Source organism: Abyssibacter sp., assembly GCF_964229365.1.
Taxonomy (GTDB): Bacteria; Pseudomonadota; Gammaproteobacteria; order Nevskiales; family OUC007; genus Abyssibacter.
In genome coordinates, this window is sequence record NZ_CAXRDQ010000079.1 from 56,270 (window position 1) to 110,952 (window position 54,683).

The window sequence follows — 54,683 nt, forward strand, 5'->3', positions numbered from 1 at the left end:
ATCTACGGTTGTACCCCCGGGCCGCGACGCCGTGATGCAGTCGGGCGTCATCCGCCTCAAGAACCCCGATCCGGTGATCAGCGCGCATCCCGTCCGGAGTCCGGCTTCTGCTTTCCGCGGCCTCCGCGTGCGAGGACCGCTGCGTCGCAGTGATCCTGTCAGGCACAGGACAGGATGGCTCGACCGGCGCCAAGGCCGTCAAGGCCGCAGGCGGCATCGTCATGGTGCAAGACCCTGACACGGCGCAATACGACGGGATGCCCAAGGCCGCCATGCGCACGGGCTGTGTGGATCCGGTGAGCATGCCGGCGGATGGGGCGTCCAGAATGCGCTGAAACAGGTCGCCGATGCCGGGGACCCGCAGCGTCGAATTGGCACCAATCTTTCCGGCCAGAGCCTGGGTGATGCGACATTCACCGGGTTCGTACTGGACGCCATAGACTCGACGGGCATCAACCCGGAACAACTTGTACTCGAGATCACCGAGTCGGCGGCCGTGTCCTACATCTCGGAAGCCGTCCACTTCATCAACTCCCTGAAGAAAATCGGCTGTCGATTTGCGCTAGACGATTTTGGCACCGGCATGTCGTCCTTCGCCTACCTGCGAGACCTGCCGGTCGATCTGCTCAAGATCGACAAGCGTTTTGTGCAGGCTTCCCCCACCAGCCCCGTCGACCGCGCATTGGTGGAGGCGCAGGTCAACATCGCGCGCGAACTTGGCATCGAGACCATCGCCGAGGGGGTCGAAACCGCCGAGCAAGCGGCCGCGGTGCACGCCATCGGCGTCATGTACCACCAGGGCTTTCTAGTGGCCGACCCAAGCCCGCTGACTTAGGTAAGCATTTCCCTACAGATAGATCAGCCATATGCCGACCTTTTCGCGCATGTGGTGCGCCGTGGTTAGAGGCACACCCAAGATGGTGCAATTGCCGACACGTGACGATCCGCACCACGACTGTCTGGGGGAAGATTCCAATGACCATTTCTGCCGTTCGCGCAGGCTCGAGCATGCTGCTCAGCGCGCTGTTTTCAATCACGCTACTCGCAGGCTGCAGCAGCAGCGACGGGGGCAGTGATCCTGTCGGCGGCAACCCCACCGACCCGACCGATCCCAACACACCCGATCCGATTGGTGACGTCGAGCCGGGCACGCCGACCACCAAAACGGTCATGGTCGGAGACGACGAACGCTCCTTTGTTATCTACGCCCCGAGTTCCTCAAGTAACAAATCGACCAAGATTGCCGGTTTGCCTGCCGTCATCATCTTCCACGGCACGACGCAGAACTCGGACACGCCGTTTAGCGACAGCGGCGGTGCGAACCTGGAATGGCTGGAGATTGCCGAGGACGAAGGCGTGGTGCTCATCGCACCGAACGGATCCAATCTGTTGACTGGATCGCCTGAAGGCGACCTGCAAACCTGGAACAACTGCGGATCGACTCCGATTTCCGGCCAGTCGGACGACATGGCCTTTGTCGATGTTCTGCTTGATGTACTGGTTGAAGCTGGCATCGACGAGAACCGGATCTACGCCACCGGCGGCTCGAACGGCGGCAAGTTCTCTTATCGTGTCGCCATCGAATTGTCCGACAGGATCGCCGGCATTGCGGCCTTCTCGGCCACGCTTGAAGTCGGCGCAGAATGCGGCATGCCAACCGCGCCCGTGCCGACCATGATCGTGAATGGCACGATGGACCCCATCCTCATCGCCAGCGGCGTCGCCGGCGTGCTCACGGCGCAAACCAGCACCGAAGACACCGTCGCGTACTGGCGGACGGCGAACGCCACATCGGAAACACCCGTCGAAGCCGGTGACCTGCCCGACTCAAACCCCGATGACGGCAGCACGATTACGCGCATGCGGTACGAAGGCGGCGCCCCTGTCCTGTTCTATCAGGTCAACGGCGGTGGACACTACATCCCCAGTCAGGACCACGACTTCGCCACGGCATCGCTGTTCATCCCAGCGTTCGGACGACAGAATCGCGATGTGGAAGGTGCGCGCGAAGCCTGGGCATTCTTTAGCGAGCAGTAAGCACTCACAGGTACAGAAAAGGCCGCTTTCTAGCGGCCTTTTTTATGATCGTCGATTTGGAGCGGGTGATGGGAATCGAACCCACGTATGCAGCTTGGGAAGCTGCCGTTCTACCATTGAACTACACCCGCGAGCCGTCCGCGCAAATCGCTCGTCGATGCGCGGGCGTAGTTGGCCCGAGTCCAGGATTTTCGTCAACCCACCCGGCCGCAACACCGTTGTGTCCAGGGCGGAACTCTGCGGGCTTGATACTCTCCAACCCCACGGATGGAGGAGACCCATCCGACCCACTTCGCGCAGGGATGTCGCATGGCAAAACCGTTCAAGATTCTTCTGGTCATTCTCGGCTTGTTGGTCACGCTGGTCGTGGTCGCCGCCATCGGTCTGGTCGTCACGTTCGATCCGAACGACTACCGCGATGACATTGAGCAGGTCGTCGAGGAGGCGACCGGACGAGACCTGACGATGAGCGGCCCACTCAGCCTGTCGATCTTCCCGTGGCTTGGCGTTGAAACCGAAGATGTCGCATTAGGCAATGCCGAAGGATTTGGCAACGAACCCTTCGCGCAGATCGGCTACTTCGGCGTGAGCGTTCGTCTGCTGCCGTTGCTGGAGAAGCGAATCGAGATCGGCACCGTGCGCCTCGACGGCATGCGCCTGAATCTCGCCAGAGACGAAAGTGGCACGACCAACTGGGACGACTTGATCGAAGCCTTTAGCAGTGAGGACACCGAAGCGCAGGAGGCGCCCGAAGAACCACCGGCAACAACGGAAAACGGCTTCGCGATCACCGACCTGTCGGTGGAAGCCGTCGAGATCGAGGACGCGGCGGTCAAGTGGATCGACGCCATTGCGGGCCAGAGCATCATGCTCAAGGACTTTGCGCTGTCCACCGGGCGTATTTCACCCACGGCCACGCAACCGGTACCGCTATCGATGAACTTCGTTGTCGAGGTGCAAGAGCCGAAGACCACACTCGCCATCGACCTGGTGACAAAACTCGTCGCCGATACCGATGCCAGCCAGTTTGCAGTCGAAGGCCTCAACATCGAGGGCACGGCGTCGGGAGATGCCATTCCGGCGGGCAAGCAGCAGTTCAATCTCTCGGCCGACGCAAACTTCGATCAGGAAGCCGGCGTGTTGAAACTGGCGGATCTCGTCCTGCAGGCCGCTGGCGTCACACTCCATGGCTCGCTGGACGGCTCTGGGCTGAACACAGAGCAACCCAGCTTTACCGGCCAGATCACCTCGGAGGCGATCAACCCACGAACCGTGATGCGAGCATTGGCGATCGAACTGCCGGAAACCGAGGACGACAACGTACTGAAATCAGCCGGGCTTGATGCGCGTTTCGCGGCCACCACGCAGTCCGCGGAGCTGCGCAAGCTCACCGTGACGCTGGACGACACCACACTAACCGGTACTGCGGCCGTCACGGACTTCGAGACCCTGGCCATGGCGTTCAATATGGACGTGGACCAGCTCAATCTTGATCGCTACCTGCCGCCCGCCGGCGAGCAGGATGAAAGCAGCGGCGAGGATTCCGAAAGTGACGGCGACATCAACGCCATCGAGTTGCCGCTGGATGCGCTCGAAGGGCTGAATGTCGATGGCCGCTTCGCGATCAAGGAACTCATCGCATCCGGCCTGACGTTCAACGACGCCACCCTGATCGTCAAAGGCAAGCCCGGTCAGCCTTTACGGCAATCGCTGACGGCGCAAGCCTACGGTGGCGATGTCAAGATCGAAAACCGCGTCAACGGAGCCGCCAGCCAGGCGCCCAGCTATCGCTTCCAAGGCTCTCTGGACCAGCTGCTGTTTGGCGACTTGCTGCAAGACCTGATTGACAAGAACTGGCTCCAAGGCAAGGGCCTCGTCACCTATGACCTGACCAGCCAGGGCCGCACCGTGGGTGATTTGCGTCAACACCTGAGCGGCACCCTCAAGTTCGGCTTGTCAGACGGCGCGATCAAGGGGATCGACATCGCTCGCGTGCTCACCGCCGCCGAAGCCAAACTCCGTGGTGCGTCGGCCGATGCCGAGTCGGGTGGCGAAACAAAATTCAACCGCTTCGGCGGCTCGATGAACATCACGAATGGCGTCGCGAAAACCACGGACTTCAGCGCCGGTGCGGATAACCTGACGGTTTCGGCCACGGGGTCCGTCAACCTTGTCGCCATGACGCTCGATTACGCCGTCAAGCCGGTGCTCACGGCCGCACCCGGTGGCTCCAAGCTCAGCGCACTCGTCGGCAAGCCGATTCCCGTTACCGTCACCGGCCCGGTGAGCAGCCCCAAGATCGGCATCGACATCAAGGGCCTGCTGAAAGCAGAAGCACAACAGCGTCTGGGCGAGGAAAAAGCAGAACTGAGAGAGAAGGCCGACGAGGAAAAGGCGCGCCTGGAAGAGAAGGTCGAGAAGGAAAAAGAGCGCGCCCGCGAAAAGGTCCGGGATAAGCTCGGCGACTTCCTGAACCGCAACAAATCGGACGATAACGCTGAACAATCGACGACTGACGGCGGCGGCTAGCGCGCTGACGATTGCAAGTAGCGCGATGGCGGCCGATGTCCAGTCGCTACATGTTGACCACAAGGACGGACGCCATGCGGTTGACATGACCGTCCAGCTCGACGTCGACGCCGCCGACGCCTACACCGTGCTCACCACGTTCGACAAGCTGACCGAGATCAATCCGGCCGTTCAGCGCGTAACGGTGCGTGAGCGCATCAGCACCCGCGAAGCCGTTCTGGAAACCGAGGTGCAGGTCTGCATGCTGTGGTTCTGTAAGCTGCTGCTGCAGGTTCAGGACATGCGTTGGCAGCCCACGGACAATGCCGGCGGCACGCTAGTCGCCCAGGTCCGGCCAGCCGAGAGCAATCTGCGCTACGGCCAGGCCGAATGGAGAATCTGGCCCTGTGAAGCGCATAGTTGCATGCGTTTTGTCGCCGAGATCGAGCCCGATTTCTGGGTGCCGCCACTGATTGGCCCCTGGGTGATTCGCCGCAAACTGGAACAGGAAGCCCTACAGACCTCGGAGGGGATCGAACGCCTTGCCAAGCAGCTACGCTGAGCGATTGCTGGCCTGGTTTGATGACCACGGCCGTCAGGATCTTCCCTGGCAACACCCGCAAACGCCCTATCGGGTTTGGATATCCGAAATCATGCTCCAGCAGACGCAGGTCAGCGTGGTCATCGGATACTTCCAGCGATTCATGGAGCGCTTTCCGGACATCAAGACACTGTCCGAAGCGCCGACCGAGGACGTGCTGTCCCTGTGGGCTGGCTTGGGCTACTACGCCCGCGCCCGCAACCTCCACAGCGCTGCCCGGGTCGTAGCCACTGAGTTTGGTGGCCAGATGCCCGCCACGCTCGAGGGCCTTGTCAGCTTGCCAGGCATTGGTCGATCAACGGCTGGCGCGATTCTTTCGATGGGATACGGGCAGCGCGCTGCCATCCTGGACGGCAACGTCAAGCGGGTGCTCGCCCGGCATGAAGGTATCGCAGGCTGGCCTGGGCAATCTGCCGTGGCCAAAACCTTATGGGCTGCCGCCGAAGCCCGTCTCCCAGATCAGCGGTTCGGCGACTTCACCCAGGCCTCTATGGATCTCGGAGCCACGCTCTGCACTCGTCATCAACCCGCCTGTCTGCATTGCCCAGTCAGTCGCGACTGCAGCGCGCGGCGCACCGACCGGACCCTCACCCTACCCACACCAAAGCCCAAGGCACGGCGCGGCCACCGGACCTCCTACCTGTGGTTGATCCGCGATCCGCAAAACCGCGTGCTCTTGGAGCGGCGCCCCCCCACCGGGGTTTGGGGCGGACTTTGGTCGTTGCCGGAATCAGACGCCCTGGAATGCCCAATTCGCTTGGTCGACAGTCCTGCGCCGACCGAGGGCACCCCCCTGCACCATGAGCTCTCGCACTTCACCTGGGAGCTCAAACCGGTATCGGTTCACGGCACGGTTTCACTCGCGGTGCAGGACAGCGACAATAGGCGCTGGTACCCGGCAAATGCCCTACCGGGCCTTCCCGCACCGATCCGCCGCCTGATCGAACTGGACCAGAACACATGACCCGCACCGTACACTGCGCCAAGCTAGACGCTGACCTGCCCGGCCTTGACCGTCCCCCTGTGCCCGGCGAACTCGGGCAGAAGATCTTCGAGAACGTCTCCAAGGACGCATGGATGCAATGGCTGGCGCACCAGACCATGCTCATCAACGAATACCGCCTGGCGCTGGCCGACCCCAAGGCCCGTGATTTTCTGACCAAAGAGATGGACAAGTACTTCTTCGGCGGCGAATTAACCGAAACCGGCTACGTACCACCGTCAGAAAACGGTTGATTTTTAGGCCTCTTATCGCTTTAATACGCCACCGCTGCGACGCTCGGTGATCCGCTCCCCGACAGCAGCGTCGTTCGATGCCTTCGCCTCTCGCAAGCCATCGGCCGCTAGAAAATCCTGATGGCCAAGTAGCTCAGTTGGTAGAGCAGTGGATTGAAAATCCTCGTGTCGGTGGTTCGATTCCGCCCTTGGCCACCATCTTTTCTGCAAACACCCTGTGTCGAATCAGCCGGTCGCCCAGTCTGGCGCAAGCCCGTGCTTCTTCGACAGGCGGCGCTGCTCGTGCTCCGACAAGGCATCCCACACGGCTCGAACTTTGACGAGTTCGGGCCAGTGCAACACCAAGCCGAAAACACTGTCGGCCCAATCGTGGATGTTCTGAAGCAACTCGGCGAACTCGATCGGGTCTAGCCCGCGCAATGATCTCGCCCTCGGCGTGCTGAACGGCCCGACCGGCTCCATCACCTGCCCGAGAAAAGCGCGTGCGACAAAGTCGTGCATCTGCTGCGCTGAGAAGCCGCAGCAATCACCCAGGCATATCATCCAATTCCAATACAATTGGTGCTGCGAATTGGACTGCCCAGCCAACGGACGACGGCTGTGGCCATGGTGTCGTGGCGCCAAGGTATGTTGCTCAACTGCCTTTAACATCCGTGTGTTCCCGTAAGCGGAAGTTCAGCGTCGCGCTTAGCGGCCGCGTCCTGCGTCCTGCGTCGCAAAGAGGCCTGTTCGTCGTGCCCATTGCCGGCGGGCGGGACAGAACCCTAGCGGCAACGGCGTCGATCTTGCTTGCGCCGCTCCAGTTCAACCATCCGAGAGTACTGCGACCAGCATGACCAATAAAGCCCGACTGCCCCGGCACTCGCTGTTCGAAGACCTTTTTGCCCTGGTTTGCGCTGCGGTGCTGGTAGGCATGGGCATTTACATGATGAAGCTCGCAGGCCTGCTCACCGGCGGCACGGCAGGCCTTGCTCTGAGCCTGAGCACTATCGCTCCGGTTAGCTTCGGCCAAGTGTTCTTTGTGATGAATCTGCCGTTCTATCTGCTGGCGATCAAATCGCTGGGCTGGCGGTTTGCGACCAACACGCTCGTCGCGGTGACCAGCGTGTCGATTTTTGCGGACCAACTCGACCATCTCATCCGCTTCGAGCACCTGAATCCAGTGTTCGCAGCCATCGGCGGCGGCGTGCTGGTCGGGATCGGCATGCTCATAACGTTCCGCCACAACGCGAGCCTGGGCGGAGTGGGCATCCTCGCGATCCATCTGCAAAAGCGCTACGGGGTTCGCGCTGGCAACGTGCAAATGGGTGTGGACTGCGCCATCGTGCTGATCGGGTTCTTTCTCGTCTCGATACCGATGTTGCTGCTGTCCATCGCCGGGGCGGTGGCCATGAACACCATCATCGCGGTCAACCACAAGCCTGGGCGCTATCAGATCGTCTAGACACCCAACCGGCCCTCCGCGAGGATCGCGTTCGCCAGCGTGGCCGTGGTCCAGACCCTCGCAGACCTTTCCACCAAAGGCGCCGGCGCCACCAATGCCGCACGCGATGCTTCTACGTGCCCCGCGCGGCACAAGTCAGCGATATCTGACACCGACAGTGGCAGGTGCACGACATCCTCAGGCGCACCAGACGTTTAGGCTGGGCACAGCCGCACGGCGATCACATCGCTGATCGTGGATTCTCCACATGCGGCCTCGAATATTGATTCGCTGCTCCCCAGGACATTGCAATGACCCGACGGCTGACCGTGTTCGCGCTGTGCGCGCTACTTTGTGCGTGTGGGTCCGATGTCGGCGATCGCGTCGGTGAAGCCGTCGACCGGGTAGGTGAAGGCGTGGCCAACGGCGCCGATCGGCTCGGCGACGCCGCGACGCAGTTGACCGGCCGTCTGGCAGAGGCACGCGACCGGGCTTTGGAGGGCCTGGATCGCGGCGTCACGCGCACTCGGGGCCAGTATCTCGACCCCGTACCCGGCACGCTGTCCTACGAAGTCACGCTCCCGTCGCACGGGCTGGACCGCACCGTGCGGATCATCCAGCCCGAGGCTCCGGTCGCCAGCGCACCGGTGCTGGTCGTGCTGCACTACTCCGGCGGCACCAACGAAAACATGGCCAACCTGACCCGGATCGGCAGGCTCGCGGCTGACCACGGCGTCTGGATAGTGCTACCCGATGGCATCGGGGGCCAGTGGAACGATGATCCGGCTGCCCCCTCGTCCGTGGACGACATCGCGTTTCTCGACGACGTCATCGCCATGATGATCGCGGATGCACCGATCGACCCATCGCGCATCACCATGGCCGGCATGTCGAACGGCGGCTTCATGGCGGCACGCTACGCCTGCGAGCGTGCCGAGTCGATCGCCGGTTTCGCGTCGGTCGTCGGGTCCATGCGCAACGCGCTGGCTCAGGCGTGCCAGCCAACCGTGCCGGTACCGACGCTGCTAGTCCGCGGCACCAGTGACCTGATCGTTCTGTACGCCCGTCCGCCCGGCATGCTGTCGGCTCAGGATATGTTCGAATTGTGGGCCGGGCTCAACGGATGCACCGGCGACGTGACTGTCGAGAGCCTTCCGGATACCGTCGACGACAACACTCAGGTCGAACTCCAGCGCGCCGATGGCTGCGTGGGCTCGGGCGATACGCGTCTATACGCCGTCATCGGTGGCGGCCACGCATGGCCGGATATCGACCCCTACACCAGCATCACAACCCTCGCGCTGGGCCGCATCAGTCGCGAGTTCGCCGCCACGGACCTGGTCTGGTCCTTTCTCGAGCCGCTGAGCCGGTAACGTCAGCTAACCCACATCGCGCACCCATTTTATGTGGCGCCTCAGCTCAGGACGAACGGTTCGAAACGCTGCTTGATATCGGATCTATCGGCTCGAATACCAATTTTCGTCAAACAGGCGAACCCGCGCTGAACCCCACCACAGGTCACACAAAGAAAAAGGGCTCAGATGAACATCACCTAAGCCCTTGATAATAGTGGTAGCTAGGGGCGGACTTGAACCGCCGACCCCAGCATTATGAGTGCTGTGCTCTAACCAGCTGAGCTACCTAGCCACCGAGTCCGGCGCGACGCCCTGAGGACCGCCGCTGCACGGGCGCGAGAGTCTAGTGACTTTCGCCATGCGCGTCGAGCCCTGGGCGGCGGCGCGTTAGGATACGCGGCTTCGCGCCCCGCTGCGACTGGTGCCACCGATCCCGAAGGACCCCATGACGCTCGCCCCGCACAGACCGGACATTCAAGGCTTGCGAGCTGTCGCCGTGTTGCTCGTTGTCACATCCCACCTGGCGGAAACCCCAGTACCCGGCGGATTCGTCGGCGTCGACATCTTTTTCGTGATCTCCGGCTTCCTGGTGACCAGGACGCTGCTCGGCGAACTGGACGCGCGGGGCAGAATCGACTTCCCGAATTTCTACGCGAGGCGCGTCAAGCGCTTGGTGCCCTCGCTGCTGGCCATGGTTGGGCTGGTTTATTTGGCCAGCTGTCTTCTGCTCGCGTCCTCGGAATTCTTCAGCTTCACGAATTCGTCGTTCTACGCGCTCACCTGGACAAGCAACATCTACTTTCCGCTGCAGGAATTTGGGTACTTTGAGGACCAATCTGGGCGTGACCTGTTTCGCCACACGTGGTCCTTGGGCGTCGAAGAGCAGTTTTACCTGATCTGGCCCGCATTGATTGCTTCGGCAGCCGTACTCGACCGCGCCGGGCCGAGTCGGAACACGCCCCTTTTCAGGTATTTCTTTGCCATTTCAGCGCTCAGTTTCGCCGGTTGCCTGCTTGTCAGCCGGATCGACACGAATTGGGCGTTCTACTCGATGCCAACCCGACTCTGGCAGCTTGCAGCCGGTGCGATGTTGGTGTCGTTGATGCGGGGACCGATTCCCTCGCGCGTGCTGGGAGCAATCATCGGCGCAATCGGTTGGGCGGCCATCGCGGCGGCCTGCGCAGTGCTGGACGAGCAGTCGCAATACCCTACGGCGCTGGCGTTGCTGCCAACGCTCGGGGCCTGCTGCCTAATCTACAGCGGCGGCCGCGGGTCCGTCATGGCCGCCGCTTTGTCGTTCCGGCCCCTGCGATGGCTGGGCGACAGGTCATATTCCATCTATCTGTGGCACTGGCCGATCATCATTCTCGTTGCCACCTTCGGGTTCGCGACACCAGTGGCGCATACGGCCTCGATACTGCTGACCCTGCTGTTCGCAGCAGCCAATTTCAAGTGGTTGGAACGCCCGTTCTGGAAGGGCCGCCTGTCTGCTGGGCCTGACCGAAGGTGGTTGTTGGCCGGAACACTCGCATCTTTGTCGCTAGTCGTCGCGATCAAACATGGTGGGCGTCCCACTTGGTCGACACCCGCCCCGTCGTCGCTCGCTTCGAATGCCCTAGCGTCGCGATCAGACCTGCCCCCAATCTACGACATGGGCTGCGACACGTGGTACCAGAGCGATGAAGTGCGCGGTTGTCGGTTCGCGATGGTCGAGGCTGCGGAGCGCACTGTGGTTCTGCTCGGGGACAGCATCGCCTTGCAGTGGTTTCCCGCGCTGATCGATACGTTTCTGGATCCGGAAACCGAGGTCATCGTGTTTACGAAATCCTCGTGCCCCATGGTGGACGAAGATTTCTTCTACGACCGGATCGGGGCGGTGTTCGAACTCTGTACATCATGGCGACGCCGCGTACTCGAAATAATTAGTCGCATTCAGCCAGACGTGGTGGTCGTCGGCAGCTCACCTAGATATGGCTACAGTGACAATGAATGGCTCAATGGCTCAGGCCGCGTCCTCGAACAGCTTGCAACCGCGTCCACACAGGTGCTGGCTATTGCGGGAACGCCGTCCCTACCGGATAACGGGCCCTCCTGTCTGCTGCGGTGGGATGCCACACCACTGCGCAAACTGTTGTCCGATGCCAACGGGATGTGCGGCGGGAACTCGACCGGCTCACGCGCGAACCATGTCGCAGCGTTGATCCGGCAGGCCGCCGACAGGCTCGACAATGTCCACCTGCTGAACCTCAATCCACTCGCGTGTCCTGATGGCAACTGCATGGCAATCACAGCGCGTGACGTGATTGTGTACCGCGATCAGTCCCACCTGACCGCCAGCTATGTCCGATCTGTCGCGCCTGATGTCCGCAAGAGCGTCCGATCCATCCTCGACGCCCCTCCGAAGCGCTAGCAAGCGGTCGCGGCGCCCCTCTACAACTACCAGCGGTCGGTCCGCCGCCTCTTCAAACGTTGAAGCGGAAGTGCATCACGTCGCCTTCGTGGACGATGTATTCCTTGCCTTCCAGACGCCAGCGACCCGCTTCCTTGGCGCCGGCTTCACCCTTGTAGGCGACGTAGTCGTCGTAACCGACAACTTCGGCCCGGATGAAGCCTTTTTCGAAAGCCGTATGAATGACACCGGCGGCCTGCGGTGCGGTGGACTGCTCGCGCACAGTCCACGCCCGCACTTCCTTCTCACCCGCTGTGAAGTAGGTCATCAGGCCCAGTAGTTGGTAGGCAGCGCGGATCACGCGATCCAGACCGGGCTCTTCAAGGCCGAGGTCGGCCAAGAACTCGCGGCGATCATCCGCATCGAGTTGTGCGATTTCGGCCTCGATCGCCGCGCAGACGATCACGACCTGGGCGCCGACCTGTTCCGCATAGTCCTGAACCTTGGCGGTGTAGTCATTGCCCGCCAATCCATCTTCGTCGACGTTGGCGATGTAAAGCATTGGCTTGGCGGTGATCAGGTGCAGATCACGCAGTGCGAGGCGATCATCGTCGCTAAGCTGAGCGGACCGGGCGGGCGATCCGTCGTCCATGTGGGCCTGCAACCGCTCCAGCAGCGCGACTCGGGCCTTGGCCGCCTTGTCGCCGCTGCGGGTGTGTTTCTGCGCGCGCTCGATGGCCTTGGCCACGGTGTCCATGTCGGCCAGCACGAGCTCGGTTTCGATGGTTTCGATATCGCGGACTGGATCGACCGAGCCGGACACATGCACCACGTCCGGATCTTCGAAGCAGCGCACGACGTGGGCCGTGGCATCGGTCTCGCGGATATGGCCGAGGAACTGGTTGCCCAACCCCTCGCCTTGCGAGGCTCCGGCCACCAGGCCGGCGATATCGACGAACTCCACGGTGGTCGGGATGAGCTTCTGCGGCTTGGCGATCTCCGCGAGCCGATCAAGGCGAGCATCCGGCACCGGCACAACGCCCACGTTGGGGTCGATGGTGCAGAACGGATAATTCTCCGCGGCGATCTCTGCTCGGGTCAGCGCGTTGAACAGAGTGGACTTGCCGACGTTCGGCAAGCCGACGATTCCGCATTGGATACCCATGGGCTTTGGCCTCTAGTCCTCGGATTTGGTGTGGAGTTGCTGGATGGCGCGATCCCAGCCGCGTTGCAGCATGACCTGCAAGGCGTCGGCGGATCGATCAATCGATCGATCCAGTTCGATCTGCTCGTCGGATGTCGGTGGCTTGAGCACGTAGCCAAGCACCTGATCACGATGCCCCGGATGACCAATACCCAGACGCAATCTGGCGAAATCGGCCCCGCAATGCTGGATCGCGCTACGCAGCCCATTGTGCCCGCCATGACCGCCGCCGCGCTTGAGTCTGGCCGTGCCACAAGGCAGATCCAGTTCATCGTGGGCGACGAGCAATGATTCGGTGGGAAGCTTGTAGAAGCCGGCCAGTGCCTGCATGGACTGGCCGCTCCGGTTCATGAAAGTCAGCGGCTTGACCAGCCACAGCTTCTGCCCGCCGAGCGTAGCCTGAGCCAGCTCGGCGTTCATCTTCTTGTTCAGTGACAAGCTGACGCCCGCTTGGGACGCCAGCCTGTCAACCAGCCACCAGCCCGCGTTGTGTCGCGTGCGGGTGTAGTCGGGCCCGGGGTTGCCGAGCCCGATAATGGCAGCGATGGACGCTGTCACAGGACGTAATCAGTCTTCCGATTCGCCCTCGCCGTCAGCGGCTTCACCACCTTCGGCGTCTGTCTCGGCGTCTTCGTCAGACTCCTCAACGGCGACGCGGGGCACGTGAACGGCCGCCACGGTCCAGTTTTCGCCATGCATCTTCGCAACCGACTCAACGCCTTCCGGCAATGTCAGCTCTTCGAGATGAATCGAATCGTTGATGTCCAGCGCGGAGACGTCGACTTCGATGTACTCCGGCAGATTCTTCGGCAGACATTCGATTTCGAGTTCATTGCGCTGGCGATCGAGCACGCCGCCGCTGTTCTTGATGCCCGGTGAGGTGTCCTCTCCGACAAAGTGCAGCGGCACCGTCATGCGCATCGCCTGACCAGCCACTACGCGCATGAAGTCAGCGTGCAGAATCTGCGCCTTGGCGGGATGACGTTGCAGGTCCTTGAGCACCGCGTTTTCGGTCTTGCCGTCCACATCGATGCTGAGGATGTGCGAGTAGAACGCCTCGTGCTCAAGATGGCGCAGCATCTCGTTGTGATCGATGCTTAGCTGCACCGGCTCCGATGCGCCGCCATACAGGATGGCCGGCACTCGGCCCGAACGACGCAGACGGCGGCTCGCACCCGTTCCCTGCACAGTTCGAGTTTCTGCATGGACGATAAAGTCCTCACTCATGGTGTTTCTCCAGTGGTCTTCAAATGCGCCTGCGAACCCCGCGACCAGGCGTTCGCAAGCAGGGGGCAATCTAGTCGACGTACAGTGAGCTGACGCTCTCTTCATTCGAAACCCGCCGGATCGTCTCGGCGAGCATCGTCGCAATATGTAACTGCCGGATTCGCGGCGACGCCGCCGCCTCCGGCGACAGCGGGATGGTGTCGGTGACCACCAACTCATCCAGCACCGAATTGTTCACGTTCTGCACAGCCGGCCCCGACAGCACCGGATGTGTCACGTAGGCCACGACCTTCGAGGCCCCGTGATCCTTGAGCGCCTGCGCGGCCTGCGCCAAGGTGCCCGCCGTATCGACGAGGTCATCGACAATGACGCAGGTCTTGTCGCGGACGTCGCCGATGATGTTCATCACTTCAGCAACATTGGCGCGCGGACGGCGTTTGTCGATGATGGCCAGATCGGCGTCATCCAGGCGCTTGGCCACCGCGCGAGCGCGCACGACCCCACCGACATCGGGCGACACCACAATCAGGTCTTCGTACTTCTGCCGCCAGATATCCCCCAGCAGCAACGGCGATGCGTAGACATTGTCCACGGGCACATCGAAGAAGCCCTGAATCTGGTCGGCATGCAAGTCGACCGTCAGCACGCGATCCGCGCCCACGGTGCCAACCATGCTGGCGACCACCTTGGCCGAGATCGGCACCCGGGCCGAACGCGGGCGCCGGTCCTGCCGGGCATAGCCGAAATACGGCATGACGGCGGTAATGCGTCCTGCCGATGCACGATGCAACGCATCGACCATCATCAGCAGTTCCATCACGTTGTCATTGGTCGGCCAGCAGGTCGGCTGAATCACGAACACGTCCTTGCCGCGGACGTTTTCCATCAGCTCGACCATTACCTCGCCGTCGGAAAACCGGCCGACAACGCATTTACCGAGTGGCAGCTTGAAGTTGTCGGCAACTTCTTGCGCCAGCACCGGGTTGGCGTTGCCGGTGAAAAGCATCAAGGAAGAGTCTGTCATCGCTTCGCCTGTGGACGGATGTTACTGCTGCCACGGCGTCCGGCCGACCCGTGTCGCGCCCCGCCGAAACAGGGGTTTGTATCGCTTGTACCACCGCGTATCGAGCCATGAATGCTCTCTTGCGGTCGTACTCGCCTGCCTGCGCAGGCGAACTATATGGCTGGGGCGGCAGGATTCGAACCTGCGAATCACGGGATCAAAACCCGATGCCTTACCGCTTGGCTACGCCCCACTATCTCGTACTTCGCGAACCGACAGGTTCGCCCGGTCGTCGTCGAGTCGCCTCGATCCGGACCGGATGCCGCAGTGCCAACCACGCCAGCGCGCCGGCAATCGTTCCAATGCCGTCGCTGCCACCGCCGCGTTGTCCACGACGACAAAGACCGCGCTCCCCGTTCCGGACATGCGCGGTCTTCCAAATTCTTTCAGCCAATCAAACACTTCTGCGACTTCCGGCACCTGCGAAAGCACCACGGCTTCACAGTTGTTGAGCGCATTGGCAACCATCTCGGCGACGTTTCCAGACCGCGAGAGGGCCGACATTTTGGTAAGGGGTTGATTCCTTGTCAATTTGGGATCGCTGAAGATTGCCGCGGTACTGACATGAACGGGCGGGACGATCACCAGAAACTCCGCATTCTGAACGCGAATGGGCGCAATCTGCTCGCCCACGCCTTCTACCCAGGCGGGTTCGGCATCGATAAAAAACGGGACATCTGCGCCCAGCTGCAAACCCAGATCACGCAGCGCCGCGGCGCCAAGGCCTGTCCGCCACACCGCGTTCAGGGCCACGAGCACGGTGGCTGCGTTGCTCGATCCGCCTCCCAACCCGGCACCGGCCGGAATCTGCTTATCGATCTCGATGGTCACGCCGAAGGCGGGCCCGCCTGACGCGTTCGCGAGCTGACGCGCTGCACGGATCGCCAGATCATCCTCGGGCGCAATATCCGGCAAGCCACCAGCGCGCTCGATACGTTGATCGCCGCGACGGTGAATCGTGATCGTGTCGCAAAGCGTGATCGGCACGAATGCGCTTTGCAGGGCGTGATAGCCATTGTCGTAACGGCCGGTGATGTGCAGGCAAAGGTTCAGCTTTGCGGGCGACGCCCAACGCCCGAGATTCATCCCCTGCGACCTGCGGCAACCGGCAACGACCAGCGATCGACCAGCAGGCGCCAACGGGTCTCGCCGTTGTCCACGGTCAGCTTTTGCGGCATGTCGAGCCCGACATCAGTCTGCTGATAGCTTTCGTATTGAATGGTCCAGCCCGACTGCTCCAAATGCTGCAACTGCCCCGCGCTGTTCACCGTCACCTGTGCGGGTACGCCGTCGATTGGCAAACCCAGCGCCCAGTTCTTAAGCCCATGCAGCGGCAGCGTCCAGCCATAGGCTTCGCGCAACACGGTCTCCGGATCAGTGGTCACCCACGTCCCGTCCGCGTTACGAATCTCGACGCGTTCGGGCACGCCGCTCAAACGCGTCGCGCCGGCGCCGAATGGCCCGGCGACATCAATCACGAACTGCTCATGCCCTTGCTGCCAGCGCACGCGGCCGGAAAACCCAAACAAACCGGTCGATGCGATACGCCCGCTCAGCGTCCATTGCGACAGCGAACGCAGTGCCGCCTGCCGTTCGACCCAGGCGACACGGTCGGGTGACTGCGCCTCGGGCTGCGGCCAGTGGGCACAACCGCCAAGCATCGCGATCAGCGCGACGGCGGTGCATCCGCGCAGCGGCAGAATCCGCCGAAGGGTGGCAAGCATGAGAAGCCCGGCGCGGTCGACTAAGGCGATAGCCGGGTGATGGTTTCCTGCAGAGTGCCGTGTTCAGGGTGCTGCGCGAGCGCGGTGTCCCAAACACGGCGGGCCTCGTCACGCTCACCCATCTTCCAAAGAACCTCGCCCAGATGTGCGGCGATTTCGGGGTCACCAAGCGTGTCGTAGGCGCGGCGCAGGTACTCCGCCGCGGCATCCAGATTCCCCAGACGGAATTCCACCCAGCCCATGCTGTCGATCACGGCCGGATCATCTGGCCGCTGCTCCAACGCACGCGCGATGTACCCCCGAGCCTCGGTGTATCGATCAGTGTGGTTGGTCAGGATGTAACCCAGAGCATTGAGCGCGCGCGAGTCGTTGTCGTTCAGCGCCACCATTTGTCGCAGGTCGGCAATGGCCTGATCGATCTGACCCAGTTGCTCATGCGCCAGCGACCGTCCATAGAGCAGATCGGGCTCCTGCGGATAAGCCGCAAGCCCCGTGGAGTAGATCTCCAGAGCGGCGGCGGGCTGGCCGGATTGCAGCAGGATGTCCGCTTCGACCAGCTTCAGTTGCAGATCCATGCTGGGGTTGATGCGCGCCAGGCCTTGCAGGTAGGCCTGGGCCTCCTCCACGTGACCGCCCTCGGCCATCAGATAGGCGCGACGGGTCAACGCATCAGCCTGATGCCGACCACCGGCGACCCGGCGATACCAGCCACGTGCAGCGTCCAGGTCGTCGCGCGCTTCGGCGATCCGTCCCAGGTAGTACGCGGCGTCGAAGCGCTGCGATGGCTGCTCGATCAATTCGAGGAAATGTTTTTCTGCCAGATCCAGGTTCTGACGATCCAGCGCGAGCAAGCCTCGCGCATAGCGGGCCTCGGGATGCTTGGGGTCTTCCTCGAGCACGCGGTCCAGCTGGGCCTCTGCGAGTTCCAGCGCATCGGCCTCCAGCAGCAGCCGAGCCAGCGCAAACCGGACATCCGCGTTGTCGCCCTTGTTCACCAGCGGGTCGATAACGGCGATCCCTTCCAATACCCGTTGCTGCTTGATCAGCACACCGGCTTGAAGCAGCGTGGCCTCGGTCCAGTCCGGGCGGAGTTCCCGCGCGCGCTCGGCCGCCTGCTGGGCGACGGCCCAGTCCTCGACATTCATCGCCACCAGCCCCAGCGCATAGTGCGCATCGGCACTCTCCGCATTGGCCTCGACCAGCGGCTGCATGATCGCCAGCGACGGGCCAGCCTCAACGTTGTCGCGCACCAGCGTCGCCGCGACCGCGCGCAAGGCTTCCCCTCTGCGTTCCGGTTCGGCCGCGACATAGGCCTTCGCCATGTCCAGAGCGGTGTCGTAGGAGCGCGCCCGCACGGCCACGCGGAATGCCGCTTCCTGCGCCTGCACGTTGTCGGGTGCTGCGGTGCGCCACAATTGCGACGCCTGGACTGACAGCGCGCGATTGTTGCTCGCCAGCGCATACCGGGTCGCTTCCTTGGCGATGTCAGCCTGTCCCGTCAGGCGGGCGGCTTCCAGGTATTCCTCGGCGGCCAGCGCGAGGTCACCCCGGTCGCCGGCGACCTGGCCGGCGAGCACGTGGTACATCGCCTGGGCTCGTTGCGGCAAGGGCTCGGCAGGGGGCGCGGCCGGCCCACCGGCAGCTTCAAACAAGGCGTTCAGACGATCGCCCGGCTCGGGCGCAGACACGCACCCGGCCAGCAGGGCCACCGGTATCAGCGTGACGAGAATTCGCTGTATCAACATCGTGCTCCTTGGCGCGGCCGGATGATCATACCGGAAGGCCGGCACCAGCTTGGTCGTGAGGACGGGCGATCCGGCCCGGTTATGCGACGGCGTCGCTTGTACTGACCACAGGGCATCGCGGACAATTCCGCGCTTCCCCGACCCCGCCCGCGAATGCCCCTTCTTGTCCTCGGTCTCAATCACGCAACCGCTCCGCTGGAGTTGCGTGAGCGTGCAGCGTTCGCGCCAGCCGAGCTGGACGGCGCGCTGCGTGATGCCCGCAAGGTTGAGGGCCTGGAAGAAATCGTGGTGTTGTCCACCTGCAATCGCACGGAGCTGATCACCAGCGGCCAGCACAGCATGGACAGCCTCGCCCAGTGGCTCGGCACCCGATCAGCGATCGACCTGGACACCCTGAGCGGCCACGGCTACCGCCTGGAAGAGACCGAGGCCGTCCGGCATGTTTTCCGCGTGGCCGCCGGCCTGGACTCGATGGTGCTCGGCGAGCCGCAGATTCTCGGCCAGGTCAAGCAGGCGTTTTCTGATGCCGAAACGGCCGAGGCGGTCGGGCCGACCCTGCGCCGCCTGTTCCAGAAGGCCAATGAAGCCGCCAAGCGCGCGCGCTCGCAGACCAGCATCGGGCGCAATCCGGTGTCGTTTGCCTTCGCCGGGGTGCGGCTGGCCGAGCAGATCTTCGAAGATGTGACCCAGCAGACCGCGCTGCTGATCGGCGCCGGCGAGATGATCGACTTGTTCGCCGCGCATCTGAAAGCCCGCGGGCTGCGGCGGCTGTTGTTCTGCAATCGCACCGCGGCCCGGGCAGAGAAACTGGCGCACCGGCATGCCGGCGCCTCGGTCCCGTTCTCGGAACTCGAGGCTTACCTGCCGGATGCCGATCTGCTGATCAGCTGCACCGGTTCACCGACCCCGATCGTCACCCGCGCGGCGCTCAAGCAGGCGCTCAAGCGCCGTCGCCGGCGCCCGGTCTGCGCGCTGGATATCGCCGTGCCTCGCGATATCGAACCCGCCGCCGGCAGCCTGGACGATGTCTATCTTTATGCCGTCGACGACTTGCAGGCGATTATCGACCGCAATCAGCAGGCCCGGCGTGACGCCGCAGAAGAGGCCGAGGACCTGATACGCCAGCATGTCGATCAGTTCATGCATTGGGTGCAGACGCGGGATGCCGGCGCCGTCGTGGGACAATTGCGCAAACAGCTGAATCGCGAAGCCGACGAACTGACAGCCGCCGCGCTCGGGCAGTTGGCCCGTGGCGAAGATCCGGCTCAGGTATTGCCGCGCCTGGCCCACAGTCTGGGTCAACGCTGGCTGCACGCTCCCAGCCGGGCGATCCGCGAGGCAGCCCCCGAAGACCAGCCCGCGTTGCAGGCCACGGTCAAACGCCTGTTCGATCTGGACAACGACGCATGAACCCGAAACTCGAACGCCGCCTCGAACAGCTGGTCGAGCGCCACGAAGACCTCAGCCATGAACTGAGCGACCCCACCGTCATCGGGAATCAGGACAAGTTCCGCCGGCTCTCGCAGGAATACGCCCACCTGGGCCCGCTCACGGACGCCTTTTCCGCTTGGCGCGCCTCGGCATCGGAGTTGGAAGAGCTGGACGTGATGCAGGCCGACAGCGATCCCGATGTACGCGCCATGGCCGAAGACGAGGTCGAGTCGGTGACGAGCAGGCGCGCCGAGCTGGAGCGCGTGTTGTACGGATTTCTCGTGCCCCGTGACCCGCATGACGACTCCAACCTGTTCCTGGAGATTCGCGCCGGCACCGGCGGCGATGAAGCCGCCATCTTCGCCGGCGATTTGCTGCGCATGTATCAGAAGTACGCGGAAACCCGCGGCTGGCGCGTGGAGCCGCTGGCACAAAGCCATGGCGAACATGGCGGCTACCGGGAGGTGATCAGCCGCGTGGTCGGCGCCGGCGCGTACTCGCGGCTCAAGTTCGAATCCGGTGCGCACCGGGTGCAGCGCGTGCCGGAGACCGAATCGCAGGGACGAATCCACACCTCGGCCTGTACCGTCGCGGTGCTGCCGGAGCTCGACAATGTCGAGGCCGCCGACATCAACCCCGCCGAGTTGCGTATCGACACCTTCCGCGCCAGCGGTGCCGGCGGCCAGCATGTGAAGAAGACCGACTCGGCCATCCGCATCACCCATCTGCCCAGCGGCATGGTGGTCGAATGCCAGGATGAGCGCTCACAGCACAAGAACCGCGCCAAGGCGATGGCGTTGTTGCAATCGCGATTGCTGGAGATCGAACAGAGCAAGCAGGCTTCGGAGCAGGCCGCGTCGCGCAAGTCGCAGGTCGGCAGCGGTGATCGCTCCGAGCGCATCCGCACCTACAATTTCCCGCAGGGTCGGGTCACCGATCACCGCATCAATCTCACCCTGTACAAGCTTGCCGAGATCATGGAAGGCGCGCTGGATCAGGTGATCGATCCGCTGCTGGCCGAGTACCAGGCCGAGCAACTCGCGGCGATTAGCGACGACGCATGAGCAGCTACGGCGCATTGCTGCGACAGGCGGAAACCCGTCTCAACAACGCGATGCAGGCCCGCCGCCTGCTTGAAGACGCCGCCGGCCGCTCCGCCGGCTGGCTCATGGCGCATGCGGAGGATGCAGCCCCCGATGACATCGCCCAGCGGTTCAGCGACTGGGTGCAACGCGTCGAATGGGGCGAGCCGGAAGCCTATGTGTCGGGCGTGACTCACTTCTGGAAACTGCGGCTGCGGGTCACCCCGGATGTACTCATCCCGCGCCCCGACACCGAGACCCTGGTAGAGCAAGCCCTCGCCCTGGGCGACGGCCGCCCGCAGCGCGTGCTCGATCTGGGCACCGGCAGCGGCGCCATCGCGCTGTCGCTGGCCATGGAACGGCCCACCTGGCAGATCGTTGGCACGGATGTCTCCGAGGCCGCTCTGGATGTGGCCCGGCGCAACGCCCTCGACTGCGCGCTCAGTGGCGTGCGCTGGTATTCGGGTGACTGGTTTCAGGCGCTCGACGCCATGCATTTCGACGGCATCGTCAGCAACCCGCCGTACGTCGACGCCGCCGACCCCGCGTTGGCGGCCGACGTGTTGAAGTACGAGCCACCCGGCGCGGTCATCGCGGCTGATCAGGGCCTGGCTGATCTGCGCAGCATCATCCAGCGCGCGCCGGACCACCTGAACCCGCATGGCTGGCTGGCGGTGGAACACGGCTACCAGCAAGCCGGGGCAGTCCGCGCGTTGTTCGAGGCAGCCGGTTTCGGCGACGTGACCTGCCAGCGCGATCTGGGCGGGCATCCCCGCGTCACCAGCGGCTGCCTGGCTTGAGCGCGGCTGCCCGCTACGCCCGGCAAATTGTCATGCCGGTGATCGGCGAGGCCGGACAGCGGCAGATCCATGACAGCCGTGTGGTGATCATCGGCCTTGGCGGCCTGGGCAATCCGGCGGCCACCTACCTCGCAGGCGCCGGCGTCGGCCAGCTTGATCTGGTCGACTACGACACGGTCAGTTTCAGCAACCTGCACCGCCAGTTCCTTTACCGCGAAACCGACCTCGGACAGCGCAAAGCCGAGGTCGCGGCACGACAGCTCGGCGCCTACAACCCGGACATCGAGCTGCGCCCGCATGCGACACGGCTTGGCGACAAGGTCTTCGACAGCTTGCTGCCAGGTGCGCAGGCGGTGCTGGATTGCACGGACAATTTCCCGACCCGGTTCGCAATCAATGCCGCCTGCGCCCGGCACCGTGTGCCCCTGGTGCTAGGCGCCGGCATTGGCCTGCAAGGACAGCTCGGCGTGTTCCGCCATGATGTGCCTGCGGCCGGTTGCTACCGCTGCCTGTTTGACGAGGCCGGCGACGCCGCAGAAGCCTGCGAAGACGCCGGGGTGCTGGGTCCGCTGGTCGGCATGCTCGGGGCCTGGCAGGCCTTCGAAACCTTGCGTCTGCTCATCGATGAAGCCGCGCCTGAAAGCCACTGGCTGCATTTTTCGCCGGAAACCCGGACAATCCGGGCTCACGAGATCCCGCAAGACCCCGCCTGCCCCCACCATGCCTGAACTCCAGACGTCCGATGATGTGCTGCTGCTGCCGCGCACGACAGCCATCACCCTGATGCACACGGCGCAGCTGTCGCCCGACCGCTCGGTCGCCGGCATCATCGCCCTGCGTGACGATGTGCCCGCCGGTCTGCTGCCCTGCGCCCCGGAGTCCGCGCCGGCACTGGAGCAGGCCTGCCAGCAGGCGGCGCAGACCGGCGGCGTTTTCGCGGTTTATTGTTCCAAGCCCACGGCCGCTGCGGAACCGATGGATTTGCCCGCCGCGGTGCTGGATATCGCGAGCCGCCACCCCCTGCTCATCGTGTCCTTGAACACCAAGGGGGTGTTGGAGACACGAGCCTGGACCCACACCGATTCCGGCTTTATCGAGCGGGAACTGACGGCCATCGAGCCGCCGACTGCCGCCTGAGACCACGAGACCCATGCGCCTCTCACAATTTCCGATCACCACAAGTAAAGAGACCCCGGCCGACGCGGAGATCATCAGCCATCAGCTGATGCTGCGAGCGGGGCTGATCCGTCGCCTGTCCTCCGGCCTGTTCACCTGGATGCCGCTGGGCCTACGCGTGCTGCAGCGGGTGCAGACCATCGTCCGCGAGGAGATGGAACGAGCCGGCGCGGTGGAGCTGCTAATGCCCAGCATCCAGCCGGCCGAACTCTGGGAGGAATCCGGCCGCTGGTCTAAAATGGGCCCGCAGATGCTGAAGATGCGGGATCGCCATGATCGCGATTTCTGCTACGGACCGACGCACGAGGAGGTGATCTGCCACCACGTGCGTCAGGACCTGAAATCCTACAAGCAATTGCCGGTCAATTACTTCCAGATCCAGACCAAGTTTCGCGACGAGATTCGTCCGCGTTTCGGGGTGATGCGCTCACGCGAATTCCTGATGAAGGATGCCTATTCCTTCCACATCGACCAGCCGTCGCTGGAAGCGACCTACCTGGCAATGCGCGAGGCCTACACGCGCATTTTCGATCGGATCGGCGTGGATTTTCGCGTGGTGCAGGCCGACTCTGGCGATATCGGCGGCTCACGCAGCGAAGAATTTCATGTGCTCGCGAACGCCGGCGAGGATGAGCTGGCCGTGGCCCGCGATGGCCAGTTCGCCGCGAATGTCGAGGCTGCTGCCACCCTGCCGCCCGAGGCAGCACGCCCTGCCCCCGCCTCGGCCATGCAACAGGTGGAAACACCGCATTGCAAGACGATCGAGCAGGTCTCGAACCATCTCGGACTATCACCCAAGCAGTGCGTCAAAACCCTGCTGGTCATGGGTCGCAACGACAAGCCCCTGGCCCTGGTCATCCGTGGCGATCACACGCTCAACGAGATCAAGGCAGCGAAGCATCCTCTGGTGCGCGACCCGCTGACGCTGATCGACGAGTCTGCCGCACGCGCCACCGTCGGCGCCGGATTCGGCTCCGTGGGTCCGGTGGGGCTGAGCCTGCCGGTGATCGTCGACCATGCTGCTGCCGCGCTGGCGGATTTTGCCTGCGGCGCCAACGCTGATGGCATGCATCTCATCCATGTGAACTGGGGCCGCGACCTGCCGGAGCCGGAGGTTGCCGACCTGCGCACCATTCGCGACGGTGACCCCAGCCCCACCGGTGAAGGCCCGGTGCAGCTCGTGCGAGGCATAGAGGTCGGCCATATCTTCCAGCTCGGCCGCAAGTACACCGAGGCGATGAACGTGACCGTGCTCGATGCCGACGGTCGTGAAGTGCACCCGGAAATGGGCTGCTACGGCATCGGCGTCTCGCGCATCGTCGCCGCCTGCATCGAGCAATGCGCCGACGACAAGGGCATCGTCTGGCCCGCATCCATCGCGCCATTTTCGGTGGTCATCGCGCCGATTGGCGGCAAGAAGAGCGACCGGCCGATCCACCGCGCAACCGAACTCTACGAAGCCCTGCTGGAGCGCGGCATTAACGTCGTGCTCGACGATCGCAACCTGCGGCCCGGCGTCATGTTCGCCGATCAGGAACTGATCGGCATTCCGCACCGCATAGTCGTCGGCGATCGCGGCCTGGATCGGGATGTACTGGAGTACAAGGCCCGCGATGCGGCCGACGCCACCGAGATCGCGAATACCATCGATGCCGTGCTGGCCGCGATTAGCGACTAGCGGTCTGCTGGCCGCTGCGCTGGCTGGCGGCGCCGCCCAGGCGCAGGTCCTCGAACCGGACCCCGGCGTGCGCGCCGCGCTGATGGATGCAGTATCCGAAGCCGACAGTTTCGAGCATCCCTTCGATGCCGAGGTCTGGCTGCTGGACATGTCCACGCGGCTAACCGCCTACAACGCCGCCTACGACGACGGTCTGGACATATTGCGGGTCGCCCATCGTGAAGCCCTCCGTGCAGAGCTTCCACCGGAACTGGTGCTGGCCGTCATCGACATCGAAAGCCGCTTCGACAAGTTCGCGATCTCCCATGCCGGGGCGCTGGGACTGATGCAGATCATGCCTTTCTGGCTGGACGAGATCGGCCGCCCCAACGACAACCTGTTTCAGGTGGAAACCAACCTGCGCTACGGCTGCGCCATCCTCAAGCACTACCTGGATCGGGAAAACGGCGACCTGACCCGCGCGCTGGCCCGGTACAACGGCAGCCTCGGCAAGACCTGGTATCCGGAACGCGTGCTGGAAGCCCTCTCCAGTCGCTGGTACCAGCGCTAGGGCAACCCTGATCTATGCACACCACCAAGACCGCGTCGATTGTTCATTCCTGCGCACGGATCGGCCCCACCCGCACCTCGCCGGCCCGCAAGCCGCCCGATTCGCGCAGGGCCTCGTAGGTGGCATCGACGGTCGGATGCTTCGGAATATCCAGATCCATGCCGGTCCGCAGCGCCGATGGGCTGGACAGCCGGTCGCTGTTCGCGCGGTAGATCAGTGGCCACAGAAACCCGTTGTCATAGATCTCGGGCCGGGCAGCGATGCCCCACAAGGTGTCGCCGCGAGTGACGCGGTAGACAATCTGCGCCAGGCGCGCGGATTGATTCAGATAGGCGAGCAGGTCGTAGGCTCGTCGCCCCTCGCCATTGGCCAGGGCGGCGTCGGCTTGGCGCAGCTCTCCGGCCTGCGCCTCGCCAAGGATGGTACGCACGCCAACCGCCTCGCGTTCCGCGCGTGCCAGAGCAATGAAACGCAGGTTCAAGGCGGCTTCGGCCTGCGCCTGCGCCGCCCGGGCCAGACGATTCGCCCGCAGAACCTGACCCAACCGCATGGCCGCCTCGCCACGCTCAAGCAGCGACCGCGCATCGTCCACATCGGCATTCCGAGCCTCTGCCTCGCGGACGGCCCGCTGCGCTGAGGACAAGGCGGCGCCCACCTGTACCGGCTGCACGGGCACCACGGTGGGAAGAACCGGCGCCATCTGCGCGCTCGCCGCCGGTGTACCCGACGCGGCGCAACCACCGAGCCAGGCAGCCGCCACCACGACCGGCAGCATCGCTGCATATCGCCGATGGACAGACCGCTGATGAATTTGAGTTGCCCGCATGGGCGGGTATTCTGCCGCACCCACGCGACCTGCCGCAGCCTGCCTACGCCATGAGCACACGCATTCTCGTTCTGTACTACTCCCGCCATGGCGCTACGGCGAACATGGCCAAGCACGCCGCACGTGGCGTGGAGGCTGTCACCGATTGCGAAGCTTGGCTGCGCACGGTGCCGGAAGTGTCACCCGATTTCGACGCCTCCGCCGAGGATGTCCCGCCGACGGGAGCGCCCTTTGTCGAACGAGCCGATCTGGCGGACTGCGATGGCCTGCTACTCGGCTCGCCGACGCGCTTCGGCAACATGGCCGCGCCACTGAAGTACTTTCTGGACGCCACGTCCGGCGACTGGCTGTCGGGCACGCTGGCCGGCAAACCGGCCGGCGTCTTCACCTCCACCAGCTCCTTGCATGGGGGACAGGAAACCACGCTGCTTTCGATGATGCTGCCGCTGCTACACCACGGCATGCTGCTCTGTGGCCTGCCCTATCAGGAGCCGGGACTGATCAAGACCACGGCAGGCGGAACACCCTATGGCGCCTCGCATGTCGCCGGCCCGCAGGGCGAGCGGGCGCTGGATGACATCGAGATCGAGCTGTGCCGCGCACAGGGCAAGCGGGTGGCAGACATCGCCCGCCGGCTCGCCCGATGAGGCGCTGGAGCCCGATGGCTCGCGCCCTGGCGCTACTGGGCTGGGCCACCACGATGATGACCTTGCTGCTGTGGTTTGGCTGGCGCTCGACCATGCCCTATGGCTGGGGCATTGCCATCGTCCTGTGCCTGCCGCTGGCGCTCGCCGGGCCAGGCCTGTGGAAGCGGCGTAAGTACACCTATGCCTGGTGCAGCCTGCTATCGCTGGCCTACATGGCGCTGGGACTGATGGAAGTGTTCGCAACATCGGTGGGCCGAACCCCGGCGATGCTGCACCTGCTCTCCACCGTCGGGCTGTTCCTGGGCTGCGTGCTCTACCCGCGGCTGTACAACCGCGAGCAGACTGGAATTAACGCGGTTCCAGCAGCTCCCGCACCAGAGGAATCGTAACCTCGCGCTGCGCCGCCAGGCTGGCGCGGTCGATCGCCTCGACCAGCGTGATGACCGCCGCCGCCGAACGCGACACGCGGCGCAGCACGTAGCGGGTCACCGACTCGGGACAGCGCAGGCCACGGGCCGCCAGGCGTTGTTCGAACAACATGCCCAGAGCGCTCTCGTCCAGCAGTTCCAGCCGGTGCAAGGCCGCCCAGCGCAGCCGTGAACGCAGATCCGGCGTGACGAAACCGGCGGCGTCCGGATGCCGGGACAGGCTCGCCACCCAGCGGCCGGACCCGGTGCGGGCCTGATCGATCAGGCGCAACAGCGCCAGTTCCCAGGCTGCCTCGCCCGCCACGGCGTCGACATCATCCAGCCCGACAAAATCCAGACTGCCGAAGGCATCGAGAATCTCGGGGCCGTGGTCGATGAGCTGGCGCAATGGCAGCCAGGCGCAGCGACCCGGCTGGCGGCTGGCCGCCTGCAGCAAATGCGTCTTTCCGCTGCCCGCTGATCCGATCAACACCAGCGCGTCGGCGCCGTGAGCGAGGGCATCAAGCACCGCGGCATTGGCTCCAGGAACAAAGCTGGCGAACTCGGTGGATTCGGCGAGTTGCAGACCCAGCGGAAGCTGGGGGGTATTCACGTATCCCCGCGATAAACGCCGCTGGCCAGCCATTGCCGTGTGGCGAACCGCACCAGAACGGCGATCGCGGCCGCCGCCGGCAAAGCCAGCAACACGCCGACAAAGCCGAACAGCTGGCCGCCCGCGAGGACGGCGAAGATCACCGCGACCGGATGCAGGCCGATGCGATCACCCACCAGCAGAGGCGTCAGCACGGTGGATTCAAGCAACTGACCGAAGCCGAACACCACCGCCACGCCCACCAGCGGCAGCCATTCAGCCGACTCGATCAATGACGCCAGCACGGCAAGCAACACACCGACGATGAATCCGAGGTAGGGCACGAAGCTGACCAGTCCGGCGATCAGGCCGATCAGCAACGCCAGATCGAGTCCGACAATCCACAAGCCGATGACGTACACCAGCGCCAGACAGACCATCACCAGCAACTGCCCGCGGATAAAGGCCGACAGCACGTCATCGGTTTCCAGCGCCAGCTCGCGGACAGTCGGCATCCAGCGGCGCGGGATTAGCTCGGCGATGCGTGCGATCAGACGATCCCAATCCCGCAGCAGGTAGAAGGTGACGACCGGAATCAACGCGAGGTTCCCGACGACCGCGACCACCGCGCCCCCGGATTTGGACAACGAGCCCCATAGCCCGGCTGCCAACCCGCCAGCCTGGCTCCAGTGTTCGGTGGCAAACTGGCGCAGACCGCTGATGTCGAGCCGGAATCCTTCCGGCAAGCTGATTCCGACCGCGGGGAGCCAGCGGTTCTGAATGGCGTCGAGCAGATCCGGCACGCGCCGGCTCACGGTGACGACCTGATCCTGCAACATCGGCACCAGCAGCAATCCGAGTATCACGGCGACCAGTGTCAGCGAGGCGAACACCATCGCCACGCCGGCCGTCCGCGGGATGCGCATCGCCTCCAGCCGGTCGACCAGCGGATCACCGAGATAGGCGAGTCCGGCCGCGAAGACGAAAGGCGTCAGGATCGGGCTGAGCAGCCAGACGCCGACCAGCAAACCCGCCAGCGCGGCGATACCCACCGTCATGCGTGCCCGGGACGTCATCGGTTCAGGCTGTAGTTCATCGGTCCGCCGGGGCCGAGAAGATCGGTCGGCGTCGCATAGTCATCGGCCACCAAAACGCGGCCGAGTTCGATCGACTGGCGCAACTGTTCGCGCGACGCCGTCGTGTGAAGGCGGTAGACGAGACGGCCCGAACCGGCCTGGACCAGCGCCACGCCCGACACTGGCGGCAAGTCGGTCAGAAAATTCAGCACCCGGCCGTAATCGTCGACCGAGCGGACGCCGGTGACAGCCAGTTCCACGCGATTGTCGGCACCCTCCACGGTGCCGCCACCGATGCCGTATTGCGCCAACAGGCGCTGGCCCAGCGTCTGCGCACCCGTCGCCAGCAGGGCGTCCAGTGACGAATCCGTCTCCTGCCAGCTCCTGTACTGGCGGCCGCTGTCCAGCAATGCCCAGCGCGCCGACCACAGGCTGCCGCCGCGCTCGATGCGCCCCACCAGTACCTTGGCGGGGTCGTAGCGGCCGGAGGCCTGCATGATCTGGTCCGTGAACAGGCCCTGGATGTCGGCCGCCTGGATCGCCTGCTGGTCGGCCAGATCCATGCTGGGGAAGACGACCGGCAGGCCCATGCGCGCAGCTTCGGAAACAAATGCCTGGATTTGCTCGCGCGCCTCGCCACTGACGATCTCGCCGCGGTCCAGGGTCAGCCAAACCAGGGTTAGCGGGCGTCGCGGTGGCCAGGGTGCGAACCCCGCGTCGCGCAACAACATTTGCACCGCCCGCGGATCGAACTCGGCGATGAATCGGTACTCGGTCGGCCGGGGTTCGGTTGGCCGCGCTTCGGCGTCCGGCGTGGAGTCCCCGATCGGCGCGGGCGGCGCGGGCGGCGGCGCCACAATCGGCTCGAAACGATAAAGCGTCACCAACGCCTGGGCGCGATCCAGCAGCAACCCGGACTGTGGGGCCTGTAGCACGCCGTCCGAGCCCATGGCCTTGACCAGCACCTTGGCAAAGACCTGCCGCAGCGCCGCCTGCCGCGTCGACTCATTACGGTCGGTGGTCACCACATCGGCCTTGTAGAGATCGGGCACGACAACGGAGGCCGCAAGGGCCACGCTCGGAAGGGCCAGCCACACGGCCAGCACGGTCAGATAGATCAGGCGCATGGTTTACAATTGTACCGACTCCCCGCTGCAGACACGCGCTTTGCTGACGGATCGACCGGCGAACCGGTGATCTCCTGCTCGGGTTACATCGATTGCTCACGGGATCCCTCCCATGTCTGGACTCACCTACCGCGATGCGGGCGTTGATATCGATGCCGGCAATGCTCTTGTCGATGCGATCAAACCGGCGGTGGCCGCGACGCAGCGCCCCGGCGTGCTCGGCGGCCTCGGCGGCTTTGGCGCCTTGTTCGAAGTGCCCATCGACCGCTATCGCAAGCCGGTGCTGGTATCGGGCACCGATGGTGTTGGCACCAAGCTGAAACTGGCCATCGAGCTGGGCGATGTCTCCGGCGTGGGCATCGACTTGGTCGCGATGTGCGTGAACGACATCCTGGTCGGTGGCGCCGAACCGCTGTTCTTTCTGGATTACTACGCCACCGGCAAACTGGACACCGATCAGGCCGCCACGGTCATCCGCGGCATTGCCAAGGGCTGCGAACTCGCTGGCTGCGCCCTGGTCGGCGGGGAAACCGCCGAAATGCCGGGCATGTACGCCAGCGGCGATTTCGACCTCGCGGGCTTTTGCGTCGGCATCGTCGAACGCGATGCGATTCTCGATGGCAGGCAGGTCGCACCCGGCGACGCCATCATCGGTCTGGCCTCCTCCGGGGTGCATTCCAATGGCTTTTCGCTGGTGCGCAAGCTGATCGAGCTCAGCGGCGTCGACCTCCACGCCTCGCTACCTGGCAGCACGACAAGCCTCGGCGCCGCGCTGCTGGCACCCACCCAAATCTACGTGCGCAGCGTGCTCGACATGCTCGCCCGTTCCGAGATCCACGGCATGGCGCACATCACTGGCGGCGGCCTGCTGGAGAACATTCCCCGGTCGCTGCCGGCGGGTTGCCAGGCCGTCATCGACACCGCCACCTGGCCTCGCACACCCCTGTTCCAGTGGCTGCAACAGGCCGGAGATATCGATTTCGAGGAAATGCACCGCACCTTCAACTGCGGTATCGGCATGACCCTGATGGTGCCGCAGGCGGCGGTCGAAACCATTCTCTCCATCGCCGGAGAACACGACATCGATGCCTGGACCATCGGCGAGATCGTGGCCGGCGAGCGCGAGGTCCTGCTCAAGGGATGACTCACCGCGAACCGGCGCGACTGGTGGTGCTCATCTCGGGAACCGGTCGCAACCTCCAGGCCTTGATCGACGCATCGACGCGCGGCGACTTGGGCGCGCAGATCGTCAAAGTTATCTCCAACCGGTCGGCCGTGGCCGGCTTGGCCCGTGCGGAGGCTGCCGGTATCGCCACGCAGACCATTGATCATCGCGGTTTCGACACCCGCGAGGCCTTCGATGCGGCGCTCGGCGATGCCATAGCCGCGGCCGCACCAGACATCGTTGCACTGGCGGGCTTCATGCGCATTCTGACCGCCGACTTCATCCGGCGCTTCGAAGGCCGCCTGCTGAACATTCACCCGTCGCTGCTGCCCAAGTATCGTGGCCTGCACACACACCGGCGGGCACTGGAGGCTGCGGACCGATGGCATGGGGCGAGCATCCATTTCGTGACCGAGGAACTGGACGGTGGGCCCGTGGTCCTACAGGGCCGGATAGCCGTCGAGCCCGAAGACACAGAACAGACGTTGGCCAGACGCGTTATGGAGGAGGTCGAACTGCTGATCTACCCGGCCGCGGTGCGCTGGATGGCGGGTGGCCGTCTGCGGCTGCAGGACCACCTGGCCTGGCTAGACGACACCCGGCTCCAAACTCCCGTTCAATGGCCGCTCGACGATGCCGCCCCCGATTCAGTGAACCCGTGACGACAAGGATTTGCGCCATGATTCGATCGATACTGATTGCCGCGACCCTGCTGTTGAGCGCACCTGTGCTCGCGCAGACGGCCGCCTCCGCCGAAACCGCTGCGCCCAATGCGGCATTCGCGCCCTGGAAAGCCTCCTACAGCCTCACTCGCGGCCCGCTCACGCTAGGGCATGCCGAATTCGAGTTGACCGCCGGCGAAACCGAGGGCTGCCATGTCTACCGCTACGATGCCAAACCAGTCGGCCTGGCAAGACTGTTCATCGGTCAGCTACACGAAACCAGCGAATTCTGCGTACGGGATGGCGAAATTCGCACCCAGCGCTTCGAGTTCCGCCGTGATGACGAACCCGAAGACAACTTTGTGCTGCATTTCGACTGGGAGGCGCTGACCGTGACCGGGCCGGGCGACAAGGAACGGCAGATTCCGGAAGACGCCATGGACCGCCTCGCGATTCAGCTCGCGGTGCGTGATTTGCTGGTCCGTCACCCCGAGACGCTACCCACCGAGCCGCGCAATTTCACCATGATCGAGGACGACCGCATCAAGACCTACACGATGCAGGTCAAGGGCCGCGAAGTCGTCAAGACGCCCGCAGGCGAACTGGACGCCATCCGCGTGGAGCGGGTCAAAGACGCGAGCAAGACCACGATCTTCTGGGTGGCACCGGAGCTTGGCTACATCCCGGTACGTGTGGAACAGCGCAAGAACGACTCCGAGGTTCTGTCGATTGCCTTACGCAACCGACCGGAGACCACCGCCCTGAACACCAGCGAGGCCGCGCAGTAGGAACGTGGGTGGTAGATAGAAACACGCCCCTGACCGCCATGTTCCGGTGGCTGCTGCGTGCGACCGGTGTGGCATTGGTACTGCTGCTTGCCGCCGCCGCCGCGCTGAAACTCGTCTACGGCGGTGGCGCCGAGTTTCCTGATCGCAGCACCGAGCCCGCGCTGCCCGCCGCCGCGCTGGAAGTCGTCGCCACGCTCGATACCCCGCCAGGGAACATCGCGGTGTCCGCGACAGGCCGCGTATTTCTGACCCTGCACCCGGAGGCCCGTCCTGACGTCAGCGTCATCGAATGGGTCGATGGGCAGGCCAGGCCCTGGCCATCGGCCTCGTTCCAGCATCCGAAGGGCGACGCGGATGGTTTCCGCAATGTGCTGGCCATACGCATTGATCGCCAGGGCCGGCTGTGGGCATTGGATAACGGCCATCACGGTCTGCACCACCCGGCGTTATACGGCTTTGATCTGGCATCCGGAAACCTGGTGCATCGCTACCGCTTCCCCAGCGAACTAGCCCCGCTGGGCTCACACCTGAATGACTTTCAGGTCAGCCTGGACGGCCAAAGGATTTACATCGCGGATGCCAGCCTGTTCCGAAAAGACCCCGCCATCGTGGTCTACGATATCGAGCAACAGCACGCCCGCCGCGTGATTTCGGACCATGAAAGCGTGGTCGCCGAGCGTTACCTGCCCCAGGTTCAGGGACGCCGGATGGAAGCCTTCGGACTGGTTGCGATCCGGCCCGGCGTGGATTCCATCGCGCTCTCCCGTGATGGCAGGTGGCTGTACTTCGCCCCCATCACCAACAATCACCTGTACCGGGTTGCCACCCGCTATCTCGATGACCCCGCCCTGGACCCGGCCACGGTCGCCAGTCGCGTTGAGCGCTATGCGCTGAAAACCATGAGCGATGGCATCACCACCGATGATGCCGGCAACGTCTATCTCTCGGACCCGGAGCACTCAGCGATCATCGAACTCGATCCGGAGCGGGAACTCACGACGCTGATCCGCGACGAACGGCTGCGCTGGCCGGACGGGTTTTCCTTTGGCCCGGACGGCTGGCTGTACGTCACCGGCTCGGCGCTGCATCAGGTGATCGCGCGACCCGCCGAATCCATTCCCGCCAACGCGCCCTATCCCGTCTATCGCTTCAAGCCCGGGCCGACCGCTGCGGCCGGTCATTGACGGCCCGACGTTAGCGCGAGTTAGGTCTTGGGCAGCGTGACGCCGAGCTGGCCCTGGTACTTACCCTCGCGGTCTCCATATGAGACTTCGCAGATTTCGTCGGATTCGAAGAACAGCATCTGCGCCACGCCTTCGTTGGCGTAGATCTTTGCCGGCAGGGGCGTGGTATTGGAAAACTCCAGGGTCACGTGGCCTTCCCACTCCGGCTCCAGCGGCGTGACATTCACGATGATGCCGCAACGCGCATAGGTGCTCTTGCCGAGGCACACGGTCAGGGTGCTGCGCGGGATGCGGAAGTACTCGATGGTCCGCGCCAGGGCGAAGGAGTTCGGCGGGATGATGCAGCAGTCGCCCTTGAAGTCGACAAAGCTCTTTTCGTCGAATGCTTTGGGGTCGACGATCGCCGTGTTGATGTTGGTGAAGATCTTGAACTCATCGGCGCAGCGCACGTCGTAGCCGTAGCTGGACACGCCATAGGAAACGATCCGCTGGCCATCCACGGCCCGCACCTGCGCGCCGGCAAAGGGCTCGATCATTCCCTGCTCGGACGCCATGCGCCGGATCCAGCGATCGGACTTGATGCTCATCGTTCGCGTGCCTTTCCTGAAATCTTGGTACCCAAAAGGGTCTGGAGATCAGTCATCAAGGATGACGATCTCCGGGAATCTTGCGCCTTGGCCCTGCACACGACCGGCCAATCCAGCCGCCGTGCGGCGGGCGATGTCGCGGTACGCCCGCGCGTTTTCCGAATCCGGATCGGCGAGCACGGTCGGGTGTCCGGCGTCGGCCGCCTGTTGGATGGCGGCATCCAGCGGCAAGTGCCCCAGCACCGGCACGCCGGTGGCATCGGCCAGCCGCTGCCCGCCGCCTTCGCCGAAAATGTGGCTCACTTCACCGCAGTTGCCACAGCGGTGAAACGCCATGTTCTCGATGACGCCCAGCACCGGCACCTGCACCTTGCGGAACATCTCCAGGCCTTTTCGCGCATCCAGCAGCGCGATGTCCTGCGGCGTGGTGACGATCACCGAGCCGCTAACCGGAATCCGCTGAACCAGCGAAAGCTGGGTATCGCCGGTGCCGGGGGGCAGATCGATGATCAGGTAGTCCAGCTCCGGCCATTGGGTTTCTGTCAACAGCTGCTGCAAGGCCTGGGTCACCATGGGGCCGCGCCAGATCGTCGGCTCGGTCACGTCGATGAGATAGCCGATCGACATCGTCGCCAGCCCATGCGCGGCTACCGGCAGCATGGTCTTGCCGTCAGGCGATTGCGGGCGCTCGCTGGTGCCCATCATGCGGGGCTGGCTGGGGCCATAGATATCGGCATCCAGCAGGCCAACCCGTGCGCCGTCGGCCAGCAGTGCCAGCGCAAGATTCGCCGAAACGGTGGACTTGCCGACGCCGCCCTTGCCCGAGGCCACGGCCAGAATATTGTGGATGCGCGGTAACGGTCGCAGACCACGCTGTACCGCGTGGGTGCCGATTTCGGTGGTCAGGCTGACCGCCACCTCGTGGCCTGCCGCCTGCGCACAAAGCCCGCGCAGATGTTCCAGCGTGGCGCTGTGACGGTCGCCAAGATAAAAACCCAGCACCAGTTCGACGCGCTGGCCGTCGTTGGATCGCACGGCGCCGGCGCTGATCCAGTCGGCGTCGAGATAGGGAATCGGGTCGGCCGCGAGTGCGGCTGCAATCGCCTCGGTCGAAATGGTGACTACTCCTGCTTGGCTGCGGACCCGCGGCTGCGTCATCCGCCCGCCGCGGCTGGCGCGGGAGTGTATCACCCGGCCGGGCCGTATCCGGCCTCGGGTAAACTGGGGGCCATGCATCGAACAACCGCTCGCGACGCGACCCGGATCAGCGTGAACAAAGCCTGATGTTTCGATTCCGTCCTCGATCCATGCTCACGCTCGTGGCCACCGGGTATCTCCTGGTCGCCATGCCGTTAATGGTCGCCATCCCGGTCGCCTATCGCTCGGTGGGCGAACTGACGAACCAGTCACAACGACTCGTCGCCGACACAGCCTCACTGGTGGACCTCGGCGCCGCACTGGGTGACCAGCTGGATGCTCTCGACCGTATCGCGCGGCAATACGTGATTCTCCAGGACGACGAAGGCCTGAGCCTGGTGCACGAACGCATCGCCACGGTGGAAAACACGCTAGACGCCCTGGGGCTTTTCCCGGACGCGATCTCCATGCTGCCGCTGATCACCATTCGCGAGACCATCGAGCGTCTGCCCGAGAAGCTCGCAGGAGGTCTGCCTGGCGCCAAACCGGCCCTGGCCGACCTCGGCAATCTGAGCCTGCATCGACGTAGCGTCGTGCGCGACATCAATAGCTACGTGGATCAGGAAGTGCGCGCAGTGAACGAACAGGCGGACCGCGCACGCCAGCAACTGGCACTGCCCACCGTTGCGCTCATCCCGGCATCGATCGCCCTGGCGATTATTTTCACCTACCTGACGGTACGTCCGATCCGCCAGTTTTCGGTTGCGATCAATCGCATGGGGCGCGGCCGCCTGGATCAACCGGTCGTGGTGGAAGGCCCGGCCGAATTGGTCGAGCTGGCCCATCAACTGGACTGGATGCGTCAACAACTGCTCGCCATGGAGCAGGAGAAGGATCGCTTTCTCCAGCACATGTCCCACGAACTCAAGACCCCGTTGTCCAGCTTCATGGAGGGCCTCGCATTACTGCATGACGGTGTGGTCGGCACGCCCAGCGACGATCAACTGGAGGTGCTGGAAATTCTCTCGGTGAGCGCCGATCAGCTCAAGCGCCTGATCGAGAACCTGCTGAAATTCCACGCCTGGGCCGATGCGACTCAGACCCCCGACATGGAACCGATCCGGCTACGGGGCCTGGTGGACAAGGTGTTAATGGGCCACCGCCTCTCCGCCCGAGCCAGTCAGCTCAAGATTTCCAACGAGACGCGGGATATCGGCATCCTCGGCCATATCGACAGCCTGCAGCTGGCAGTGAGTAACCTGGTGTCCAACGCGATCAAGTATTCGCCTGAATCCGGCGAAGTGATCGTACGCGGCGGTGAGAATGAGGACGCCTGGTGGCTGTCGGTCGAAGACAGCGGGCCGGGGGTTGAACTGGCCGATCGCGAGAACATTTTTCAGCCGTTCGTCCAGGGCTCGCGCAGCGGGCGCGGCCCCCTGGCCGGAAGTGGCATCGGACTTGCCGTGGTAGCAACCTGTATGCGTAGGCATGGCGGCATTGTCCACGTAGACTCCGGCCCAAACGGCGGGGCCTTATTCACCCTGCAGGCACCAAAAACTCTATGAAAGCAGGACTCGTTGGACTCGCATTGGCGAGCAGCGTTGTGATCGGCGGTTGTGGCTTGCTGCCCGCGAATCATTCAGAAGCGATTCCCCCGGGAGCGGACGGGCCGATCGTCAGCACCGAAGCCTCGGAATCCGAGGATGGTGTTTACGGCTGCCCGGGCCTCTACACCTTCGCAGCCACGATGGCGACCTACACGCCAAGCCAGCTGGGCGCTGCCGCCGATGGGCTACGTTTTGCCCAGCAGACCGGCATTCCACCCTGCGACCGGGCCAGGCTGGCCTTGTTGACCGCCCGCCCCGGCCATCCGGCCTTCAACGCGGCCCAGGCCGAGGCGCATTTCGCCGCCTTGTTGGACGGCGAGATCACGCTGGATAACTGGAGCCAGCGCTTCCTGATTTCGGCTCGAGATACACTGAAGGCCTGGAACGCAGAACAGCAGGCGATGAAGACGCGCCTAGCCCGCCTGGAAACGGACACGGTCGAAAAGGATCGGAAAATTCAGAGCATGAAGGAACAAATCGACGCCCTGACCTCCATCGAGCGCTCGACGGATCGGGATTACGCGCAATGAGCGCCGCGACCATTCTGCTGGTGGACGACGACGACGGCTTGCGCCGGCTGCTGTCCATGCGGCTGGGATCGGCCGGCTTCGAAGTCCAGCAGGCCGAAAGCGCCGAAGCGGCCCTGGCCAGCGTCCGGCGCGAGCGTCCGTCCATTGTCGTGACCGACCTCAAGATGGACGGCATGGACGGCATGGGGCTGCTGGAAAATCTGCGCGAGCACTACCCGGGCCTGCCGGTGATTCTGCTCACAGCGCACGGCACGATTCCGGATGCCGTCGAAGCCACGCAGTCCGGCGCCTACGATTTCCTGACCAAGCCTGTCGATCACGCCGAGCTGATCGAGCGCGTGCGCAGCGCCGTGACCCAATCGGCGCCCGATGGCGATCATGACTGGGCGGAGGAAGTCATCACAGCCAATCCGGCAATGTTGCAGGTGCTGGAAGACGCACGCCGTGTCGCCGCCACCGACTCCAGCATGCTTATCCAGGGTGCCAGCGGCACCGGCACGGAAGTGCTGGCCCAGGCCATTCACAATGCCAGCCCGCGATCGAAAAAGCCGTTCATCGCCATCAACTGCGGCGCGATTCCAGCCGACCTGCTGGAATCTGAACTATTTGGCCACAGCAAAGGCTCGTTCACCGGTGCGACCCGGGATCACACGGGCCTGTTCCAGTCCGCCGAAGGCGGCACGGTGTTTCTGGACGAAATCGGCGACATGCCGATGGAGTTGCAGGTCAAGCTGCTGCGCGTGCTGCAGGAACGACAGATTCGGCCCGTTGGCAGCGCCCGCTCGATCAATGTGGACGTGCGTGTACTGTCGGCCACGCACCAGGATTTGAGCAAGGCGATTAGCGAGGGGCGGTTCCGCGAGGATCTGCTTTACCGCCTGAACGTCATCACGCTGCATCTGCCGCCGCTGGACGAGCGCCGCGAGGATATTCCCCTGCTGGCCGATCATCTGCTCGTACGCCTGACCCGCAACACCCGCCGCAAGGTGCTCGCGCCCGAAGCGCTGGAGTGGCTGGTCGGTGCGGACTGGCCTGGCAACATCCGGCAGCTGTCCAACGTATTGGAACGCTGCGTGGCGTTGGCACCGGGGCGCATTATTGATGCCGAACTCGTGCGGCGTGCCCTGGGTCAGTCGGCCCACCGGATTACGCCGCTGGCCGAAGCCCGCGACGAATTCGTTCGGGATTATCTGGTCAAGCTGCTGAAGATCGCCGGCGGCAACGTCTCGCAGGCAGCGCGGATGGCGGAACGCAACCGCACCGAGTTCTACAAGTTGCTCGCCCGCCACGACGTGGACCCGGGCGACTTCAAGGAATGATCACCGGCCTCTGGCTGCTCGGCGCCGCGGCCGTCAGCTTTCCAGCCAGTGTCGGCCAGCCGATTGAGCGTGTCGTGACCGAAGAGGACACGATCATCGACATGGCCCGCCGTTTCCGGGTCGGGTTTCAGGAAATTCGCCTGGCCAACCCCGGCATCGATCCGTGGCTGCCGGGCACGGGCCGCACCGTCGTGCTACCGGCCCAACACCTGATTCCCCGGTGGTCGGAACCCGACCTCGCCCCCGGCGAAACCCGCCTGCTGATCAATGTCGCCGAGATGCGCTTGTATGCGCTGTTTGCCGACGAAGACATTCCCGAACGGGCGCGGATCGTCAGCTTTCCCATCAGCATCGGTCGCCAGGACTGGCGTACGCCGCTGGGTTCTACGCGCATTGTGTCGCGCATCAAGGACCCGACCTGGACGCCCCCGCAATCGATCCGTGAGGAGGCACTGGAGCGCGGCGAAACCCTGCCAGACGTGGTGCCGGCCGGCCCGGACAATCCTCTGGGCCAGCATGCTCTGCGCCTCGCGCTGCCTGGCTACCTGATCCACGGCACAAACAAGCCGGCGGGCATTGGCATGCAGGTGACGCACGGCTGCATCCGCATGTATCCAGCTGATATTGCGTGGCTTTACGACAACGTGACGGTAGACACCCGGGTCGAGCTGGTGAATCAGCCCTACAAGTTTCGCTGGGACGGTGACCGGCTGATGATGGAGGCGCACTCCGCCTGGGTACCGGGCTCGCCGGACGTGAGCACGCTGGAAACCCTGGATGCTGCCCTGGCCGCCGCGCTGCGCGAACGGCCGGGCGTGGTGGTTGACCTGGACCGTGTGCGGGAGATTGCCACGTCCGCGGTCGGCATGCCCTCGCCGGTGCCATTGCTGGCCAGCCCGGACCGGATCGTGCCGGTCAGTGGCGAGCATGTGAGCACCGCGGACGACGCTCCGCTCTAACCCGAGCGTCAGGGTTCACGCAGTGTTGCGTCATCCGCGCAAGCGCACCGAGCCGACCGCTCCAACGCACAAAAAAAGAGGCGACCCGAGGGTCGCCTCCCTTCATCCGGAAGCTCTCAACCTACGAACGCAAGGTTCGACGGTTTGCGGGGAGGGGGGAGTGGCAATCGAACCCCCGGATGAAACCTGCAACACCGGTCTGACGGTGCAGCCTCACGAACGCGTTCCGCCAAAAGGCGTATTCGAGTTCCAGCCGCTAGCCTCAGAGCGCTCGCCCAGCACCAGCCGCAGCGCGCTAACCGCCCCACGGCCGATCAACCAGTACACCGCGATGGCGAGCAACACGCTCGTGTCCACCGTCACATCGAGCACCGGGATCGTGGGCAGCAAGCCGGCAAAGGGCGCCAGCAACGGCGCCGATAGACGTCCGATCCATTCCACCAGCCCTGGCGGTAACGTGGCATGCAAGGGCAGAGCGACCAACCGGGCGATCAGTAACGCTGCGATAGCCGCCACGCCTGCTCGAACCAGGCTTTCGGCGCCACGCCGTAACTGGTCTCGCCGGGCGTCGCGCACCGCGCGGCGAATCTGCTCCTGATGAGTGGGGCGTGATCGGCCCGACGCCCCTCGCCAGTCGCGCTCCTGTGCGCGACCGACGCTATCCCGGGCGTCGACATCCGACATCAATGACTGTTCTCGGACGGCCATGACTAGAACTCGAACCGCGCTCCGGCGGACACGGTGTCGGAATCATCCGCGAATTCCATCGCCGCCTGCAGTTTCACGCGGGGCGTCACGCCGTAACGGCCAGCCAGGCGCAGCGCGGTATCACCGTCGTCGTAGAGGTCCACGTAGCGCAGCCCGGGCGCCAGCTCGAAAGCAGTGTCTGGAACAAGCCAGCGCAGATCAGCCCGCAGGCCGATGCCGGTGTCGTCGTTGTCGCCAATCTCGACCGATTCAAAAGAAGCTCCAGCGACGATATCCAGCCCAGGCTGCAGGTTGTGATTCAGGGCCAGGCCTGCGGTCAGACGCTCCAACTCGTCCTGGTCAGAGATCTGACCGAACAGGTGCAAATCAGGGCTGATCGCGGCGGCACCGCCGATGCCGAAGCCATCGTAGTCGTCCCCGAAGTCGGGGTCGGTGTTCAGATAAAGCGCGTCAACATAGGTGTAGTTGTGCGCCAGCGCAGTTGCAGAGCATCCAAGAGCCGCAACGCCGGCCAGCTTGGCAAGACGCGAAATAGTCATTGTTGTGTCCTTGTCATTCGTCTCGGGTGAGAGGCCGCGGCCGGCAAGCCGGCCGCGGTATCCCGTCTTACTTCTGCATGGACTTTTCGAACATCCGGTTCATGCGCTCGGTGTTGGCCGCGCAGCACTTCTGCGAAGCGGCAGCCGCACCTTCAGCGCGCGCAGCACGTGCGTTGGCTTCCGAGGCCGTGCTCTGCGCGGCCACGGCCTTGCGGTCAGCGGCATCCGCGGTCTGCTGAGCCTGCTCAGCCATCGCACGGATCTCTTCCAGATCACCGGTGGTCACACAACCCGATGCACCGACGGCCAGCAGCGCTGCGCCCCCAAGCATTGCGAACTTCTTCATGGTTAGTCCCTTCACTTTGTTGCTCCTGAGTAGATGATTTACGCGATGGTCCGGCGGCGATAAACCGCCATGACCGCGCGCGCCGATTGGATCATCCGGCGCGCCATACGTTCTGCGTTAGATGTGGACGAGGCGGTCGCCCGACACGCGGACTTCGTCGCCGACGCTGAAGCCGGAGGCCGAAGCCAGATTCACGGTGCGATTCCCACCGGATTCCATGTCGATCGTCACTTCGTACACCGTGCTGGTGTTGCGACGTTTCTCGACCTCGTTTCCGGCGACCGCACCACCGACTGCACCGGCAGCGGTCGCGGCGTCGTTACCCGAACCGCTGCCAAATTGGTGCCCGACCACGCCGCCGATGATCGCGCCGGCAACGGCACCCGCACCGGAGGTATTGCCGTCCACCTTGACCGGGGTGATGGCCTGGATCGTCCCGCAGCTAGCGCAGGCCTCGGCCACTTCTGCCGATGAGTCATTCACATCGGCAGCGTCGGCGCTCGAACCGTCCACGTCACCACAGGCCTGTAGGGAAACCGCACAGGCCGTCATCAGACCGGCAGCCACCCAGCGTTCCCATCGCAAAGCCTTGTTCGACTGGTTCATTGTTCGTTCCCTTGTTTCAAGACAAATCGGGGCGGCTGCCGCAACGCAGGTCGCATTGCCCGCAGCCACTTGCCAAGCCTCTATTGCCAGCGCCGTGCCAATCAATATTTTCCCTTTATATACAATTAGTTATATTGACAACTATGGAGCCAATGCCCTGCAGAGTCGGCAAAAGCAGCCAAACCCGTCGCCTTTCGGCGACAAAGCAGCTCGTAAAGCAGCTTTAGTGCTTTATCGACAAGAACTTATGTTGTATCGGATCAACGACATTTCGCCGTTTGTCGGCCGCGTTGTGCCGTAACAAGACGTTTTGTCAGCGACGCCATACCTCAAGCGCCGACGGCGGGGCGCCGTGCATCCCTGTGGCATAATCCGCCGCCCTTTTTGCACGGAACCCGAGGGCCATGTCCCGCACCCTGTTCGTCACCAGCGCACTGCCCTACGCCAACGGGCCGATTCACCTCGGTCACATGGTCGAGCACGTCCAGAGCGACACCTGGGTGCGTTATCAGCGAATGGCCGGGAACACCGTCACCTATTGCTGTGCCGACGACGCCCACGGCTCCGGGATCATGCTCAAGGCAGAGGCCGAGGGCGTCACGCCGGAGCAGCTGATCGGTCGCTTCAAAGACGAACACCTGCGGGACTTTGTCGACTTCGGCGTCAAGTACGACAATTACCATTCGACGCATTCCGACGAGAACCGGGAGCTGTCCAGCCTGATCTACCGGCGGCTGCGCGACGCCGGGCTGATCGAGTCCCGTGCCGTGGAACAGGCCTTCGATACCAAACGCGGCATGTTCCTGCCCGACCGTTTCATCAAGGGCAGCTGTCCCACCTGCAAGACCCCCGACCAGTACGGCGACAACTGCGAGGCCTGTGGTGCGACCTATCGGCCAACCGACCTGATCAACCCGATTTCGGTCGTCTCGGGCGAGGCGCCGGTGCAGAAGTCCTCGGAGCACTTCTTCTTTCGGCTGCCGGCGATGGAGGCCTATCTCAAGGACTTCCTGCAATCCGGCGTGGTCCAAGATTCGGTGGCCCCGAAACTGGCGGAATGGTTCAAGGCCGGCCTCAAGGATTGGGACATCTCCCGCGACGCACCGTACTTCGGGTTCGAGATTCCGGATGCGCCCGGCAAGTATTTTTATGTGTGGGTCGATGCGCCGGTGGGCTACATGGCCAGCCTCAAGCATCTGGCAGCCCGCGATCCGAACCTGGACTTTGATGCGATCTGGGCCAAGGACTCACAGGCCGAGGTCTATCATTTCATCGGCAAGGACATCATCTACTTCCACGCCCTGTTCTGGCCGGCAATGCTGGAGGCGGCGGGCTTTCGCTCGCCCACCGGGGTGTTCGCCCACGGCATGATCACGCTCAACGGCGAGAAGATGTCCAAGTCCCGCGGCACGTTCATCACCGCCCGGACCTGGCTGGACCATCTGCCAGCCGAGCCGCTGCGTTATTTCTACGCCTCACGCATCACCGGCTCAATCGAAGACATGGACCTGGGCCTGCAGGATTTCGTGCAGATCGTGAACGCAGACCTGGTGGGCAAGTACGTCAACATCGCCAGCCGCACGGCCAACTTCATCAGCAAACGCTTCGGCGGCGTGCTGGGCACGTCCGTGGACACGGCTGTGCTGGAGCAGGTCAGCGGCGTCGCGGACGACATCGCCGATGCCTACGAAGCCCGCAACTTTGCCAAGGCCACACGCCTGACCATGGCCGCCGCCGATGTCGTCAACGGCTATATCGCCGAGCAACAGCCCTGGGTGATCGCCAAGGACGAAGCGCGCACGGACGACCTGCAGCGCGTGTGCACGACGGCGCTGACGGCGTTTCGCGATCTCAGCGCCTATCTGAAACCGGTGCTGCCGCAAATGGCCCTGCAGGTCGAGGCGTTTCTGAATATCGAACCTCTGCATTGGGGGTCGATCGGACAGTCGCTGGCCGGCCAACGCATCAACAAGTTCAAGCCCCTGATGACCCGCATCGAGGACAAGCAGATCGAGGCCATGCAGGCGGCCGCCAAGGCGATGGCGGATGCCGCCAAGACACCAGCACCCTCCAAGCCACAGGACGACGACATGATCAGCATCGACGATTTCATGAAGGTGGACCTGCGCGTCGCCCGTGTCGCGGAGGCAAACCCCGTTGAAGGTGCCGACAAGTTGCTTCAGCTAACGCTGGATGTCGGCGAGCTCGGCACGCGCAACGTGTTCGCGGGAATCAAGTCGGCCTATGCTCCGGAGGATCTGGTCGGCAAGCTGGTGGTTGTGGTTGCGAACCTGGCGCCCCGCAAGATGCGATTCGGCCTGTCGGAGGGCATGGTCATTGCCGCCGGGAATGGCGAGGGTATCTACGTGGTCAGTCCGGACAACGGAGCCACACCGGGCTCTCGCGTGAAATAGCCGCCTTCGGGTCTCGCGGGCCATGGGCTTGCGGGACACCTGCCGGCTTGCGGACACTCAAGGTCATGAACGAATACCTGCTGATTCTGGTTGGCACCGTCCTGGTCAATAATTTCGTGCTGGTCCAGTTTCTGGGCCTGTGCCCGTTCATGGGCGTATCGAACAAGTTGTCGGCGTCCATCGGCATGGCGGGAGCGACGACCTTTGTGCTGACGCTGTCCGCGATCAGCGCCTACCTGGTCGAGACCTATTTGCTGGCCCCGCTGGGCCTGACCTATCTGCGGACAATCAGCTTCATTCTGGTCATCGCGGCAGTCGTCCAGTTCACCGAGATGGTGGTGCGCAAGTCCAGCCCGTTGCTATACGAGGTGCTGGGAATTTATCTGCCGCTGATCACGACCAACTGCGCGGTGCTGGGCGTGGCCTTGCTAAACGTGCGGCAGGCCAACGGATTCATCGAATCCGCGCTGTACGGCTTTGGCGCGGCAGCGGGGTTTTCGATCGTGATGATCCTGTTCTCGTCGATGCGCGAACGGCTGGCCGTGGCCGATGTGCCCGAGTCATTCAAAGGTGCCCCGATCGGGCTGATCACCGCCGGCATCATGTCGCTGGCCTTCATGGGCTTCACGGGGCTGATCTAGGACCATGATCGCCGCCATCATCGCGCTGACCGCCCTGGCCACCGTCTTCGGACTGGTGCTCGGTTTTGCTGCCGTGCGTTTCAAGGTCGAAGGCGATCCGCTGGTCGATCAGATCGACAAGATCCTGCCGCAGACGCAATGCGGTCAGTGCAACTACCCGGGCTGCCGTCCCTACGCCGAGGCGATTGCCGGTGGCGACGCCGACATCAACCAGTGTCCACCCGGCGGCGAGGACGGCGTGATCAAGCTGGCCGAGCTGCTCGGTCGCGAGCCCAAACCACTGAACCCGGACAACGGCGTCGCAAAGCCGCTGCCCACCGTCGCGTTTATTCGCGAGGACGAATGCATCGGCTGCACGCTTTGCATCCAGGCCTGTCCGGTGGATGCGATCCTCGGTGCCCGGCAGCAAATGCATACGGTGATCGCCGAGGAATGCACCGGCTGCGACCTTTGTGTGCCGCCCTGCCCGGTTGATTGCATCGACATGCTGCCGGTGGCCGACGAGGTCTCGACCTGGCGCTGGCCCGCACCCGAGCAGGGACAGGCCGCATGAGCACCGCCATGCAGGCGCAATGGCAATTTCCCGGTGGCTTGCACCTGGACGCCCACAAGCTGGACGCCCCGATTCGTGATGCTCGTCTGCCAACACAGCTGATCGTGCCGGTGTCGCAACACATCGGTCAGCCCGCCAAGGTGATGGTCGAGATCGGCCAGCGCGTATTGGGCGGGCAGATGCTGGCCGCGGCCGAGGGCTATGTCTCCACGCCAGTCCACGCCGCCACGTCGGGCAGAGTGGTGGCGATCGAGGATCGCCCCGTGCCGCACCCGTCCGGACTTGCGGCAACCTGCGTCGTCATCGAGACCGATAGCCTGGATGAGCAGGTGCCCACAGACCCCGCGGACGGTTTCGCCCTGGACGCAACGGACTTGCGGAACCGCGTGCGCCAGGCCGGCGTTGTTGGTCTTGGCGGCGCGGCCTTTCCCAGCTTCATCAAGCTCAACCCCGGCAGCAATGTCGTCGAGACGCTGGTGCTCAACGGCGCCGAGTGCGAGCCCTACATCTCCTGCGATCAGGCGCTGATGGCAGCGCAACCGGACGCCATTCTTCAGGGTGCCCGGCTATTGCTCCATGCGCTGGGAGCACAGCACTGCCTGTTCGGGGTGGAAGACAACAAGCCCGAAGCCATTGCCGCGCTGCAGGCCGCTGCCGATGCGCTGGGTGACGAGCGCATCCGCATCGTCACCGTGCCCACCCGATACCCGCAGGGCGGCGAAAAGCAGTTAATTCAGACGCTGACGGGACGCGAAGTCCCCAGTCACGGTCTGCCGTTGGATATCGGCATCGTCTGCCACAACCCCGGCACGGCGCTGGCGGTTTGGAACGCGGTGATGCAGGGCCGCGCGCTCACGCAACGCGTGGTCACGATCACCGGCCCCGGCGTCGCCGAGCCCTGCAACCTGCGCGTGCACATCGGCACGCCCGTCAGCGAGCTGCTGGAACAGGCGGGCGGGCTGATCGACCCCGATGCCCGCCTGATCATGGGCGGACCGATGATGGGCTTTGCGTTGGCGAGCGCCCAGGTGCCGATCATCAAGGCGACCAACTGTATTCTGGCGCTGCGCCCGGAGGACCTCCGCCCCGACACGCCAGCGATGCCCTGCATCCGCTGCGGCGCCTGCGCTGATGTCTGCCCTGCGGGGCTGCTGCCGCAGCAGCTTTACTGGCATGCCAAAGCGCAGGAGTTCGACAAGACGCAGGACTACAAGCTGTTCGACTGCATCGAATGCGGCTGCTGCGCACAGGTATGCCCCAGTCATATTCCGCTGGTGCAGTACTACCGCCATGCCAAGACGGAAATCTGGGCCGATGAGCGCGCACGCCGCAAGGCCGATGTCGCCCGTCAGCGCCATGAGACCCGGCTGGCGCGACTGGAACGCGAGGAGGCCGAGAAAAAGGCCGCGCGGGAGGCGAAAAAGGCCGCGCTCCGCGCCCGTGCCGAACAGCAAGCGGCCCAGGAGGCTCAGCCCGGCGCTGCGGCACAGACCGACAAGCCTGCCGATGATCCCGTCGCCGCTGCCATCGCCCGCGCCAAGGCCAAAGCGCAGACCGGCAAGAGTGAACCCCGGCCGCCGGCCGACGACGAGTCCGCGTCTTGAACACGCCGTTGAGCTCTCCGCATCTGCCGGTGCGACCCACCGTGGCCGGGCTGATGCGCCGGGTGCTAATCGCCATGATCCCCGGCACGGCCGCCATGGTGATCTGTTTCGGCATCGGCGTGCTGGTCAATTTGCTGGTCGCTCTGCTCGCCGCGTTGGCCACCGAAGCGGTGTTGCTACGCCTGCGGCAACGCCCGCTGCAACCGTTTATCACCGACTGGACGGCCGTGCTCACCGCCGCGCTGTTCGCGCTCGCGCTGCCCCCGCTGGCGCCGTGGTGGCTGACCGCTCTGGGCGCTGCGATCGCCATTGCCCTGGGCAAGCAGCTGTATGGCGGCCTCGGCCAGAACCCGTTCAATCCGGCGATGGTCGGCTACGTCGTGGTGCTGATCTCCTTCCCCACGGAGCTGACCTACTGGACACAGCAGCCGGTCGGCATTGGCGCCAGCCTGCAGGCGCAGTTCGGCGCGGCCGGCCCGGCGTTGCTGGACGGTTTGACCGGCGCCACGCCACTGGATGCTCTGCGCAGCGGTCTGGCTCAGGAGCAACTCGTCGACGAAGCCATTGGCGGGCTGGCTGGACGCTGGGGATGGGCGTGGATCAACGGCGGGTTCCTGCTCGGCGGGCTGTACCTGGTCGTCAAACGAGACATCAGCTGGCGCATTCCGCTGGCCGTGTTGGCCGGCATCGGCATCACCGCGCTGCTGTTCTGGCTGATCGACAGCGATCGATTCGCCTCACCGTTGTTCCACTGGAGCAGTGGTGCGGCGATGCTGGGCGCCTTCTTCATCGCCACCGACCCGGTCTCCGGCGCCACGACGCCACGCGGCAAACTGATTTTCGGCGGCGGCATCGGCGTGCTGGTCTACGTGATTCGCACCTGGGGCGGCTACCCGGATGGCATGGCGTTCGCCGTGTTGCTGATGAACCTGACGGTGCCGCTGCTGGACGCCCACACCCAGCCTCGCGTGTACGGACGATGAGCGACAATGCTCCCAGCCTGCGTCGGCAAATGGCGATGAGTGCGGGCCTGCTGGCGCTGTTCGCGGTCGTCGGCGGCATGCTGGTGGCCGGCACCGAGGCCCTGACCCGCGACCGCATCCTGGAGCAACAGCGGGCCTCCCTGCGCAGCACCTTGAACGAAGTGCTGCCCGCGCACCGGTACAACAACGCCCTGCTGGACGACACCATGACCGTGCAGGAACCCGAGCTGCTCGGCACCGACGAGACGATGACCGTCTACCGTGCGCGACAGGGCGCGCAGTCGGTCGCGGTCCTGTTTCCCGTGGTCGCGCCGGACGGGTACAGCGGCGACGTCCGGCTGCTCGTCGGCATCCAGGCCAATGGCGAACTGGCCGGTGTGCGCGTGCTCAACCATCGTGAAACACCCGGCCTGGGCGATGCCATCGAAACGCGACGCAGCGACTGGATTAAACAGTTCGCCGGGCTGTCGCTGAACGCGCCGCCTGCCAGCGCGTGGAAGGTTCGCAAGGACGGTGGCGAGTTCGACCAGTTCGCCGGTGCGACCATCACGCCACGGGCCGTGATCAAGGCGGTCCGCAAGGCGCTGGTATTCTTCGAGCAGAACCAAGCCACTCTGTTTGCCGACACGCCCGCCACGCCATGAGCACGTCCACCGACATCGTCCGCAATGGTCTCTGGAGCAATAATCCCGGCCTGGTGCAGTTGCTGGGGCTCTGCCCCTTGCTGGCGGTGAGCAACTCGGTGGTCAATGCACTGGGCCTGGGCCTGGCGACGTTGCTGGTGCTGACCGCGTCCAACATCGCGATCTCGGCAATTCGTCATGTGGTGCGCGACGAAATCCGGATTCCCGTTTTCGTGCTGGTGATCGCCGCCTTCGTCACCACGGTTGAGCTGGCCATGAACGCCTGGCTGCACGAGCTGTACACGATTCTCGGCATCTTCATCCCGCTGATCGTTACCAACTGCGCCATCATCGGCCGTGCCGAGGCTTTTGCGTCACGCAATACGGTGGTGCACGCGGCGCTGGACGGTTTCATGATGGGAGCCGGCTTCATGCTGGCTCTGGTCGCTCTGGGCGCGATGCGTGAACTGCTGGGCGCCGGCACCTTACTGGCCGACGCCGACTTGTTGTTCGGGCCGGTGGCGACCCACTGGAACCTGACGATCATCCCCGACTTCCGCGGCTTTCTGCTGGCGATACTGCCGCCAGGCGCCTTCATCGGCCTGGCCCTGCTCATCGCTGCCAAGAATGGCTGGGAGCGCCGCCGCGCTCGACCGGCGACCCGCAGCCAGCCGGCTGTTGCCGCACCGGACGCCGCCTGAACCCTTTTAGCCGCCCAACCCCTTTTACAAGACTAGAGCCCCGTGAACGCTGCCAAGCGGATCGAGATTTTCCAACGCCTGAAGGCGCAATGCCCCGCACCCAAGACCGAGCTGAACTACAGCTCGCCCTTCGAATTACTGGTGGCGGTCGTGCTCTCGGCGCAGGCCACTGATGTCGGCGTGAACAAGGCCACGGCGAGGCTGTTCCCGGTCGCCAACACGCCCGAGGCCATCGCCGAGTTGGGCGTCGAAGGACTGAGCGAGCACATCAAGACCATCGGGCTCTACAACTCCAAGGCGCGTCACGTGATCGCGCTATGCCGCCAATTGCTTGAACGGCACGACGGAGAGGTACCGGACAACCGAGCCGCACTGGAAGCGCTGCCCGGTGTTGGCAGAAAAACCGCCAATGTGGTGCTGAACACGGCATTCGGTCAGCCCACGATTGCGGTGGACACGCACATCTTTCGAGTGTCCAACCGCACGCGTATCGCACCGGGAAAATCGGTCCGCGAAGTCGAGGACCGGCTGATGCGTCTGGTGCCCAAGGAGTACCGGCTGGACGCGCATCACTGGCTGATCCTGCATGGACGCTATACCTGCAAGGCCCGTAAACCGCTTTGCCCCACCTGCATCGTTCGCGATCTCTGCGAGTTTCCGGGCAAGGAGGCCGTTGCATGACCGCCATCGCCGTCGTCCGCGTCAGTATTGATCAGGTGTTACCGGTTCGGCACCGGTTGCTACGCTCGCACCAGCCCGTGGCCAAGGCACAGTTTCCCGGCGATCACGACCCGCGCGTCGGCCACTTCGCAGCCATGCGCGATGGCGGCATTGTCGGCGTGGTGTCTATATTCCCGGAGGCCGATACACGCTGCAGCCAATGTGATCCCGCACAGCAATGGCGGATTCGCGGCATGGCAACGGCGCCCGAAGTCAGGGGTCTCGGGGCGGGTGCCACGCTATTGCTCGCCGCAATCGACCACGCCGTGGATGGCGGCGCACGCGCGATCTGGTGCAATGCACAGCAGCCGGCGATTGGCTTCTACGCCCGCTTCGGTTTCATGGGGACCGGACCGATTTTCGAGATCTCAGAGATCGGTGCGCACCAGTACATGGAACGCGCCTGCTAAGGCGTGGTCCGATTCCATTGAACGCTGCCTATTGCAACTGCCAGTTTGAGATGCGGCACCGCACAAGGCAGACTGAATAGCAGATTCAACGGCACGCAGGACGCGGCCTGTCATCGGTCCGGCGGAGGGTCGCCGCCGCGCTCACGGTCGCGTTCGGCGCGTAGAGTCCACCCATTCGCACCCTCAAGGAATGAATGCTTCTAGCGACTGATCTCGACGGGACGTTCCTCGGCGGACGGCAGTCCGACCGTATGCGTTTGTATCGTTTTCTGCCTCGGCAACCCGAGGTGACGCTGGTGTTTGTCACCGGCCGCGGTTTCGAGCATGTGCTCCCGCTGATCTACGATCCGACGATCCCGACCCCCAAGTACGTCATCTGCGATGTCGGCACGACCATCGTCCATGGCGACACGCTGGAGCCGGTGCAGCCGATCCAGTCCGAGATCAACCAATGCTGGCCGGGCGAGCCAGCCATTATCGAGGCCATCGAAGGCATCCGCGGGCTGGAACGCCAGGAAGTACCGCAGCAGCGCCGCTGTTCCTTTTTCGTTCCGCCGAACTTCGACCCGGAACCGGTGCGCGAGCGCGTCGCGCCGCTAGGCTGCGAGGTCCTGCACTCGGCCGACCGGTATCTGGACATCCTGCCCAAAGGCGTCAACAAGGGCACGACCCTGAAAAAACTCGTCGCCCAGCTGGAGATGGACCCGGACCGGGTGCTGGTGGCTGGCGATACACTCAGCGATCTGCCGATGTTCGAAACCGGGTTCAAGGGCGTGGTCGTTGGCGCGGCTGAAGAGCGCTTGGTGGAGGCGACGCAGCGCATGTCGCAGGTCTTCCATTCCGATCATGCTGGCGCCGGCGGCATTCTCGATGCCTTCAGCTATTTCCAATTTCTGGGCCCCAAGGCCATCGAAGAACTGACGCGCTCCCAACAGGAACGCGGCTCGTCGCAGCTGATCATGGTGTATCACCGGCTGCCCTACGAGGAACATGAGGTGGACGGCCAGATCGTCCACCGCCGGCCGAAGAGTCCGAACGGCATCATGCCCAGCCTGCTGTCGCTGTTCGAAGGCGGCCGGACCGGCATGTGGATCGCCTGGTCGCAACAGGAATCCCGGGCGCCGAAAGGCTTTCAGGATCATACGGTGGTCGATGACGAGGCCTACCCCAACCTGATCGTCTCGCGTGTTCCGCTCATCGAAGAGGACGTGCAGCGCTTCTACAAGACCTTCTCCAAAGAAGCCTTGTGGCCGACAATTCATACCTTCATCGAGCGTGCCCGCTTCAACCACGACGACTGGCATCACTACGTCGAGATCAACCGGATCTTCGCCGAGCGCACCGCTGCCGAGGCCGACGAAGGCGCCGTCATCTGGATTCACGATTACAACTTGTGGATGGTGCCTGCACATCTGCGGCGCCTGCGCCCCGATCTGCGAATCGCCTTCTTCCACCACACCTACGTCCCGTCGCCGGAGATCTTCAACGTGATCCCGTGGCGGCGGCAGATCGTCGGCAGCCTGCTGCAATGCGACTACGTCGGGTTCCACATTCCACGGCATCTGGAGAACTTCGTCGACGTGGTGCGCTCGAACTTCCCGGTGGAAGTACTGGAGCGGCAGAACTGCGCGCCTCGCTTCCTGACCTACGACTGCGCGCTGGGTCTGGATGAGATGACCACCGGCATCCGCGTGTCGGACGACCATGTCGTACACATGGGCGCTCACCCCATCGGCGTGAGCGCCAACCGCATCCGCGGACTGATCGAAAGTGATCGCGTGCAACAGCGCATGGCTGGGCTGCGCGAAGAACTTCAAGGCAAGCGTGTCGTACTGTCGGTCGAACGACTGGACTACACCAAGGGCCCGCTGGCGAAGCTGGAAGCCTTCGAGCGACTGCTGGAAGACAATCCCGAGCTGCACGGCAAGGTGACCTTCGTGGACATCGTCACGCCCGCGGCACGCGGGATGAAGATTTACGAGGAAATCCAGCAACAGGTCGAAAACGCCGTCGGCCGGATCAACGGCCGTTTCGCCAAGTTGGACTGGACGCCGGTGCGTTTTTTCCTGCGCTCTCTGCCATTCGAGGACGTGCTCGCCTACTACGCGGTCGCGGATGTCGGCTGGATCACACCGCTGCGCGATGGCCTGAACCTGGTCGCCAAGGAATATGCTGCCGTCCAGGGGCTGACCCAGGGCAAAGGTGTGCTCGTGCTGTCAGAATTCGCCGGCGCCGCCGTCGAACTGCAAGGCGCATTGCGCACCAATCCCTACGACGAAGTCGATATGGTGAATCAGCTCTACCGGGCGCTCACGCTCGGCGATGCCGAACGCCGCGACCGCATTGCCCAGATGGCCGAGGTGGTCATGCATCACGACCTGGAAACCTGGGGCAAGGATTTCATCCAGGCGGTCAAACAGGCAGCGCAGCGACGGCAACGGGCGAAGAACGATCCCGGCACCAAGATGGCACGGGTTCTAGCCGCACATGCCGTGGTCGGATCGGACAAGGAGCGTCACACGCCGGCTTGATCGCCGCCGGAGGGCGCAAGGCTGACTGCCCCGATGGACAAGGATTTGTGCGACCGCACATTTCCAATCGGCTTGCCCAGACCCCTCGGTTGCGATAAAGGCGGGCCAACGTTAACCTCTCAACCCGTTTTTTTGGGTGGCGACACGAAAACCTTGGCCGTGTGTTCGCCCGCTCGTTACAACACTCGCGACGCAACCTGCAGCGACTCTGCTGCAGAGGGTGGCGCTGAGGATCCGGGCCTTTGACGATCGCATCGACATCGCTGCCCACCGAACTCAACCCGCCGCCGGCGGGTCTTTTTGTTGGCTTTTCTTACGGACACGACACATGGATTTTCAGAGCACGCTGAAAGATAAATTCGGGCTCGACACCGTCGACTATCACTACAGGCTTCCCAAGGAAACCTTGTTCGGCGAGGCGCTCGCCCATGATCGCGGGCGCATTCGCGCTGATGGCCCCGACAACGAGCCCAAGGCCTACGCCACCAAACTCGGTGTCGAGGGCCCGCTGGTCTATTACACCGATCCGAGCTGCACCGGTCGCCCGGTCCAGGACACTTTCGCCGTCGCTTGGCCCGAAGTGGAAGACAGTGTCTGGTGGAAAAAGGATTTCAAGAAATTCGACCCGGCGCATTTCGCTCCCCTGCTGGATCGCGTGGTCGCGCATCTCAACGCCAAGAATGCCCGCCTCTACGTCGAAGACGTCTACTGCGGCTGGGACCCGGCTTACGCCGTGCCTTACCGTTTTGTGGGCGAGTACGCCACGCACGCGATGTTTGCCAAGAACATGTTTGCGAGTGATGTCGAAGGCGTCGAAGACGAAGAGACCAAGCGCTGGACGCTGATCAACGTACCGTCCTTCCATTGCGACCCCGAGCGCGATGGCACGGCGTCAAAGCGCGCCGTGATCATGGACTTCAAGAATCAGGTCGGCCTGGTGCTGGGTCGCGCCGACTACTGCGGCGTCAACAAGAAGACCATGTTCACGGTGATGAACTACATCATGCCGGGCATGGGCGAGCTGTCGATGCACAGCTCGGCCAATGTCGGCAAGCGGGGCGACGGCGCCGTGCTGTTCGGCCTTTCCGGCACCGGCAAGACAACCTTGTCTGCCGACCCGGATCGCGAACTGATCGGCGACGACGAGCATGCCTGGACGGCGACCGGCGTCTCCAATTTCGAAGGTGGCTGCTACGCCAAGCTGATCGACCTGGACAAGGATGCCGAGCCGATCATCGCGGCCGCGCTGTCGATGCCAGGCACCATCATCGAGAACGTACCTCCGCTGCCTGGCAAGCCGATGGAGGCGACCGACCCGCAAGAACTGGATCTGACGGACGGATCCATCACCGAAAACACGCGGTTCTCCTACCCGCTGGAATGCAATCCGAACCTGGCCGACGGCGCTCGCGGCCCGCATCCGGAAACCATCATCTTCCTGACCGCGGATGCCTTCGGCGTG

The 54,683-nt window shown here is 63.9% G+C and carries 57 protein-coding genes and 4 tRNA genes; 40 read left to right on the top strand and 21 right to left on the bottom strand.

Annotated elements, in window-relative coordinates:
- Nucleotides 1-107 precede the first annotated feature (107 nt).
- The 3 genes from ACE1EY_RS13285 to ACE1EY_RS13295 all read left to right on the top strand — a co-directional run bounded on the left by ACE1EY_RS13285 (nucleotide 108) and on the right by ACE1EY_RS13295 (nucleotide 2,037).
- Nucleotides 108-335: a chemotaxis protein CheB gene (locus tag ACE1EY_RS13285; protein WP_370300412.1), complete on the top strand. Its 228-nt coding sequence runs from the start codon at nucleotides 108-110 to the stop codon at nucleotides 333-335.
- Nucleotides 336-370: 35 nt separating this feature from the next.
- On the top strand, nucleotides 371-835 hold the full coding sequence (locus ACE1EY_RS13290) for an EAL domain-containing protein (RefSeq protein ID WP_370300413.1): 465 nt from the start codon (nucleotides 371-373) through the stop codon (nucleotides 833-835).
- Between the two features lie 140 nt (nucleotides 836-975).
- Nucleotides 976-2,037, top strand: coding sequence for a PHB depolymerase family esterase (locus tag ACE1EY_RS13295; RefSeq protein ID WP_370300390.1), 1,062 nt, complete (start codon nucleotides 976-978; stop codon nucleotides 2,035-2,037).
- A 57-nt stretch (nucleotides 2,038-2,094) separates the two neighbouring features.
- On the opposite strand, the gene ACE1EY_RS13300 is transcribed toward ACE1EY_RS13295, so the two are convergent.
- A tRNA-Gly gene (locus ACE1EY_RS13300) sits at nucleotides 2,095-2,168 on the bottom strand.
- Nucleotides 2,169-2,346: 178 nt separating this feature from the next.
- Here ACE1EY_RS13300 and ACE1EY_RS13305 point away from each other — a divergent pair.
- The 5 genes from ACE1EY_RS13305 to ACE1EY_RS13325 all read left to right on the top strand — a co-directional run bounded on the left by ACE1EY_RS13305 (nucleotide 2,347) and on the right by ACE1EY_RS13325 (nucleotide 6,580).
- A complete protein-coding gene (locus ACE1EY_RS13305; RefSeq protein WP_370300391.1) occupies nucleotides 2,347-4,566 on the top strand; it encodes an AsmA family protein in 2,220 nt (739 codons plus the stop codon).
- Between the two features lie 25 nt (nucleotides 4,567-4,591).
- Nucleotides 4,592-5,107, top strand: a complete 516-nt coding sequence (locus ACE1EY_RS13310) for an SRPBCC family protein (protein ID WP_291514895.1) — start codon at nucleotides 4,592-4,594, stop codon at nucleotides 5,105-5,107.
- On the top strand, nucleotides 5,088-6,110 hold the full coding sequence (gene mutY, locus ACE1EY_RS13315) for an A/G-specific adenine glycosylase (RefSeq protein WP_291514894.1): 1,023 nt from the start codon (nucleotides 5,088-5,090) through the stop codon (nucleotides 6,108-6,110). Before ACE1EY_RS13310 ends, mutY begins: the two co-directional genes overlap by 20 nt.
- The gene (locus ACE1EY_RS13320; RefSeq protein WP_291514893.1) at nucleotides 6,107-6,382 is read left to right on the top strand and encodes an oxidative damage protection protein; all 276 of its coding nucleotides are present in this window, start codon (nucleotides 6,107-6,109) and stop codon (nucleotides 6,380-6,382) included. The genes mutY and ACE1EY_RS13320 overlap by 4 nt, the downstream gene beginning before the upstream one ends.
- A 122-nt stretch (nucleotides 6,383-6,504) precedes the next feature.
- A tRNA-Phe gene (locus tag ACE1EY_RS13325) sits at nucleotides 6,505-6,580 on the top strand.
- 27 nt (nucleotides 6,581-6,607) lie between these two features.
- Here the strand turns inward: ACE1EY_RS13325 and ACE1EY_RS13330 are convergent.
- Nucleotides 6,608-6,883, bottom strand: coding sequence for a hypothetical protein (locus ACE1EY_RS13330; protein ID WP_291514892.1), 276 nt, complete (start codon nucleotides 6,881-6,883; stop codon nucleotides 6,608-6,610).
- 331 nt (nucleotides 6,884-7,214) lie between these two features.
- Here ACE1EY_RS13330 and ACE1EY_RS13335 point away from each other — a divergent pair, with 331 nt between their 5' ends.
- Together ACE1EY_RS13335 and ACE1EY_RS13340 are read left to right on the top strand one after the other, a co-directional pair.
- Entirely contained in the window at nucleotides 7,215-7,826 is a 612-nt protein-coding gene (locus tag ACE1EY_RS13335; protein WP_291514891.1) for a YitT family protein, read from the top strand.
- Nucleotides 7,827-8,116: 290 nt separating this feature from the next.
- Nucleotides 8,117-9,178 (top strand): PHB depolymerase family esterase, encoded by a 1,062-nt coding sequence (locus tag ACE1EY_RS13340; protein ID WP_370300393.1) that lies wholly within the window; start codon nucleotides 8,117-8,119, stop codon nucleotides 9,176-9,178.
- A gap of 197 nt (nucleotides 9,179-9,375) precedes the next feature.
- Here the strand turns inward: ACE1EY_RS13340 and ACE1EY_RS13345 are convergent.
- Nucleotides 9,376-9,452: transfer RNA gene (locus ACE1EY_RS13345), tRNA-Met, on the bottom strand.
- A 153-nt stretch (nucleotides 9,453-9,605) separates the two neighbouring features.
- Here ACE1EY_RS13345 and ACE1EY_RS13350 point away from each other — a divergent pair.
- The gene (locus ACE1EY_RS13350) at nucleotides 9,606-11,570 is read left to right on the top strand and encodes an acyltransferase family protein (protein ID WP_291514889.1); all 1,965 of its coding nucleotides are present in this window, start codon (nucleotides 9,606-9,608) and stop codon (nucleotides 11,568-11,570) included.
- Between the two features lie 52 nt (nucleotides 11,571-11,622).
- Here ACE1EY_RS13350 and ychF read toward each other — a convergent pair whose 3' ends face one another.
- The 8 genes from ychF to ACE1EY_RS13390 all read right to left on the bottom strand — a co-directional run bounded on the left by ychF (nucleotide 11,623) and on the right by ACE1EY_RS13390 (nucleotide 18,512).
- On the bottom strand, nucleotides 11,623-12,714 hold the full coding sequence (gene ychF / locus ACE1EY_RS13355; protein WP_370300394.1) for a redox-regulated ATPase YchF: 1,092 nt from the start codon (nucleotides 12,712-12,714) through the stop codon (nucleotides 11,623-11,625).
- A 12-nt stretch (nucleotides 12,715-12,726) separates the two neighbouring features.
- On the bottom strand, nucleotides 12,727-13,311 hold the full coding sequence (gene pth, locus ACE1EY_RS13360; protein ID WP_291514887.1) for an aminoacyl-tRNA hydrolase: 585 nt from the start codon (nucleotides 13,309-13,311) through the stop codon (nucleotides 12,727-12,729).
- Nucleotides 13,312-13,320: 9 nt separating this feature from the next.
- Nucleotides 13,321-13,980 carry a 50S ribosomal protein L25/general stress protein Ctc gene (locus tag ACE1EY_RS13365; protein ID WP_291514886.1) on the bottom strand — a complete coding sequence of 220 codons (660 nt, stop codon included), beginning with the start codon at nucleotides 13,978-13,980 and terminating at the stop codon, nucleotides 13,321-13,323.
- 70 nt (nucleotides 13,981-14,050) lie between these two features.
- A complete protein-coding gene (locus ACE1EY_RS13370; RefSeq protein WP_291514885.1) occupies nucleotides 14,051-15,004 on the bottom strand; it encodes a ribose-phosphate diphosphokinase in 954 nt (317 codons plus the stop codon).
- 157 nt (nucleotides 15,005-15,161) lie between these two features.
- Nucleotides 15,162-15,236: transfer RNA gene (locus ACE1EY_RS13375), tRNA-Gln, on the bottom strand.
- A complete protein-coding gene (gene ispE, locus ACE1EY_RS13380) occupies nucleotides 15,227-16,129 on the bottom strand; it encodes a 4-(cytidine 5'-diphospho)-2-C-methyl-D-erythritol kinase (protein ID WP_370300395.1) in 903 nt (300 codons plus the stop codon). Before ispE ends, ACE1EY_RS13375 begins: the two co-directional genes overlap by 10 nt.
- On the bottom strand, nucleotides 16,126-16,767 hold the full coding sequence (lolB, locus tag ACE1EY_RS13385) for a lipoprotein insertase outer membrane protein LolB (protein ID WP_291514883.1): 642 nt from the start codon (nucleotides 16,765-16,767) through the stop codon (nucleotides 16,126-16,128). The genes ispE and lolB overlap by 4 nt, the downstream gene beginning before the upstream one ends.
- Before the next feature lie 20 nt (nucleotides 16,768-16,787).
- Complete coding sequence (locus tag ACE1EY_RS13390) at nucleotides 16,788-18,512, bottom strand: tetratricopeptide repeat protein (protein WP_291514882.1); 1,725 nt, start codon at nucleotides 18,510-18,512, stop codon at nucleotides 16,788-16,790.
- 153 nt (nucleotides 18,513-18,665) lie between these two features.
- Here ACE1EY_RS13390 and hemA point away from each other — a divergent pair, with 153 nt between their 5' ends.
- From hemA to ACE1EY_RS13425, 7 genes are read left to right on the top strand one after another with little or no spacing between them, the layout of a single operon-like run.
- Entirely contained in the window at nucleotides 18,666-19,922 is a 1,257-nt protein-coding gene (gene hemA / locus ACE1EY_RS13395) for a glutamyl-tRNA reductase (protein ID WP_291514881.1), read from the top strand.
- Complete coding sequence (prfA, locus tag ACE1EY_RS13400) at nucleotides 19,919-21,007, top strand: peptide chain release factor 1 (RefSeq protein WP_370300396.1); 1,089 nt, start codon at nucleotides 19,919-19,921, stop codon at nucleotides 21,005-21,007. The genes hemA and prfA overlap by 4 nt, the downstream gene beginning before the upstream one ends.
- Nucleotides 21,004-21,825, top strand: a complete 822-nt coding sequence (gene prmC, locus ACE1EY_RS13405) for a peptide chain release factor N(5)-glutamine methyltransferase (protein WP_291514879.1) — start codon at nucleotides 21,004-21,006, stop codon at nucleotides 21,823-21,825. The genes prfA and prmC overlap by 4 nt, the downstream gene beginning before the upstream one ends.
- Nucleotides 21,822-22,553 carry a HesA/MoeB/ThiF family protein gene (locus ACE1EY_RS13410; RefSeq protein WP_291514878.1) on the top strand — a complete coding sequence of 244 codons (732 nt, stop codon included), beginning with the start codon at nucleotides 21,822-21,824 and terminating at the stop codon, nucleotides 22,551-22,553. The genes prmC and ACE1EY_RS13410 overlap by 4 nt, the downstream gene beginning before the upstream one ends.
- Nucleotides 22,546-22,962, top strand: a complete 417-nt coding sequence (locus ACE1EY_RS13415) for a hypothetical protein (protein ID WP_291514877.1) — start codon at nucleotides 22,546-22,548, stop codon at nucleotides 22,960-22,962. The genes ACE1EY_RS13410 and ACE1EY_RS13415 overlap by 8 nt, the downstream gene beginning before the upstream one ends.
- Before the next feature lie 13 nt (nucleotides 22,963-22,975).
- Entirely contained in the window at nucleotides 22,976-24,679 is a 1,704-nt protein-coding gene (locus ACE1EY_RS13420; protein WP_291514876.1) for a proline--tRNA ligase, read from the top strand.
- Nucleotides 24,651-25,229 (top strand): lytic transglycosylase domain-containing protein, encoded by a 579-nt coding sequence (locus ACE1EY_RS13425; RefSeq protein ID WP_291514875.1) that lies wholly within the window; start codon nucleotides 24,651-24,653, stop codon nucleotides 25,227-25,229. The genes ACE1EY_RS13420 and ACE1EY_RS13425 overlap by 29 nt, the downstream gene beginning before the upstream one ends.
- Nucleotides 25,230-25,272: 43 nt before the next feature.
- Here ACE1EY_RS13425 and ACE1EY_RS13430 read toward each other — a convergent pair whose 3' ends face one another.
- Nucleotides 25,273-26,055, bottom strand: coding sequence for a LysM peptidoglycan-binding domain-containing protein (locus tag ACE1EY_RS13430; protein ID WP_370300397.1), 783 nt, complete (start codon nucleotides 26,053-26,055; stop codon nucleotides 25,273-25,275).
- Nucleotides 26,056-26,105: 50 nt separating this feature from the next.
- On the opposite strand from ACE1EY_RS13430, the gene wrbA reads away from it, so the two are divergent.
- Nucleotides 26,106-26,702, top strand: a complete 597-nt coding sequence (gene wrbA, locus ACE1EY_RS13435) for an NAD(P)H:quinone oxidoreductase (protein ID WP_291514873.1) — start codon at nucleotides 26,106-26,108, stop codon at nucleotides 26,700-26,702.
- On the top strand, nucleotides 26,699-27,091 hold the full coding sequence (locus ACE1EY_RS13440; protein WP_291514872.1) for a DUF2069 domain-containing protein: 393 nt from the start codon (nucleotides 26,699-26,701) through the stop codon (nucleotides 27,089-27,091). The genes wrbA and ACE1EY_RS13440 overlap by 4 nt, the downstream gene beginning before the upstream one ends.
- On the opposite strand, the gene ACE1EY_RS13445 is transcribed toward ACE1EY_RS13440, so the two are convergent.
- The 3 genes from ACE1EY_RS13445 to ACE1EY_RS13455 are packed head-to-tail and all read right to left on the bottom strand — an operon-like array spanning nucleotide 27,051 to nucleotide 29,904.
- Nucleotides 27,051-27,722 carry a hypothetical protein gene (locus tag ACE1EY_RS13445; RefSeq protein WP_291514871.1) on the bottom strand — a complete coding sequence of 224 codons (672 nt, stop codon included), beginning with the start codon at nucleotides 27,720-27,722 and terminating at the stop codon, nucleotides 27,051-27,053. The two genes, ACE1EY_RS13440 and ACE1EY_RS13445, sit on opposite strands and share 41 nt — an antisense overlap.
- Nucleotides 27,719-28,777, bottom strand: a complete 1,059-nt coding sequence (locus tag ACE1EY_RS13450; RefSeq protein WP_291514870.1) for an AI-2E family transporter — start codon at nucleotides 28,775-28,777, stop codon at nucleotides 27,719-27,721. The genes ACE1EY_RS13445 and ACE1EY_RS13450 overlap by 4 nt, the downstream gene beginning before the upstream one ends.
- Nucleotides 28,774-29,904 (bottom strand): DUF2066 domain-containing protein, encoded by a 1,131-nt coding sequence (locus tag ACE1EY_RS13455; protein ID WP_370300400.1) that lies wholly within the window; start codon nucleotides 29,902-29,904, stop codon nucleotides 28,774-28,776. The genes ACE1EY_RS13450 and ACE1EY_RS13455 overlap by 4 nt, the downstream gene beginning before the upstream one ends.
- A gap of 112 nt (nucleotides 29,905-30,016) precedes the next feature.
- Between ACE1EY_RS13455 and purM the strand changes: the two genes are divergently transcribed.
- From purM to ACE1EY_RS13475, 4 genes are read left to right on the top strand one after another with little or no spacing between them, the layout of a single operon-like run.
- Entirely contained in the window at nucleotides 30,017-31,048 is a 1,032-nt protein-coding gene (gene purM, locus ACE1EY_RS13460; RefSeq protein WP_370300401.1) for a phosphoribosylformylglycinamidine cyclo-ligase, read from the top strand.
- A complete protein-coding gene (gene purN / locus ACE1EY_RS13465; protein WP_291514866.1) occupies nucleotides 31,045-31,731 on the top strand; it encodes a phosphoribosylglycinamide formyltransferase in 687 nt (228 codons plus the stop codon). Before purM ends, purN begins: the two co-directional genes overlap by 4 nt.
- Before the next feature lie 17 nt (nucleotides 31,732-31,748).
- Nucleotides 31,749-32,519, top strand: a complete 771-nt coding sequence (locus ACE1EY_RS13470) for a DUF3108 domain-containing protein (RefSeq protein WP_291514865.1) — start codon at nucleotides 31,749-31,751, stop codon at nucleotides 32,517-32,519.
- Between the two features lie 38 nt (nucleotides 32,520-32,557).
- Nucleotides 32,558-33,703, top strand: coding sequence for an SMP-30/gluconolactonase/LRE family protein (locus ACE1EY_RS13475; protein ID WP_373928095.1), 1,146 nt, complete (start codon nucleotides 32,558-32,560; stop codon nucleotides 33,701-33,703).
- A gap of 20 nt (nucleotides 33,704-33,723) precedes the next feature.
- On the opposite strand, the gene dcd is transcribed toward ACE1EY_RS13475, so the two are convergent.
- Nucleotides 33,724-34,290, bottom strand: coding sequence for a dCTP deaminase (gene dcd / locus ACE1EY_RS13480; protein ID WP_291514863.1), 567 nt, complete (start codon nucleotides 34,288-34,290; stop codon nucleotides 33,724-33,726).
- Nucleotides 34,291-34,338: 48 nt separating this feature from the next.
- Nucleotides 34,339-35,448, bottom strand: coding sequence for an iron-sulfur cluster carrier protein ApbC (gene apbC / locus ACE1EY_RS13485; RefSeq protein ID WP_370300402.1), 1,110 nt, complete (start codon nucleotides 35,446-35,448; stop codon nucleotides 34,339-34,341).
- Between the two features lie 125 nt (nucleotides 35,449-35,573).
- Between apbC and ACE1EY_RS13490 the strand changes: the two genes are divergently transcribed.
- The 4 genes from ACE1EY_RS13490 to ACE1EY_RS13505 are packed head-to-tail and all read left to right on the top strand — an operon-like array spanning nucleotide 35,574 to nucleotide 39,842.
- A complete protein-coding gene (locus tag ACE1EY_RS13490) occupies nucleotides 35,574-36,992 on the top strand; it encodes an ATP-binding protein (RefSeq protein WP_373928096.1) in 1,419 nt (472 codons plus the stop codon).
- Nucleotides 36,989-37,564 carry a hypothetical protein gene (locus tag ACE1EY_RS13495; RefSeq protein ID WP_291514725.1) on the top strand — a complete coding sequence of 192 codons (576 nt, stop codon included), beginning with the start codon at nucleotides 36,989-36,991 and terminating at the stop codon, nucleotides 37,562-37,564. The genes ACE1EY_RS13490 and ACE1EY_RS13495 overlap by 4 nt, the downstream gene beginning before the upstream one ends.
- Complete coding sequence (locus ACE1EY_RS13500) at nucleotides 37,561-38,883, top strand: sigma 54-interacting transcriptional regulator (protein ID WP_370300403.1); 1,323 nt, start codon at nucleotides 37,561-37,563, stop codon at nucleotides 38,881-38,883. The genes ACE1EY_RS13495 and ACE1EY_RS13500 overlap by 4 nt, the downstream gene beginning before the upstream one ends.
- Complete coding sequence (locus tag ACE1EY_RS13505) at nucleotides 38,880-39,842, top strand: L,D-transpeptidase family protein (RefSeq protein ID WP_291514723.1); 963 nt, start codon at nucleotides 38,880-38,882, stop codon at nucleotides 39,840-39,842. Before ACE1EY_RS13500 ends, ACE1EY_RS13505 begins: the two co-directional genes overlap by 4 nt.
- Nucleotides 39,843-40,055: 213 nt before the next feature.
- Here ACE1EY_RS13505 and ACE1EY_RS13510 read toward each other — a convergent pair whose 3' ends face one another.
- From ACE1EY_RS13510 to ACE1EY_RS13525, 4 genes are all read right to left on the bottom strand, one after another.
- Nucleotides 40,056-40,550 (bottom strand): YggT family protein, encoded by a 495-nt coding sequence (locus ACE1EY_RS13510; RefSeq protein WP_291514722.1) that lies wholly within the window; start codon nucleotides 40,548-40,550, stop codon nucleotides 40,056-40,058.
- Nucleotides 40,551-40,552: 2 nt separating this feature from the next.
- Nucleotides 40,553-41,089: a hypothetical protein gene (locus tag ACE1EY_RS13515; protein ID WP_291514721.1), complete on the bottom strand. Its 537-nt coding sequence runs from the start codon at nucleotides 41,087-41,089 to the stop codon at nucleotides 40,553-40,555.
- A 67-nt stretch (nucleotides 41,090-41,156) separates the two neighbouring features.
- Nucleotides 41,157-41,435 carry an Lpp/OprI family alanine-zipper lipoprotein gene (locus tag ACE1EY_RS13520; RefSeq protein ID WP_291514720.1) on the bottom strand — a complete coding sequence of 93 codons (279 nt, stop codon included), beginning with the start codon at nucleotides 41,433-41,435 and terminating at the stop codon, nucleotides 41,157-41,159.
- Nucleotides 41,436-41,552: 117 nt separating this feature from the next.
- Nucleotides 41,553-42,041, bottom strand: coding sequence for a glycine zipper 2TM domain-containing protein (locus ACE1EY_RS13525; protein ID WP_291514719.1), 489 nt, complete (start codon nucleotides 42,039-42,041; stop codon nucleotides 41,553-41,555).
- Here ACE1EY_RS13525 and ACE1EY_RS13530 point away from each other — a divergent pair.
- From ACE1EY_RS13530 to ACE1EY_RS13585, 12 genes are all read left to right on the top strand, one after another.
- Complete coding sequence (locus ACE1EY_RS13530; protein WP_291514718.1) at nucleotides 42,025-42,342, top strand: hypothetical protein; 318 nt, start codon at nucleotides 42,025-42,027, stop codon at nucleotides 42,340-42,342. The genes ACE1EY_RS13525 and ACE1EY_RS13530 overlap by 17 nt on opposite strands.
- A gap of 103 nt (nucleotides 42,343-42,445) precedes the next feature.
- On the top strand, nucleotides 42,446-44,455 hold the full coding sequence (gene metG, locus ACE1EY_RS13535) for a methionine--tRNA ligase (RefSeq protein ID WP_291514717.1): 2,010 nt from the start codon (nucleotides 42,446-42,448) through the stop codon (nucleotides 44,453-44,455).
- 65 nt (nucleotides 44,456-44,520) lie between these two features.
- The gene (gene rsxA, locus ACE1EY_RS13540) at nucleotides 44,521-45,096 is read left to right on the top strand and encodes an electron transport complex subunit RsxA (RefSeq protein WP_370300404.1); all 576 of its coding nucleotides are present in this window, start codon (nucleotides 44,521-44,523) and stop codon (nucleotides 45,094-45,096) included.
- 4 nt (nucleotides 45,097-45,100) lie between these two features.
- A complete protein-coding gene (gene rsxB, locus ACE1EY_RS13545; RefSeq protein WP_370300405.1) occupies nucleotides 45,101-45,649 on the top strand; it encodes an electron transport complex subunit RsxB in 549 nt (182 codons plus the stop codon).
- Complete coding sequence (gene rsxC / locus ACE1EY_RS13550) at nucleotides 45,646-47,253, top strand: electron transport complex subunit RsxC (RefSeq protein WP_370300406.1); 1,608 nt, start codon at nucleotides 45,646-45,648, stop codon at nucleotides 47,251-47,253. Before rsxB ends, rsxC begins: the two co-directional genes overlap by 4 nt.
- A gap of 53 nt (nucleotides 47,254-47,306) precedes the next feature.
- Nucleotides 47,307-48,236, top strand: coding sequence for an RnfABCDGE type electron transport complex subunit D (locus ACE1EY_RS13555; RefSeq protein ID WP_370300414.1), 930 nt, complete (start codon nucleotides 47,307-47,309; stop codon nucleotides 48,234-48,236).
- Nucleotides 48,233-48,880: an electron transport complex subunit RsxG gene (rsxG, locus tag ACE1EY_RS13560; protein ID WP_370300407.1), complete on the top strand. Its 648-nt coding sequence runs from the start codon at nucleotides 48,233-48,235 to the stop codon at nucleotides 48,878-48,880. The genes ACE1EY_RS13555 and rsxG overlap by 4 nt, the downstream gene beginning before the upstream one ends.
- Complete coding sequence (locus ACE1EY_RS13565; RefSeq protein WP_291513424.1) at nucleotides 48,877-49,560, top strand: electron transport complex subunit E; 684 nt, start codon at nucleotides 48,877-48,879, stop codon at nucleotides 49,558-49,560. The genes rsxG and ACE1EY_RS13565 overlap by 4 nt, the downstream gene beginning before the upstream one ends.
- 42 nt (nucleotides 49,561-49,602) lie before the next feature.
- Nucleotides 49,603-50,241 (top strand): endonuclease III, encoded by a 639-nt coding sequence (gene nth / locus ACE1EY_RS13570; RefSeq protein ID WP_291513425.1) that lies wholly within the window; start codon nucleotides 49,603-49,605, stop codon nucleotides 50,239-50,241.
- Nucleotides 50,238-50,690, top strand: a complete 453-nt coding sequence (locus ACE1EY_RS13575; protein ID WP_370300408.1) for a GNAT family N-acetyltransferase — start codon at nucleotides 50,238-50,240, stop codon at nucleotides 50,688-50,690. Before nth ends, ACE1EY_RS13575 begins: the two co-directional genes overlap by 4 nt.
- Before the next feature lie 194 nt (nucleotides 50,691-50,884).
- Nucleotides 50,885-53,221: a glucosylglycerol-phosphate synthase gene (ggpS, locus tag ACE1EY_RS13580; protein ID WP_370300409.1), complete on the top strand. Its 2,337-nt coding sequence runs from the start codon at nucleotides 50,885-50,887 to the stop codon at nucleotides 53,219-53,221.
- Between the two features lie 328 nt (nucleotides 53,222-53,549).
- The coding region (locus ACE1EY_RS13585) for a phosphoenolpyruvate carboxykinase (ATP) (RefSeq protein WP_370300410.1) at nucleotides 53,550-54,683 on the top strand (1,134 nt) is incomplete at its 3' end.

What these genes read in the sequence shown, in the direction of transcription:
- hemA (WP_291514881.1), top strand. Translation starts at nt 18,666, where the DNA reads ATGCCCCTTCTTGTCCTCGGTCTCAATCACGCAACCGCTCCGCTGGAG.
- dcd (WP_291514863.1), bottom strand. Translation starts at nt 34,290, where the DNA reads ATGAGCATCAAGTCCGATCGCTGGATCCGGCGCATGGCGTCCGAGCAG.
- ACE1EY_RS13365 (WP_291514886.1), bottom strand. Translation starts at nt 13,980, where the DNA reads ATGAGTGAGGACTTTATCGTCCATGCAGAAACTCGAACTGTGCAGGGA.
- ACE1EY_RS13575 (WP_370300408.1), top strand. Translation starts at nt 50,238, where the DNA reads ATGACCGCCATCGCCGTCGTCCGCGTCAGTATTGATCAGGTGTTACCG.
- ACE1EY_RS13450 (WP_291514870.1), bottom strand. Translation starts at nt 28,777, where the DNA reads ATGACGTCCCGGGCACGCATGACGGTGGGTATCGCCGCGCTGGCGGGT.
- ACE1EY_RS13430 (WP_370300397.1), bottom strand. Translation starts at nt 26,055, where the DNA reads ATGCGGGCAACTCAAATTCATCAGCGGTCTGTCCATCGGCGATATGCA.
- ACE1EY_RS13440 (WP_291514872.1), top strand. Translation starts at nt 26,699, where the DNA reads ATGAGGCGCTGGAGCCCGATGGCTCGCGCCCTGGCGCTACTGGGCTGG.
- ACE1EY_RS13330 (WP_291514892.1), bottom strand. Translation starts at nt 6,883, where the DNA reads ATGCACGACTTTGTCGCACGCGCTTTTCTCGGGCAGGTGATGGAGCCG.
- ACE1EY_RS13305 (WP_370300391.1), top strand. Translation starts at nt 2,347, where the DNA reads ATGGCAAAACCGTTCAAGATTCTTCTGGTCATTCTCGGCTTGTTGGTC.
- ACE1EY_RS13515 (WP_291514721.1), bottom strand. Translation starts at nt 41,089, where the DNA reads ATGACTATTTCGCGTCTTGCCAAGCTGGCCGGCGTTGCGGCTCTTGGA.
- ACE1EY_RS13320 (WP_291514893.1), top strand. Translation starts at nt 6,107, where the DNA reads ATGACCCGCACCGTACACTGCGCCAAGCTAGACGCTGACCTGCCCGGC.
- ACE1EY_RS13390 (WP_291514882.1), bottom strand. Translation starts at nt 18,512, where the DNA reads ATGTTGATACAGCGAATTCTCGTCACGCTGATACCGGTGGCCCTGCTG.
- ACE1EY_RS13415 (WP_291514877.1), top strand. Translation starts at nt 22,546, where the DNA reads ATGCCTGAACTCCAGACGTCCGATGATGTGCTGCTGCTGCCGCGCACG.
- ACE1EY_RS13370 (WP_291514885.1), bottom strand. Translation starts at nt 15,004, where the DNA reads ATGACAGACTCTTCCTTGATGCTTTTCACCGGCAACGCCAACCCGGTG.
- purM (WP_370300401.1), top strand. Translation starts at nt 30,017, where the DNA reads ATGTCTGGACTCACCTACCGCGATGCGGGCGTTGATATCGATGCCGGC.
- ACE1EY_RS13425 (WP_291514875.1), top strand. Translation starts at nt 24,651, where the DNA reads ATGCCGTGCTGGCCGCGATTAGCGACTAGCGGTCTGCTGGCCGCTGCG.
- metG (WP_291514717.1), top strand. Translation starts at nt 42,446, where the DNA reads ATGTCCCGCACCCTGTTCGTCACCAGCGCACTGCCCTACGCCAACGGG.
- ACE1EY_RS13565 (WP_291513424.1), top strand. Translation starts at nt 48,877, where the DNA reads ATGAGCACGTCCACCGACATCGTCCGCAATGGTCTCTGGAGCAATAAT.
- ACE1EY_RS13475 (WP_373928095.1), top strand. Translation starts at nt 32,558, where the DNA reads ATGTTCCGGTGGCTGCTGCGTGCGACCGGTGTGGCATTGGTACTGCTG.
- ACE1EY_RS13510 (WP_291514722.1), bottom strand. Translation starts at nt 40,550, where the DNA reads ATGGCCGTCCGAGAACAGTCATTGATGTCGGATGTCGACGCCCGGGAT.
- ACE1EY_RS13490 (WP_373928096.1), top strand. Translation starts at nt 35,574, where the DNA reads ATGTTTCGATTCCGTCCTCGATCCATGCTCACGCTCGTGGCCACCGGG.
- ACE1EY_RS13505 (WP_291514723.1), top strand. Translation starts at nt 38,880, where the DNA reads ATGATCACCGGCCTCTGGCTGCTCGGCGCCGCGGCCGTCAGCTTTCCA.
- ACE1EY_RS13310 (WP_291514895.1), top strand. Translation starts at nt 4,592, where the DNA reads ATGGCGGCCGATGTCCAGTCGCTACATGTTGACCACAAGGACGGACGC.
- rsxC (WP_370300406.1), top strand. Translation starts at nt 45,646, where the DNA reads ATGAGCACCGCCATGCAGGCGCAATGGCAATTTCCCGGTGGCTTGCAC.
- ACE1EY_RS13340 (WP_370300393.1), top strand. Translation starts at nt 8,117, where the DNA reads ATGACCCGACGGCTGACCGTGTTCGCGCTGTGCGCGCTACTTTGTGCG.
- ACE1EY_RS13525 (WP_291514719.1), bottom strand. Translation starts at nt 42,041, where the DNA reads ATGAACCAGTCGAACAAGGCTTTGCGATGGGAACGCTGGGTGGCTGCC.
- ACE1EY_RS13555 (WP_370300414.1), top strand. Translation starts at nt 47,307, where the DNA reads ATGCGCCGGGTGCTAATCGCCATGATCCCCGGCACGGCCGCCATGGTG.
- ychF (WP_370300394.1), bottom strand. Translation starts at nt 12,714, where the DNA reads ATGGGTATCCAATGCGGAATCGTCGGCTTGCCGAACGTCGGCAAGTCC.
- prmC (WP_291514879.1), top strand. Translation starts at nt 21,004, where the DNA reads ATGAGCAGCTACGGCGCATTGCTGCGACAGGCGGAAACCCGTCTCAAC.
- ACE1EY_RS13500 (WP_370300403.1), top strand. Translation starts at nt 37,561, where the DNA reads ATGAGCGCCGCGACCATTCTGCTGGTGGACGACGACGACGGCTTGCGC.
- ACE1EY_RS13295 (WP_370300390.1), top strand. Translation starts at nt 976, where the DNA reads ATGACCATTTCTGCCGTTCGCGCAGGCTCGAGCATGCTGCTCAGCGCG.
- ispE (WP_370300395.1), bottom strand. Translation starts at nt 16,129, where the DNA reads ATGAATCTCGGGCGTTGGGCGTCGCCCGCAAAGCTGAACCTTTGCCTG.
- ACE1EY_RS13495 (WP_291514725.1), top strand. Translation starts at nt 36,989, where the DNA reads ATGAAAGCAGGACTCGTTGGACTCGCATTGGCGAGCAGCGTTGTGATC.
- ggpS (WP_370300409.1), top strand. Translation starts at nt 50,885, where the DNA reads ATGCTTCTAGCGACTGATCTCGACGGGACGTTCCTCGGCGGACGGCAG.
- rsxA (WP_370300404.1), top strand. Translation starts at nt 44,521, where the DNA reads ATGAACGAATACCTGCTGATTCTGGTTGGCACCGTCCTGGTCAATAAT.
- ACE1EY_RS13520 (WP_291514720.1), bottom strand. Translation starts at nt 41,435, where the DNA reads ATGAAGAAGTTCGCAATGCTTGGGGGCGCAGCGCTGCTGGCCGTCGGT.
- wrbA (WP_291514873.1), top strand. Translation starts at nt 26,106, where the DNA reads ATGAGCACACGCATTCTCGTTCTGTACTACTCCCGCCATGGCGCTACG.
- prfA (WP_370300396.1), top strand. Translation starts at nt 19,919, where the DNA reads ATGAACCCGAAACTCGAACGCCGCCTCGAACAGCTGGTCGAGCGCCAC.
- ACE1EY_RS13470 (WP_291514865.1), top strand. Translation starts at nt 31,749, where the DNA reads ATGATTCGATCGATACTGATTGCCGCGACCCTGCTGTTGAGCGCACCT.
- purN (WP_291514866.1), top strand. Translation starts at nt 31,045, where the DNA reads ATGACTCACCGCGAACCGGCGCGACTGGTGGTGCTCATCTCGGGAACC.
- lolB (WP_291514883.1), bottom strand. Translation starts at nt 16,767, where the DNA reads ATGCTTGCCACCCTTCGGCGGATTCTGCCGCTGCGCGGATGCACCGCC.
- ACE1EY_RS13420 (WP_291514876.1), top strand. Translation starts at nt 22,976, where the DNA reads ATGCGCCTCTCACAATTTCCGATCACCACAAGTAAAGAGACCCCGGCC.
- ACE1EY_RS13335 (WP_291514891.1), top strand. Translation starts at nt 7,215, where the DNA reads ATGACCAATAAAGCCCGACTGCCCCGGCACTCGCTGTTCGAAGACCTT.
- rsxB (WP_370300405.1), top strand. Translation starts at nt 45,101, where the DNA reads ATGATCGCCGCCATCATCGCGCTGACCGCCCTGGCCACCGTCTTCGGA.
- apbC (WP_370300402.1), bottom strand. Translation starts at nt 35,448, where the DNA reads ATGACGCAGCCGCGGGTCCGCAGCCAAGCAGGAGTAGTCACCATTTCG.
- ACE1EY_RS13350 (WP_291514889.1), top strand. Translation starts at nt 9,606, where the DNA reads ATGACGCTCGCCCCGCACAGACCGGACATTCAAGGCTTGCGAGCTGTC.
- rsxG (WP_370300407.1), top strand. Translation starts at nt 48,233, where the DNA reads ATGAGCGACAATGCTCCCAGCCTGCGTCGGCAAATGGCGATGAGTGCG.
- ACE1EY_RS13455 (WP_370300400.1), bottom strand. Translation starts at nt 29,904, where the DNA reads ATGCGCCTGATCTATCTGACCGTGCTGGCCGTGTGGCTGGCCCTTCCG.